Raw genomic sequence first — 57,671 nt, 5'->3', positions numbered from 1 at the left:
GTTATATAAGAAGATGCTTTATTATTATAATTGAGTTAACTTTAATAACTAAAAGGAATAACGAATAACAAAGTATCACTGTTAAAGCCCCCTAAACCGATTATCATTAGACAATGCCAACATAGGAGCAAACCATGAGCAACATTTACGAAGACAATTCATATACGCTAGGTAATACCCCACTAGTGCGCCTTAATCGAGTAAGCAATGGTAAAGTGTTAGCCAAAGTTGAAGCACGTAACCCAAGTTTTAGTGTTAAGTGTCGTATTGGCGCAAACATGATTTGGGATGCTGAAAAGAAAGGCACTCTAACTAAAGAAGTAGAGCTTGTAGAGCCGACTTCAGGTAACACAGGTATTGCACTTGCATATGTTGCAGCTGCTCGCGGTTACAAATTAACCCTAACCATGCCAAATACTATGAGCCTTGAACGCCGTAAATTGCTTAAAGCTTTAGGTGCTAACCTAGTGCTAACCGAAGGCGCTAAAGGTATGAAAGGCGCGATTGATAAAGCTGAAGAAATTCGCCAATCAGATCCTGCTAAATACCTTGTACTAGGTCAATTCAGCAACCCTGCAAACCCTGAAATCCATGAAAAGACCACAGGTCCAGAAATCTGGAATGATACTGATGGTGAAGTGGCAGCATTTGTCGCTGGTGTTGGTACTGGTGGTACTATTACCGGTGTTAGCCGTTACTTAAAAAGCAAAAACAAAGACCTTGTGTCTGTTGCAGTAGAGCCAGTTGACTCACCTGTTATCGCGCAAGCAAAAGCAGGTCAAGACTTAACTCCTGGACCACATAAAATCCAAGGTATTGGTGCTGGTTTCATCCCAGGTAACCTAGACCTAGATATGGTTGACCTTGTTGAAGCAGTAAGTAATGACGATGCTATCGCTATGGCACGCCGTTTAATGGAAGAAGAAGGTATCTTAGTCGGTATTTCTTCAGGTGCAGCTGTTGTTGCAGCAAACCGCATTGCTGAAAAGCCAGAATTTGCAGGGAAGAATATTGTTGTTATTCTTCCTTCTGCCGCTGAGCGCTATTTATCATCAGCGTTATTCGCTGGTGCATTTGGCGACAGCGAAAACGTTCAATAATCATTTATTGAAATAGTTAGCAAAAATCGAAAGCCCAGCAAATGCTGGGCTTTTTAATGTCTCAAAGATGGGAATTCGTGAATTTATACATGGGTTTGATTCATCGAGCCTGTGTCGTGTCAGTGTCAGTGTCAGTGTCAGTAGGAATAGCACTGATTTCTTCAGCACTAATCTCTTCAGTGCTTAACAGTAAAATTACCTCCTGCTCTTCTCCCCATAAAATCCGTCGCAGATGCTCTAAACCGAGTTTATTAAGTAAACTAATTGAAGCAGTATTTTCCATACTGGTAATACCTAGTATCGGTGATAAATCTAAGATACTACTCGCAAAATCCATCACAGCTTTAGCTGACTCATAGGCGTAACCTTTACCCATATATTGGGGTAAAAAGCCAAAGCCAATATCGGTATGGGGCAGCCCTTCACGATTCACTAAACCACTCATGCCAATTACGCATTCATCTTGATTTCGAATCACGGCAAATAGCCCATAACCATTAATCTCATAACTTGGAATTAGATTGCTTAATAAAAATGTCTGTGCATCTTCTAACGTCTTAATCCCTCTGTCGCCAATAAACTCGATATATAAAGGTGAGTTCATTAGTTGAAAAATGAATTCACCGTCGTCCAAGGTAAATTCTCTAAGAGTTAAACGCTCTGTATAAATCATTTTATATCCATTCAAAATAACTATGGCTTCCATAGATACATCGCTACGTAATTTATTTCAATCAGGAATAGAGCTAGATCAACTTCTTGTTTCATCTCGTTTGTTAACATCCGCATACTTTTAACTCCACTCCAAGAAATTGACTCACTTTATGTCTTTTTACCAATCCCCTAAAAAAATATCCGCTTTCGACGCAAAATTTGAAGCGCAAAAAATTGCCTTTGCACCTGTCAGTTTCCAAGTCGCTCGCTGTCTTAGCCAATTTGACATACTCAAACAAGTTGATGATACCGGTGAAAATGGCATTACATTGGTACAGCTCATCGAAAAAAATGACTTGTCAGAATATGCGATTCACGTATTACTGGATATGGGCCTGAGTATGGGATTATTTTGGTGTAAAGATGATCATTATCGTTTAGATAAAACAGGTCACTTTCTACTGCATGATGATATGGCATCTAAAAACTTAAACTTCATCCATGATGTTTGTTATCAAGGCTTATTTGAGCTTGAAGCATCACTTAAGCAAGGCAATGCAGCAGGTCTGAAACACTTAGGTGACTGGGAGACTATTTACCCAGGATTAAGTCAGTTACCAGAGCAAATTAAACGGAGTTGGTTTGAGTTTGACCATTATTATTCCGATCATGCTTTTGACAGCCTCTTGCCAATGATTTTTAAATCTAAACCACTGCATATCGTGGATGTTGGCGGTAATACAGGTAAATGGGCTTTTGCTTGTACCAGCTATGACCCTAACGTCAAAATCACCATCATGGACTTACCAGGGCAACTAGCGGTTGCGATGGAAAATGCGCGCATTAATAATGTTGCAGAACGAGTATTCCCTTTCGAAACCGACTTGCTAGATGAAAATAAACCATTTTGCCAAGGCGCTGATTTATATTGGATGAGCCAATTTCTGGATTGTTTCTCCAAACAACAAATCGTCACCATTTTAAAGCGTACCGTCGCAGCAATGAAACCCAATAGTGAACTATGTATCTTAGAAACCTATTGGGACAGGCAGCCCTATGAAGCTGGAGCGTACTGCGTGAATGCCACATCGCTTTACTTTACAGCCATCGCTAATGGCTATAGCAGAATGTATCACAGTAAAGATATGTTAAAGATGATCAATGAAGCTGGGCTATATGTAGATGAAGACATCGATAATATTGGTTTAGGGCATACATTATTGCGTTGCAAGGTAAAACCCATCTAAACAATCTTTAAAGTGTTAATAAATAAAAGGCCCGCTACCGCGGGCTTTTTAACATTTAACGACTCAATTTTTGCTCGGCAAAAGTGACCAAAGCCTAGAATATAAGGGGTTCAAGCAAATGTTAAATAGTGATTAACGTCACAAATTCAATTGCGCAACATAAAATCCTCAAAATAAAAATGATGCAGTTTGTAACAATTACCTTTCATCTAAACAAGCAAGCCAACTGTTGCAATACATCTTACTTAACAATTGTTAAACATATAAACCACAACCCCCCTTTCAATTGCACCTGAATCAGCTGAAATATTTGATCAAGATCTCGAACAAGAAAATCCCAAATAACAACCCAAACAGCAATGTTAAATCTTGACACAAGTTTCGCTACAAAAATAATACAAACTTAACAAAATCAAGATGTAAACAGCACGTTGTTTATGTTGAATAAGTATGGTTTTATCCATCATCCGCAAACTCCTGTTAACTCAATTCACACGTTAGCAATGAGAATTACTAATTAAAAACGCGGTTATTAATGATAGATGATAAGGAAGAGATGAGATGCAGCTTAATTCAAGATTGGCCAACGCAATACGCGTTGCATTGGTCGGTGGTGCTTTCACCGCAGCCCTAAGTTCGCCAGTAGTTCTTGCAGCTGATGAAGGTGCTGATGTAGAACGTATTCAAATTACCGGTTCGCGTATTAAGCGTACTGATCTAGAAACCGCTACCCCTGTTACTGTGCTTAGCGCTGACGACATGGCTAAACAAGGTTTCACTACTATTCAAGATGCGCTGCAAAACCTCACATCAACTACTGGTGCGATGACGACGCAAGAAGTCCATGGTTTTACCCCTGCAGCATCTTCAATCAGCTTACGTAACGCTGGAGCAAGCCGCACACTGACCCTGATTGATGGTAAGCGCTTAAATCAGTACCCAAAACCAGCTGGCGGTACTGATAATTTTGTTGATACAGCCAACCTTCCAATGGAAGCGGTTGAGCGTATTGAAGTTCTGCAATCAGGTGGATCAGCTATTTACGGTGCTGATGCAGTTGGTGGTGTTATCAACATTATCTTGAAAAAAGATTTTGACGGCGCAGCCCTTAAATATCGTCATGGTGACACCATGGAAGGCGGCGGAATGAATGACCGTATCGCGCTTTCATTAGGTTCTTCAAACGAAAAAGGCAATGTTTCAACCTTTATTGAATTCAGTAGCAATGAAGCACTTAAAGCCACTGATCGCGAAAACTTTGGTTTACACACCGATAAAGTCCCTCACAGTGATTACTCACAATACAGTTCATACGGCGCACGTATTGCGGGTACCGGTACTGGTGCTAACTCTTTATCACCACAAGAATGTACTGATGGCGGCTTCTTCTGGAATGATGCCCGCAGTATTTGTGGTTTTGACCGCTCAGAATGGCGCGATCTTGAACCAGAAAGCTACCGCTTTATCAGTACCACCAACTTCAATTACGAACTATCTGACGATATTACCTTCCTAGGTCGCCTTGATTTCGCTAATGCCAAATCAACCACAAACTTTGAACCAATGGCTATTGATGACTACGACATCAATGTTTCTGGTGATGATTTAACCGTGAGCTACGGCGATTTGATGAGCAAGACGTTCAACAAATCTACCGGACTGGGTGGTGACTTTGCTAACGCAACTGATGGCGACTACTACTATGTTCGTCGCTTACACGAATTTGATAACCGTAGCGGTGAAACCAATACCAATAACTACTTTTTCTCAGCGGGTCTACAAGGCGTACTAGCTGATGAATACGATTGGGATATGTCAGTAAACTACGGCCGTACAAACGTCGACGTATACCGCAGTGGTTTTGCAACAGTTAGTGGTATGTTTGACTACATTACCGCTGGCGAAAATGGTAACTCACTACTTGAAAACATGTCTGATGAAGATGTAGAAGCGGCATCTTACTCACCATTTGAACGTGCTCAATCTACTCAAAAGAACATTCAAGCCAACATCACAGGTCTTGCATTTGAAATGCCTGAAGGCGATGCCATGTTTGCATTTGGTGCTGAGTACACTGAACAAGATTACGAAACAGAATCTGATTCTGAAACCCAAAATGGTTCGGTATTAACCACAGGTGGTTCATCTGGTGCTGGCGAACGTGACTTCTGGGCAACATATGCAGAAATTAGCGTGCCTGTTCTTGAAGATCTAACCGTTGCCGCAGCGCTTCGTTACGATCACTACAGTGATTTTGGTGGCAATTTATCACCACAAGTGACTGTAGAATACCGTCCTGTAGATGAGTTATTAGTCCGTGGTTCTTGGAGCAGTGTATTCCGTGCTCCAGATATGCACCGTGTATACGGTGATGCAACCAACGGATTTACTACCGTAATCGATTTTAAACAGTGTCAAGCAATGGGCGGACAACCCGGTGTCACTAACCCAGATCCAACCATCAATGAAATCTGTAATGAATTGCACATTGATACGACCACTGGTGCAAACAAAGAGCTTGAAGCTGAAACAGGCTATACAGCCAACATCGGTGCCGTATGGGGTGGCGACAGTTTAGAAGCATCTATTGATTTATGGGAATGGAAACTTGACGACATGGTAAGCGATATCAGCGCTTCAACTGCCGCACAAGAATACGACACCTATGAAGATATGATCACCCGTGATGATAGTGGCACCATTACCCACATCAACACAGTGGCGCAAAATTTAGCATACCAAAAAGTACGTGGTATTGATTTAACAGCTGGTTATAGCTGGGACTTCAATGACATGGGTGAGCTAAGAGTTAACTTTAATGGTACCTACATCTTATTATCTGAAGGTCAGTTAAACCCGACTTCAGATGTAGATGACGACATTGAAGATGGCGGCTTACCTCAGTATCGTGCCAACATGATCTTTAGCTACTTCATTAATGACTTTGAAACTACGCTAGGTGCTTATCATACTGCTCGTATGCATGGAGTTTCTTACAGTTCATTCATTGATGATGACGAGTTTACCGAAGATGACTTAGAAGTTGCTTCACAAACTAAGTGGAACCTTACATCAGCGTATAACTTCACTGATAACATGAAGTTAACTGCAGGTATCGTAAACCTATTTGACGTTGGCCCTAACTTTGACCCAACCAACACGTCATGGCCTCACTACCCTCGTAGCGTATACAACGCCCGTGGACGTGAGTGGTTTGTAGAAGGCGAAATCAAGTTCTAATCAAAGCTATCAATTGATAACACGATTAGACTGTTTACCTTTAGTTTTTTCAATTAAAAACGGCATCATTTGATGCCGTTTTCATTTATTCCTATTTAAGTAAAATTAACTAAAGCCTAAATAATGCGCTGTCACCACAATGATGCTCGATAGCACAAATAAGCCAAGTAAAAAGCGCCAAATAAACGCAAACCAATTGCCCCAATCAACCCGGCAAACACCTAGTGTCGCCATTAATGAAGCTGACGTTGGCACCAAAACATTGGTAAATCCATCACCTAACTGAAAAGCCAAAACCGCCACTTGTCGCGTCACTCCAACAATATCAGCCAATGGTGCCATTAACGGCATGGTTAGCGCCGCTTGGCCTGAACCTGAAGTCACAAAGAAATTAAACACTGACTGAAACAGCAACATAAACCATGCCGATAACGCCGTTGGTAATTGGCCAATTACATTGCCGGCACTGTGTAATATCGTATTGAGTACACTAGGCTCTGTAGCTCCAGCACCACCTAATAAAAGTAAAATACCTGAAGCACAGCCCACCAATACAGCAGGCTCCAACATGGTGCCTGCACCTTGTTTAAAGCTCACCGCGACTTTATTCATATCAATATCATTAAGCTTAAATACCACCCCAATGATCCCAACAATAATCCCCATGGTAAAAAACTGACTGGCGATTTCTGGGATAAACCAAGCATGTGCGACCACGCCCCATATCACCCAAGCAATAGTGCCAATAATCGTCAGTAGCACTAAAATATCACCAAGGTTAAAACGGCTATCTTTCACATCTCCTTGCTGATTTTCGCGAAAGAACTGATCGGTTTTATAACTAAATGATTCAGTGGGATTACGCTTAATTTTATTGGCATAACGCATAGTAAAACCTATGCCTATTAAGGTGAACCCAAGCCACATAACTGAGCGAACGCCAGCACCAGACAGCACTGGCACCCCCGCTATGCCTTGGGCAATGGCCACGCTAAACGGATTCATCCACGAACTAGCAAAACCAATTTGAGTCGCCACGTACGTCACCATCACAGTACAGATGGAGTCATAACCTAAGCGGATCATTAATGGGCAAATAATAATGGCAAAAGCAATCGCCTCTTCGCCCATTCCAAACACTGCGCCACCCAATGAGAACAAACTGAATATCACAGGAATGAATAGTTTTTCATTGCCTTGGGTTTTGTCTATTAAGCGTAATATTCCGTTATCAATTGTCCCTGTTGCCATGACCACCCCAAATGAGCCACCAATGACCAACATAAACATAATTACGCCAATGGCACTGCCCCACTTAGAACCTGACACCATGCCTTCAAAAGCAAAGTTAAAAAAACCTATTTCACCATTACCTTTAAATAATGAAATAGGATCAAGTTTAGGCTCGCCAGCTTCATTCAAGGCATATTGAAATGATGTTGGGTCGATAACGCTGCGAGTTTTCTCGACTCCATCAATCACGTAATGCGCGTCTTGAGATGAAAAAGAGCCAATTGGAACCACATAAGTTAATAACGCAGCCGCTAGTGCGACAAAGAATATAATCACCAGAGTATCTGGCATTTGTCGTGTGCTATTGCTGACTGCTGGAATATTGGTATTAGGAGACGTTGGAGTTTGATCTGGGGGATTCATTTACAGTCCATTTATAAGTTATTGTTTTATGGAATGATGCCGGACACAGTTTACGTATCGGCAGCCATTGGCATACTACAATAGCTAATAGAAAATTCCCATCACCTGAGCCTTATCTATAGACGTGAAATCATTATTGGTTAGCAGTGAACATGGTTTTGACACCTACAAATTGCTCAAATAACTTCTCATGGGCAAGCTTCGAAAAGGTATCGCTGCGAACATCATACTGAGCAATCCAATCAATCAGCATGGCCAAATTGGCATCTTGAGCTTGTTTGTTAGAATACTTATGAGGTTCCCAAGGGCGGTTTTTAGCGTTACTAATACAATCATTGACGGGAAGATTTAGAAAAATCACCTCATCAGCAAAAGGCGTGGCTAGTTCAAGTAAGTCGGTATAGCAGCCTTCAATAACCCACGAGTCATGCCGGCTAATAAACTGCTGGATTGAACGATTAGATTCAGATAACGAGGTTCTTTGCGGTGGATTAACAGCTTGCCAAGCAATGGTATCTAAATCCAAATGCGATAAATGACTTTGCTCAGCGAGCTGTTTAGCAAGAGTTGACTTACCCGAACCTGAGTTTCCAAAGATAATGACTTTACTCAAAATAATGCCTCACTATTGGCTTAAATTATTACAGCACTGCTATCTTCTATAAAAAACGGCTATCTTCTATAAAAACGACTATTAAAGTATTTACCTGAATTATGGTTATTTAGTTTAACTCAAAACCCTGAGCTTAGATCAAGACTACGTTAATACTTGAAGATTGAAATGCTTGAAGATTAAAATGCTCAATCATTAAAACGCTTCATTGACGTTAAAGTAAAAGCCTGTATCACCATCGCCAAAGGCTAAATCTAACCTAAGGTTCACTCTTGGCTTCACTTCAAAGCGATAGCCTATACCGGTATTGGGTAACACGCTTGATGATGCTAACTCACTGAATTTGTCTGCAATCACCCCTGCACCAACCCAATAAACCATACCATGACGGCCAGATAAGTTTTGACGATATTCAACTTGTGCTAACAACATTTGCTTGTCTCGGTAACGACCGGAGGTGTAACCCCGAAGTAAGTATCCACCGCCCGCTTTTGATAACTGATCCCAGGGCACATCACCATGAGTAAATCGGCCACGAATTTGCCATGCTAAAACATCCGACTCTGCCACTTGATAATAAGTACTATAAAGAGCATTAACGATTTCAAAATCAGTTTTGCTGCCTAATTCTTTACGATAAATACCAGTATCAATTTGGGCAATTTTACCTTGCTCAGGGTTTAACACATTGTCTCGGCTATCGTAGCTAACTAGCAGGTTAACCCCGACACTACGAGAGGTTTCCAACAATGGACTGACATCGACATCAGAATCGAGCATATCAATGCTACTCGCTTTAGCATAATTAAAGTCAAAGCCTGCCCCAACAAACACATTTGATGATAATCGATGTAAAAACATTGGGTTAATACGAACTAAACGGCCGTTAAAATCAACACGGTTATCATCTTGATGGTTTTCATCATAACCAACACCATAAAACACATCAGGAATATCAAACATCTCAGCGGTCAAGTAAAAACGCTGCTGGTCTTCGTTTAAAAAGGTTTTATTTTCAAGTGAAACACCCAAAGCACCATTAATTGAAGCTAAGCCGTTAATCACTAAAGAAGATAATTGACTCACTTCATCATTAGGGTCTACTTGATATAAACCTACAGCTGAAATACCAACACCTAAATCCATTTCAGGATTATAAAAAGGCCCAGGTAAAAAACTAAAATCGATCAGTTTATCAGCATCAAACTCACCATCTGCGCCTAAGGTTTGTAAAAACTCTTCAACCCAACCGAGTTGCTGCTCATCAGTTGATGTCGTTGAATCCGCCTGAATTGCTTCATTGTCATTTATCTCGCTGATTTCAATTGGCTCATTTAACTCAGTTGCAAATGCTTGAAATACAGTTAATAAACAACCCGATAAAAGCGCGACTAACCAGTAATGGCGAAATGTCATTACAAAGATCCTTTTGATGTTTGCTCAATGGCTAATGGTAATTGCGGGCGCTGAGATAAATGCTCTTGCAGCATTTGCTTATCTAATATTTGGTTATATTGGCTCAATTCAAAAAAGGCTTGTTGGGTAAAACCATCACGCCACAATGATTCAGGAACATGCTGAAAATTTTGTTCGAATTTTTTGTCGACATGAAGCCATTGCTTGGCGACATCATCAAGTACGACACCATGAACATTATTGGTTAAACGTAAGTTATAAGCCTCTTTCGGTGAGTCATATACGCTTTCGGTATCAGGCCAAACTTCACTATTTTTTGCCATATCTTGCGGGACAAGATACGGCACTTGCATATCACCTAAATCATAATGGCGTTTAAGTAGCATAAATTTATTAGGCATAGGTTCACTGGAATCCCACCAATAACCGTCGATAACATCGAAAAGCGCGTTAGTTTCTGCGGCTGAAACTGGCTCTAACCAAGCAAGAGTGGCAGAAATCCATGATGTCATATGATAGTTATATTGCTGACGAGTCATTGCGAGGTTATTCATTAGCACTGCATAAGCGACTTTCGAGCCAAGCATGTTTGAATATAGATCTTCTGGCGAATAAGCCGATACGTCTTCGGTCCACGGCGCAAAACTGCGATAACCATGATACTGGGCTATCTCATGGGCTTCTGCCATAGAATAAGCAAGACGAACAGCCATAGCCGCTGCTAGCTCCCAACGCTGACTCGCTGTTAAATGGTCAACTTCAAAGGCATCAACTTCAATAGTTCTTGGACCAATTTCAAACGGCAGTGCAATCGACTGCTTTGCACCAAGATTCGGATGAATTTGATAAAACAATGCGACCGCATTATCAGCAGTATCTCTTACATGGGCTAAATCAATAAAGCCGCCTTTACGGGTATAAAGTATGCCATTATTCTCACCACTTCGGCCTTCATCTGGCGCTGATTTTTGGTGACTAAAACTACCTGCTTCATAAGCATGAGCACCTAAGTCTTCAAGAGATATAGTATTAGCATGACGATAAAATGGAATCGTCATAGCGCCTAACTTTACCTTTTGGCCATTACCAAACGCGCAGCAAGGTCGCACACTGGTTGGCAGAGTGATTGGTGCATTCTGCGGCAAGCTAATATCACGCATTAATGCAGGATCCGGTTGGCTATCTAACGCCGCAACTACTGCTGATTCATTAGGCGTTGCACTTACCTGCCATTCACTGCTTGAACAGCCAGCAAGTAAAGTTGTGAGCAAAGCAGCGCCCAACAAAGCAGATTGTTGATAATTAAACATCATTGAATAAAGTCTCTGATCATTTGGCTAATTTCCTCGGGGAAATCATTACTTAAGCCATGGGATGCGTCTGGAATAATAATGATTGGTGCGTTTAAAAACTCTGAAAACTCCCTGCCTTTTTCCAGTGGAAACACTATGTCGTTTTCGCCCCATATTAATAAGGAGGGCGGTAAGTCATTTTTAAAACCAGCAGGGTTCAGTTGGTCGCGATAAGCAGGCAACGTTGTAATAAGGGATTGTTTTTCGGTTAAATAACTAGCGAAGTACTCTTGATAAATTTGCTCATCTATAAAGCCTGGATACCAAGGGTAGTGAACAAATGTCTGCTCTAATAGTTGCCTTACCCCTTCTTTATCGTGGGGCACAAAAACTGCTTCTGGCACTGTTTGACCAAAGCGCTGAGTCATAGCGTCCATATCAGCGTCACCAAATACAATACCTGGGCTTGCCAGCATAATCGCTTTACTAATTGACGGCTCATTGATCATTAAATCAAAAGTAATAAACCCGCCAAATGAAATTCCCACAAGATTCACTTGTTCAAGCTCAAGTGAATTAATAAGTTGCTGAATAGCCTGAGTTTCGCTGCTGATACTTGCAGGAGCGTTACTGAAAGATGCACCAAACCAAAGCAAATCGGGAACGATAACATGATAGTCAGTGGCGAGATCTTGCATCATTTCATACCAACTGGTCATCCCTGTTCCACCAAAACCATGGAGAAGGATAATGGCGGGTGCATTTTGATCCCCACCTTGCCAGTAATGCAACTCGCCTTGCTGTGAAAGTGATAATTGATGGCGCTCAAAACCCGTTTTGACTAACTGGTTTTGTTGATAATTATCCACCATTGAAACGACCGAGCAGCCGCTTATAAATAGTGATAAGAAACTAATAATCAATAGTCGCATATAATTTGAAGTCTATTAATGTAAGAGATACTTGTTTAACTAGATTGTCTTAAAATCAATTAGCTAAGACCAAGTCGTTTAAAAACGATAACCAATACCAGCCATAAAGCTTGTGCGAGTACCAAAACCGCCTTCTAACAGTAAATCAAATCCTTTACCTAAATTAATTTGTCCACCGATTAAGGTGTTCCATTTATCCTCAAGATGCTGGTTTACTTCAAACTTACCATCGCCCAATGGAATGCCAATATCCTTTAAGTAACCACTAAAGGTTTGTTCAACGTTTTGGTACATTGCACCGACCCAAAACTGACTTTCATGGCCAAAAACGCTGGTACGGTAACCGACACGAGGCGAGACAACAATCGAGCTGATTTCGCCATCAAGAATATCGAGATTAGTATTGGTGTAGTTAACATCTAATAAAGCGAACCAATTCCCTACTCCGCCAACGATTGTGCCACCAGCGCCATAGGTTGTGCCTTTAAAGTTAAGTTCAAAATCAAATGGATCCGTCGTTATTGGTGGTAAAGGCCACGGCATTTCCACTTCAATTTGAACGTTTGCCACACTACTGCCTTTTGTTTGACCGATCACACCATAAAAGTTTAGAAATGGCAGCACCCACATGTCAGCTCTAAAAGTGATAGTCTCTGAGTCTTGCATCGCCTCACTGCCATTAATACTCACACGGTCATCAATAATATCGCCAAGACCTGAAAAAGTGACTCCATCGACGACTAACGGTTGCTCCATTGACATGTAATTAACGGTAAAACCATAAGGCTTCGGCAATTCATGACCTAAATCAATCGCTTCTTGAGCCCAAATAGGAAAAGTTCGCTCATATTTTTGTGGTACTTCAATGGCGTCATCAGCGAAAACAAACTGACTAAAAATGGTGATAATTGATAGGAAAAAAACGATGAAAACTCTTAGCATTAGAACAAAACATCCTTACACAACTCAAAGGTAGTCTATGAGTTGAACTTAACTTTTAATGATTCCGCTTTAGATCAACTCCAACCTAATAGTTGTAGAGTTGTAGATAAAATAAACAGCGGAATTTGAAGAGCGAGGATGATAGGGAGGAAGTATTAATTGAAGCTTAAAAAGCTTTCGCATGAATTTTTTCTAATCAAGCAATCTTAATACCTGCCCAAAACTGTAACAGGAAAAGTGACAGGCTTAACCAGAAAGTTGACTGCAGAGCAAAAAAGCTACATATGTATCAAAGGTAACATTTGAGTGTAGAGCCGCAGATAACATCAACACAGATCAATATTTTAGAAAAATACTTTTGCTACAAGGCAAGATTTAAAAAGAAAACTATTCATATATTACTGAGCAAACTTACAGCATTAGTATAAAGGCATTATGACAAATGATTTTTTAGCTTAAGCCAAATCCTAAAACTCAAATTATTGATGTAAGTTTTAAAAATTACAGCTGATTTCGCCTATATCATTCAAAATCAATAGCGCACGCTTATTAATTTCAAAATTAGTCACGTAGCCGCACTTCCCTTCTAGTATGTCACCACTGTTCAGCGTTAATTGATACTCATACTGGCCATCAAGCTGAGCTAAATCATAATAGATTGTATTGTCTTTTTCTGTGCTAATTTCACCAAAGTCCAAGCGACTAAGGGGTAAATTTATCACCGCTGAATCAATGACAAAGTCAGAACGATTTTCTATTGTCACACTTGGGCTGACATAAAAATAGCTTAAGTACATTAATACGATGACAGTTGAAATACCGGCTGCGATCTTAAAGAATATGCTACCCCATCGGTTAGCAATATCCAGTTTATTTCCTGAGTCAAATAGCATTAACACTTAGTTCCTTTGATAGAAAAAACCAGCGGAATAGATTGACCTTTTACCATGGAGTGAAATTGGTTTGGCTGTTTCTCTACAAGGTTTTCGAAGCAATTATAAGGGCTAAACGGAAATTCATTCACGGCATCGATTCGAATACCTGCTTGAATGAGTGCATTAATCACTTCACTGAGTGAGTGCGCCCAAGTCACCATGGTCTGCTTTTCATGAACACTTGTTTCTGTAGCACTCTTCCCTTCAGAGTTTTCAGCTTGAGTATATGATCCCTCAACAACTACATCAGGCTCTGGATTATGAAAGTAAGGATAACCCTCTAATACATCTTGCACTGGGTGGAACTCAGCCATATAGAATGTGCCACCGCTTTTGAGGTTCTCACTAATAATCTGAGCCCATTGAGTTAAACATGGCAACCAACATATTGCTCCAAACGAGGTGAAAACAATATCAAAACTATGCTGACATTTAGCTGAATAACTATAGACATCAGAGCAAACAAACTCTGCATCAATGTTGCACTCAACCGCTAACGCTTTAGCTTTGTTAATCGCGGTCTCAGACAAGTCTACGCCAGTGACAACAGCGCCCTTTCTCGCCCAAGATAAGGAGTCTAGGCCAAAGTGACATTGCAGATGTAATAATGACTTATCAGCAACATCGGTAAGCTCTGCCGATTCAATTTCTGTCAACGATGACTTACCCGCGATAAAGCTTGGTACATCATAAAAAGAAGAGTCAAAATGTATTTTGGCTCGCTCATTCCATGCATGTTTATTGACGCTAAGGTAGTCCATGACTTATCCAACATATTAATTATTCATTGTTATTGGCTCATATTAGCAAAGTAAAATTAAGAATCACATTTTAGGACGAATATTTACTTTTAAATTGCCTATAAAAAAGCCGACGTAATGAACGTCGGCTTAAAATATTAACGCAAATAACTCAGAGAGTTATACTTACTTTTGCTTACTTAGCTTCCCTTGCTTAGGGTAAACTTTTGCACTTGCTCAGACATCGCTGCGGCATCCTCTAATAGGCTTTCATTTAGCTGACTTAGCGATATCGCAATTTGCTGGGTCTGACTGTAGATCTCACTGATTTTCATCGCGTTTTGATTCACTTCTTCCGCCACTGCGGCTTGTTCATGGGTTGCTGAAGCTATTTGCTGATTCATGCTTTCAATCACATCCACATCGGCCACAATTTGCTTAAGCTCCTGCCCTGCATGCTCAACCTCATTAACACTCTCCTCAGCACTCACCATGCCACGTTGCATTGTTTTAACCGCTAACTTAGCGCCCGACTTTAATCTGTCAGTCATACGCTTAATGTCATCGGTTGAAGATTGAGTCCGCTGAGCCAAGGTTCTCACTTCATCAGCGACAACCGCAAAACCACGCCCTTGCTCGCCAGCTCTTGCCGCTTCAATAGCAGCATTTAACGCAAGTAAGTTTGTTTGTTCAGAAATCGCACTGATCACATCCAAAATGGTCGCAATCGACTGCACATCTTGATCGAGTGTTTCTATGGCGATAGATGCTTCGTTGATTTCTTCGGCGAGTTGCTTAATAGATATCGTTGTCTTGTTAACGTCATTATTGCCAATTTGTGCTTCTTTATTAGCAGATGAAGACGCGTCAGAAGCCTGTACTGCATTGGCTGCAATTTGCGTAACTGTCGCACTCATTTCAGTCATAGCTGAAGCAACTTGTTCAGCTTCAAGATAACCCAACTCCACATCTTGTTTCATTGTATGGGCATAACCATTCACTTGTTCAACCACACTCACCACTTGGGTAGCACTTTGACGAACTTGTAAGATAATGGTTTCAAAGTCATTCATCATGGCATTGAATGCATTTGATAGCTGGCCAAACTCATCCGCTGACCGATGCTCAATACGGGTACTTAAATCAAAGTTATTCCCTGCATGAGTCACTTTTTCAAATAAATGGCTCAAGCTGCGGTTAAGATACTTTGATACTGACAGGCTCAACCACGCCAGCAATGTTAAGGAAACTGTAAGTGCTAATAATGATATCCACATCAACTTGCTCGCAGAATCTAAACGATGTTGAGTTAAGGTCATCAAATCATCTGCAAGAAAGTGTTCAAAATCTGTCAGTACATTAATTCTACCTGTCGATGTTTTAAACCAATCTTCTGGATTTTGCTCACTAATAACTGCAACACTTTGTGAGAACGCGATTTGACGAAGTTGTTCAACTTCACTCACTTCTCGCGAACGGCTAGCTTGATCAAACTTCGATATCCAATCTGATGTCGCTAACGCTTTAAAACGTTCAGCGTAAGTATTTTGTTCAGACACTAAGGTAACAAAGCGGGCGTAAACATCGTCTTTAAATCCTTGCTGGCCAAAGGTGGTACTTAATACGGCCCGCTCGATGCCTGCACGCTCTTTAAGCTGTAAAAAAGCCCCGAATGATGCGAGTTTTAATGACAACTCACTGTCAGTGCTTTGCATCGCAGTTTCATCGACCACTGACAATAAAGCCGTGTTTAGCCCAGTGTAATACTTCACTTCATCAGCGACTGAAATCGTTAAGCTATCCACAGCGCGTCTGATAGTTTGTAATTGCTGTAGTTCATTTTTAATTTGACGAAGAGTTGAACTAATTTGAACAGGAAAGTCGTCAATATCAGCAATATTATTAAAGGTACTAATTTGCCTATCAGACATTGCTCTTTGCTTTGGTAAACCATTGGCAAAAGATTTCCCTTGAGAGCCAATAAAGCCAGCACTCATACCACGCTCTTTTTGTAACTCATGTACTAGTGCGCTATTAATAACAGCGAGCTCACTTAAGGAAAGCACTGTGGTTAATTCTGACTTGGTTTCATATTTATTATGCACAAACATGCCGCCATAAATGAGGCAAATAACCAAGGGTGGAATAATCAGTAAAAGAAGTTTGTGTAGCGTTTTAAGATCGGTAATCCATTTCATTGTATCTTTACCCTTAGAGTAAGTGCTCCATGCAATTTCGCGATTAATTACATGCTGTGATGTAATTAAGGCGACTTAATTCTAGATCAAAATAGTTGCTGGTTGTTGTTCGCGCAAAAAAAACCTGTAACAGCTAATTAATTAGCCTTACAGGTTTTTTATCGACATCTAAAGTAAAAACTTTAACTTATCCTTCAACGCCTTTGCTGGCCAAGAACTCATCATAAGTTCCTTTGAAGTCGTTAATGCCGTTTGGCGTCACTTCTAAAATACGTGTCGCAAGCGATGATACAAATGCGCGGTCATGAGAAACGAATAACAAAGTACCTTCATACATTTCTAAGGCGTTATTCAATGACTCAATTGATTCCATATCCATGTGGTTAGTTGGTTCATCAAGCAACAAGATATTTGGTTTTTGCATAATCAACTTACCAAAGTACATGCGACCTTTTTCACCACCAGAAAGTACTTTAACTGACTTTTTAATATCGTCAGAACCGAATAACATACGGCCTAAGATGCCACGAACAGATTGATCGTCATCTTCAGGTTTACGCCATTGGCTCATCCAGTCAAATAAAGTCATGTCGTTAGCAAAATCGGCTTCGTGATCCTGTGCGTAGTAACCAATATTTGAGTTTTCAGACCATTGGATAGTACCAGCATCTTGCGGTAAGTCGTGTACTAAGGTACGTAACAAGGTGGTTTTACCCACACCGTTTTCACCCAAAATAGCAATACGCTCACCGACTTCAGCCATCATATCAAAGCCTGAGAATAACGGTTTTTCGTCAAAACCTTTCGCTAGTTGCTCAACCACTAGTGCATTACGGAACAATTTCTTTTCTTGTTCGAAACGAATGAATGGATTAACACGGCTAGATGCTTTGATTTCTTCAATCTTAATCTTATCAATTTGCTTAGCACGTGACGTTGCTTGCTTCGCTTTAGATGCGTTAGCAGAGAAACGGGCAACGAAACCTTGAAGCTCAGCAATTTGTGCTTTCTTCTTCGCATTGTCTGACTGTAGACGCTCACGGGCTTGCTGCGCAGCCATCATATATTCATCGTAGTTACCTGGATAAACACGTAACTCAGCGTAATCGATATCAGCCATATGAGTACAAACAGAGTTTAGGAAATATCTATCATGCGAGATAATAACCATGGTGCTGTTACGTTGGTTAAGCATTTCTTGTAACCAACGAATGGTGTCGATGTCCAAGTTGTTTGTTGGTTCATCAAGTAACAATACGTCTGGATCTGAAAACAGTGCTTGAGCAAGTAGTACACGTAACTTGAAACCTGGTGCGATTTCACTCATCAGGCCAAAGTGTTGGTCAACACCAATACCTACGCCCATCAGCAAGTCACCAGCACGAGATTCGGCGGTGTAACCGTCCATCTCAGCAAATTCCATTTCAAGCTCAGCAACCTTAATGCCGTCTTCTTCACTCATTTCTGGTAAAGAATAAATGCGGTCACGTTCTTGTTTAACTTCCCACAACTCTTTATGACCCATGATCACAGTGTCAACCACTGAGAAAGCTTCATAAGCAAACTGATCCTGATTCAACTTACCCATGCGCTCGCCTGGATCAATCGACACGTTACCGCTTGTAGGTTCAAGATCACCGGTCAGGATTTTCATGAAGGTGGATTTACCACAGCCATTGGCTCCGATAAGACCGTAGCGGTTTCCGCCACCGAATTTAACTGAGATATTTTCAAACAGTGGCTTTGAACCAAACTGCATGGTGATGTTAGCTGTAGTAATCAAAATGAGATTCCAAAATTCAAGTTATGACAAAAACAAAAAACCAGTGCCGACTTTATTAGCCACTGCGTTTAACAAAATGAGTATTGCTTAACGAGTATAGCGGCTGTATGTAAATAGCACTGGTTTTAAACCACCCTTAAAACAATAAGCATGGTCACAATAATTAGGCGGCGTACTATAGCATTTCAGCTTATTTTTTCAACTTAACTTAGTGCTTTTAGGAGGATAATTCGATGGGAAATTGATGAATTTAATGTGTCTGCAAACTTACATATAAAAATAGCCAACAAGGTCGGCCATTATTGCAGCAAATGCTTTGCTATATCTTAGTTACTTTATCCTAGTTACTTTATCTTAGTTACTTTTTAAAGCTAAACTTTTTAGTGAGCCAAGCAATAGTATCGATTTGCTGTTGTTGCTTTAAACCAAAATAGACACAAATCCATGGCGAAAGTAAAAAGTACCAAGGCATAGTCACACCTAGCTGGTCGTTGAATTGTAAGTAGAAAAAACCAAAATAGATCACCGCTAGTCCTGTAATACCCACAGTTAGCATAGTCATCCGCATTGCTTTCTCTAGCCTTTCCATTTCTTATCCCTATTTTTACTTTTGGTATTAATTTTATGTATTTGCTAGCGTTAAACGCTGCCAAGATGGTAGCAATAATTTAATCAATAAAAAAGCCAACCATTAACAGGCTGGCTTTAATTCAATTACAGTCTTATTTGAAGTGAACTTAAAACCAACATGAAGCAAGTTAAAAGTTGCTAAAAGCAGATGCTATACAGCGTCACTTCAAAAGCATTACATGCTTAAGCCACCATCAATTTCAAATACACGGCCATTAACATAGTCGTTTTCGACAATGAACTTAACTGTAGCAGCCACTTCTTGCGCTTCACCTAAACGGCCAACCGGCACCATTTTCTCTAAACGTTCTAAAGCTTCAGGCTTCATCCCTGCTGTCATTTCAGTCGCAATAACACCAGGAGCAACGGCAGCACTACGGATATTGTAACGGGCCAACTCTTTAGCCCAACCGACGCTCATTGCTGCTACACCGGCTTTAGAGGCTGAATAGTTAGACTGGCCCATATTACCCGCTTTAGCGATACTGGAGATATTAATAATCACTCCAGCTTGCTGTGAGTGGATCATTGCAGCCGCCGCTTCACGACCACATAAGAAGGTGCCCGTTAAGTTTACATTGATAACTGACTGAAATTGCTCGTATGACATACGGTCAGTCACTTTGCCTTCTTTGGCTTTCACCATTAGGCCATCGCGTAAAATACCCGCATTGTTAATTAACACGTTTACTTGACCGAAATCCTCTAGGATGTAATTAAAACCAGCAACGACATCTTCTTCGTCAGTAATGTCCAGTGCGTAACCTTGAACTTCGGTAGAAGCGCCTAAATCAGCACAAGCACGTTCTAATTTTTCTTGGTCTACATCGATAAGCGCCAAACGAGCGCCTTGTGCAGCAAAGTCTTGCGCCATGGCTAAACCTAAACCACCAGCACCGCCAGTAATGACCACAACCTTATCTTTAATTTCCATTAACTGGATCCTTTCTACTCTTTATTAAACCGAGATTATTACTTTGCGAGTCTATTTAAATAAACCCATTATTTTTTATCTGCTGGGGCAAATTGTTCAAATATACTAGAGAAATCACGGCGACCATTGCCCTGACGAGCATGGTTAACGTACATACTGCGCGCTAACGATCCCATAGGTGTACTTGAATTTGATGCTACTGATGCTTGCTGAGATAAACCTAAGTCTTTCACCATCAAGTCGACCATAAAGCCGCCCTGATAATCATTAGATGAAGGCACATTTTCCATCACATCTGGACAAGGGTTATATTTCTCTAAGGTCCAATTGCCACCACTGCTGACTTTCATGATATCAGATAACACTTTAGGGTCTAAGCCATTATCGATACCTAATTGTAATGACTCACTGGTGCCAACCATTAATACTGATAACAGCATATTATTACAAATTTTCGCGATTTGCCCTGCACCAGCAGCTCCTGCATGGAAAATATTAGCGCCCATAACCGTTAATACGGTTTGCGCTTTTTGGTATGCGTTATCACTGCCACCACAAATAAAGGTTAAGGTCCCCGCAGCAGCGCCTGCTGTACCACCCGATACCGGTGCATCCATAAACTCGATACCTTTTTCAGCAGCGTGAGCACCGACAACTTGCGCCGTACCTGCATCAATGGTCGAGCAATCAATCAAAACGGTATCTTTAGCAACCACATCAAGTAGGCCCTTATTCTCGCCGTCACCGATATAAAGATTATGCACATGCTTGCCCGCAGGCAGCATGGTAATGACATAATCTGCTGCTGCAGCTGCGCCACAGGCCGTTTTTGCACTGAGAGCACCTTGCGCCGTTAACGCTTCAACCGCGGCGGGGACTAAGTCAAAAACGGTCACTGTCATTCCCGCTTTAATTAAATTAGCCGCCATTGGGCCGCCCATATTACCTAAACCAATAAATGCTACAGTTGCCATAATAAATTCCTTTTACATATCTTTTAACTAAATGTTTTTTAACGGGTGCTTATCAGCATCCCATGGTGATGTCAGTAGCTGGGTTACTGCTTCTGCGGTGACATCACTTGCATGATTGAAACGCCATTGTGGCTGACGATCTTTATCAATCAACAGCGCACGAACGCCTTCACAAAAGTCACCATGTGAGCAACAATTTACACTCACGCCTAGTTCCCATTTAAACGATTCAGCTAAGGTTTTTGTGGTACCTAAGTTAGCTTGAGCAAAAATTAAAAACCAACTTAACGGGCTACCAGCTAATGCCGTTTTTTGGGCACGCTTTAACCAGTCTAATTCTGTATCTAATGTGGTGATTTGATGATGCACTTCTTCAATTTCACCAGACATCAATTGCTCAATCTGAGGTTGGTAGTCTTTAAGTGGGCTATCGCCCAGCTGTGCAGTTGAACTGGCTTGCATTTTATTCAGTAGCAAAGTGAGTTGCTGATGATTTAAGCTTTCATCATCACTCCAGCTCACTTCAGCGATGGCATCAAATAATGGCTCTTTTTCGTCACTTGCCATGAAATGGTTACCCACATTCACATGATAAGCATCAGCCGCATTCATGTTATAAGCCGTTAAGCCTAAGAATAGCCCTAATTTACCAGGCATTCTGTTTAGAAAATAACTGCCACCCACATCGGGATATAAACCAATGGTCACTTCAGGCATTGCAATGCGGCTGCGCTCAGTTAACACACGGTGGCTACCGCCTGCCATGAGACCTAATCCACCACCCATCACAATTCCATCCCCCCAGACAAGTACAGGTTTGCCGAATTGGTGTAGCAAGTAGTCAAGTTGGTATTCTTGAGTAAAAAAATTACAAGCTTGCGATGTCATTTCGCCAGGATTAGCCACTGAAGCATGATAAATTGCGCGCACATCACCGCCAGCACAAAACGCTTTATCACCTGCACCATCTAGCACAACAAAGGCGATATCATTGTCGTCTTTCCAAGCCAGTAATTGGCTTGTCATGGCCTTTACCATATCAAGGTTTAATGCATTCAATGCTTTCTCAATATTGAGTGTGATCACCCCAATGGATTTACCTGATAAGGTGCCTAATGTTTGAAATATTACATCTTGAGTCATTAGCAGTTCTTCCAATTTGCCGCACGTTTATCCAAAAAGGCATTTACGCCTTCAGCCTGATCTTCTGTATCAAATAAGCCAACAAAAAGCTCACGCTCCAATGGCAAAGCTTGTGTGCGTGGCATAGTACGTCCAGCTTGAATTAGCTTTTTACACACTGTCACACTACTTGGTGATTGACGTGCGACTTTTGCAGCTAATGCTATCGCTGCGTCTAATGATTGACCCTTTTCTACTACTTCTTCTACCAAACCAATTTGCTCAGCTTTCGCAGCATCAATACGTTCACCACAAAGGATCATTCTCTTAGCCCAGCCCTCACCAACCAAAGCGGTTAAGTTTTGGGTGCCACCAGCACACGGTAAAAGACCAACTGTAGCCTCTGGTAATGCCATTTGTGCTTGAGACTCTGCAATACGCAAATCACAGGCTAATGCCACTTCTAAGCCTCCGCCCATGGCATAGCCATTAATCGCTGCAATAGACACACCGCGAAATTCGCTTAAGGTTTCAAAAGCATCACCAAAGCATTTGGCCATTGTCGCAGCATTACCTTTGTCACCATCGGCAAATAATTTAAGATCAGCGCCCGCTGAAAAGAACTTCTCGCCTTGACCTGTAATCACCAAAGCATAAATATTCTTGTCTTCATTTAAGCGCTGCACAATATTTTTCAACAGCACTAAACTGTCTGCTGTCCAGGTATTAGCAGGTGGATTATTTAAGGTTAATACTGCCGTATGTCCATTAATGGTTTCTATAATTGCTTGTGCTGCATCATTGGTTTGAGTTGAGTTTGAGCCTGTCATTGTTCGTTCCTTAAATGGTGACAATTATAAAATTGCGTGGGCGTTTTCATCTAACAAACGACGAGCAATAATCAGACGCATAATCTCGTTTGTACCTTCTAAAATTTGATGCACGCGCACGTCTCTAAAGTGACGTTCAAGCGGGTATTCACGAATATAACCGTAACCGCCATGGATTTGTAATGCGCTATCACACACCTGAAAACCAATATCAGTCGCAAAACGTTTTGCCATTGCGCAATATGCTGTGGCTTCAGGATCATTTTGATCGAGTTTAAACGCAGCTAAACGCACCATTTGACGCGCTGCAACGAGCTCAGTTGCCATATCAGCTAATTTAAACTGTAACCCTTGAAAGGCTGCAATAGGTTTACCAAATTGTTTGCGCTCATTCATGTATTCTGTGGCACGCTCTAATGCTGCTTGCGCTGTGCCAACAGAACAAGTGGCAATATTAATGCGTCCGCCATCTAAGCCCTTCATGGCAAAAGTGAAGCCTTGGCCTTCTTCGCCTAGTAAGTTTGCTTGAGGAACACGTACATTTTCAAAACTAATTAAACGCGTTGGCTGAGCATTCCAGCCCATTTTATCTTCCGCTTTGCCGTAAGTAACACCTTGGGCATCAGCTGGAATAGCAATAGCTGAAATACCTTTTGCGCCCGCTTCACCGGTTCGGCACATCACCACTAATAACTCGGTTTCACCTGCGCCGGAGATAAACATTTTTGAGCCGTTGATAATATAGTCATCACCGTCTTTTACCGCTTTAGTTTGCAATGAAGCTGCGTCACTTCCTGCACCGGGCTCTGTTAAACAATATGAGGCTAATAGCTGACCAGTAGTCAAACCTTCTGACCATTGCTGACGAAGTGACTCAGAGCCCCAAGTCGTTACCATCCAAGTTGCCATATTATGAATGGTTAACATGGCAGTTGTTGCGGTACAACCGTGAGATAACTCTTCGAAAATGATTGATGCATCTAGACGAGATAACCCCATGCCACCTTCAGACTCAGGCGAGTAAAGTGAGCAGAACCCAAGCTCACCAGCTTTTTTCATTACGTCTTTTGGAAAATGATGTTCTTCATCCCATTGGGCTGCAAATGGTGCGAGTTCTTCAGCAGCGAATTGGCGGGCTAGATCGGCGAATTGGCGTTGGTCTTCGTTGAAATTAAAATCCATGGTCTGAATCCTTTTTTACTATGACTCTGTGGTCACTTAAGCTTCAATCATCGCAACTTTATTGTGTGAGCTATTTTGCTCGATAGTGCGAATGTTCTCAGCGGAGTTATTGTTGTTTGTAGCAGTTATTCAGCGTCCTGCTGAATGGCATGTCTCGGCAAATACCAACGGTTAGATTGCTTACTAATGTTTAGTTAATTTTTTAGTGATAGCCGTTGGCATTATTTAAGGCCTTCTCCCAAAAGAAGGCCTTAATGGTTCACTCTAGGTAATTATTTAAGGTCGATACTCATGTTAGGGCCACTGACCACTTCGTCAGCAAACCAACGTGACGTAATGGTTTTAGTTTCGGTATAAAAGCGTACAGCTTGCTTACCATAAGCGTGTTGATCACCATAGAAGCTGCCTTTCCAACCAGTGAAAGAGAAAAATGGTAATGGCACAGGAATAGGAACGTTAATCCCTACTTGCCCTACTTCGATATGGTGTTGGTATTTACGTGCAGCGCCGCCAGATGCAGTGAAGATTGACGTGCCATTGCCATAAGGGCTGTTATTAACCAGTTCAATGGCTTGATCTAAATCTTCAGCTTCCATACAACATAAAACAGGGCCAAAGATTTCTTCTTTGTAAATTGCCATGTCGGTAGTGACGTTGCTGAACATGGTTGGGCCAATCCAGTTACCTGACTCATAACCTTCAACAGTACAATCGCTGCCATCAAGCAAACACTCTGCGCCTTCTTCTTTACCTTGGGCAATCAGCTTAAGCACGCGCTCTTTTGCTGCAGGACTAATAACTGGGCCATAAGCGGCGTTTTCATCATTCCATAAACCTGGACGTACTTTTGCTAATGCTTCTTTAAGCTCTGGGATCCACTCTTTAGCAGCACCTACAAATACCGCGACAGAAATCGCCATGCAACGCTGACCAGCAGCGCCTACAGAAGCACCAACCATGTTATTAATCACTTGCTGCTTATTGGCATCAGGCATGATAACGCAGTGGTTTTTGGCGCCAGCAAAAGCTTGAACACGTTTTAAATTATCTGTGCCAGTTTTATAGATGTATTGACCTACGCCCACTGAACCCACAAACGAAATCGCTTTAATCGCAGGATCATTTAATAAAATATCAACCGCGGTTTTATCGCCATGAACCAGTTGCAGTACGCCTTTTGGCGCGCCAGCTTCAACGAAAAGCTCAACCAGACGTTGTGGCGTCATTGGATCTTGCTCTGACGGTTTAAGGATAAAGGTGTTACCGCAAGCAATCGCTAATGGGAACATCCACAATGGAATCATTGCAGGGAAGTTAAACGGCGTAATACCCGCACACACACCTAAAGGTTGGGTATAACTGTAGGTATCGATATTACGAGCCACGTTTTCAACGGTTTCACCCATTAACATTGACGCGATATTACAAGCATGTTCAGCAACTTCAATCCCACGCCACACATCACCTTTGGCATCTTCAAAAGTTTTACCGGTTTCTTGAGCAAGAATGGTTGCTAGCTCGTCATGATGTTCTTTTAGTAAATGCTGGTAACGCAGCATCACGCGGGCACGTTCAGAAACTGGGACTTCTTTCCATGTTTTGAATGCTTCCTTGGCACTATGAATGGCTTGATTGACTTCATCAGACGTTGCCGCATTGATGTTGGCAATGACATGATTATCAGCTGGGTTAGTGACTGAAATAACCTGAGAGCCTACCCCTTCGGTAAATTCGCCATTAATATAATGTTTAACTTGAACTGTCATGATGCTTCCTAAATCCCTGTGAGCCCCAAAGCTCTGTATAAGTTGAATATTGACGGCTTTTTTATTGTGGCTAATTATTGGTGCTAATTTTTATTGCTAAAAGCTGTTGCTAAAAACTGTCGCTAAAAACTATTGCCAATAACTGCCGAGCTCTTTCAATACTTGAGTCTTGTTGAATAATAATTCGTGCTGTTTTTATACTTCGATAGCCATCGCAGTCGCTTCACCGCCACCAATACAAAGTGACGCAACCCCTTTAGATAAGCCTTTAGCTTTAAGGGCATGAATTAGCGTCACCAGTACGCGCGCGCCAGAACATCCAATTGGGTGACCCAATGCACACGCGCCGCCATTAATGTTCACTTTGGTTTCATCGAGCTGTAATTCACTAATCGCCAACATCGTTACCATGGCAAATGCTTCGTTGATTTCAAATAAATCAACATCGCTTTTAGACCAATTCACTTTGTCGAAGAGTTTGTTCATCGCGCCAACTGGCGCCGTGGTAAACATTGATGGTTCTTGCGAATGAGTGGTATGGCCTTTAATCGTTGCCATCACCTCTAGCCCTAAAGACTCGGCTTTTTCGCGGCTCATTAGCATTAACGCAGCTGCGCCATCTGAAATTGAACTTGAGTTTGCGGCCGTAATCGTGCCGTCTTTAGCAAATGCTGGTCGTAATGTAGGAATTTTTTCTGGTCGAGCGTTACCAGGCTGCTCATCAGTGTCGATGGTGACGTCGCCGCGACGGCTAGAAATAGTAACTGGCACAACTTCTTGTTTAAACGCGCCTGAATTAATCGCTGCATTGGCTTTTTCGAGCGAATTAAGTGCAAATTGATCCATACCTTCACGGGTTAAACCAAAGTCGTCTGCTGTTTTTTGCGCGAATGTGCCCATTGCGCCGCCAGTGTAAGCATCTTCAAGGCCATCTAGGAACATGTGGTCAAGCACTTTGCCGTGGCCCATACGCATGCCACCACGAGCTTTATCTAGTAAGTAAGGCGCTTGAGTCATGCTTTCCATGCCACCAGCAATAACCACTTCACTTGAGCCCGCTTTAATCAGATCGTGCGCTAACATTACTGTTTTCATGCCTGAACCACAGACTTTATTGACTGTCGTTGCGCCAACACTCAGCGGCAATTCAGCACCTAGGCTCGCTTGACGCGCTGGAGCTTGTCCTAAACCTGCTGGTAATACACAGCCCATTAGCACTTCATCTATTTGCTGAGTATCGATATTCGTTTGCGCAACTAAACCTTTAATTGCAGTGGCAGCTAATGTTGGTGATGTAACGGCTGATAAAGCGCCTTGAAATCCGCCCATTGGGGTGCGCTTTGCTGCAACGATAACGATATCTTGTGGTGATGTAGTGCTCATAACTTCTCCGCTGTAAACCGGCTATCAAGATGGCCGAGATTAATACACAGTAAAATGTGATCTAGTTCAATATTCACACTGTGACGTTTACGCTAACGTAAAGCAAGAAAAATCAGTTAAATTAACATTAAGTATTTTAAATCGCTGTCATTGAAAATTTACAATCAAAGTAAAAGATTGAATATTAATAACAAAAGTGAAGTTGAAGTCGAATCAGTGTTGAGTTCAAGCGAGGTTATTAGCTTAATTAAAGCCATTCAACATTTGCTGAAAACAACTCAATAGCGGGAAGAATAAGGATTGTGCTGAGGTGTAAGATGTTGAAGTGAGGTGCAGGGAGATGAGAAGTGAGGTGCTGGGTATGAGAAATATAGTTTCTAGCTATGACTAGGTATTGAGGTTGATTGCTGCCAATATCGAAAGGCTAAACGCTAGGTAGTCAATCATAAACCCATAGCCCCATTAACAAACAGTCGACTTAAACAAACAGTCAACTTAAACAAATAGCCAAGCCTGAACCATCTGCACTTGGTCTTATTTTCAGTCGCAATAAATTTAAGTCACAATAAATTTAAGTCACAATAAACACGCTTGCGGATTTAGGTTTATATGGCCAGCTTACCTAGGTAAATGAGTCTAAGCTGAAAACACCTGATTACGTCCGTTATTTTTCGCTTTATATAAAGCTGTATCTGCGCATTTGATTAATTGAGCCAGGCTTTCAGTGTCATCCAGCTTTACGCTAACCCCTAAGCTGACGGTAAACTGGAGTTTTATATCGTTAAATTGAAATTGGTGCTGCTCGATACTTAAACGCAAACGCTCAGCAATATCCACAGCTTGGTCTAAATTTGTATTTGGAAGAATCAATAAGAACTCTTCGCCACCAATTCTGCCTAAAATATCGCGTTTTTTAAACCAGTTGCGAGCTTTACTGGCTGTGGCTTTAATGGCCAAGTCACCAATACCATGACCGTACGTATCATTAATGGTTTTAAATTTATCAATATCAAAAATAATGACCGCTAAAGGTTCATTATGCTTTTGTGCAGCTATAAATAGTTTGTTGCCCTGCTCCATGGTGTATCGACGATTAGCAATCCCCGTCATATAGTCTGTCTGCGAGCGACGTTTAAAGAAACGACGCGACTGTACTAAGAATGCCATTATCACCAAAAGTACCGCAATAATCAGCGCTGTGACTAATAAGCTCAGTTTTGAAATCTGTTGCTTATCTGTTTCGGATTTAAGCTTGAGTAAGTTTATCGATAACTGGTTCTCAAGGATTTGCACTTCATATTCAGAGACTTTTGCGCTGTGCTCTAATGAAGAGTAAATAACATCTTTATCCATCATTGAAGCGTAGGTTTTTCGCTCATTTCCGAGGCTATTGAGTAATAAATTAAAGCTTTGCTGATAATCTTGTACTGCAAACTTTTCTAACGCTAATACTGAAGTTTGTAAAAATGCAGGGCTCGACTGATAACTATTAGAGTTAATAAATAAAGATGCCATTTCAAAAGCTTTATCAGCATGATTTTGTTGCATATAACTTAGGGATAAATAGCCATATATCAAATCGATGAAATATGTTTCTTTAGTTGTGCCTTTTATCTGCAACGCTGCCTCTAAATGTTCGATAGCTTGAACAAAGTTTTGTTGAAAGAACTGAGTTCTACCTGCATTACTATAAGCAAAAAACAAAAAGTCATTAAACTCTGGGTGTTGCTCGGCTAACTCAAATAAAGCAGCAACATTAATTTCGGCGGTTTCCCAATCAGACACTTTTATCGATTCACCCACCATATTATGAAGCATGTTAAACATATCTTGATAATCGTTAACTGAACGCCATAAGTTATAAGCTTCACGGAAATACTCAAAAGCATATTTATGTAGACCATTAGAGCGATAAATAGCCCCAGTTGAGTTATAAATCATAGCTTGCCTATTGGCCGTAAACTGATGTTTTCTTGCTAATATCAAGGCTTCATCTAATCGGCTCAATCCTTCTTCGAATCGGTCCACATCGGCATAGCAAAACGCACTTTGAGTCAGAGCTTTAACGAGTATATCTGGAGAGTTTAATTGCCTAGCAAGGGTTAATGCATGTTCTCTGTCAGGACAATAAGTGACTTGTGAGTTAGTTTGTAAATAAATGATATAGGATCGCTCAATGTAACTTGTCACCAGCATGTCAGACACAGGCTCTGTTTCAAGTATCAAAATGGCATCATTGTAGCTGGCATAAGCATTATCCAATTGCTCGTTTGCCTCCTGTTCTATCGCCAATAAATGATAAAACTTCGCTTGTTCTTGAATGCTCCAATCAGCAATTTTCACTTTTTGATCTAATAAAAAAGTTAAACGGGCATCAGTCGTTTCAATCCTAGATAACTTAAGTTTTAGTTGCTCAATATCCTTTTCGAGATTTTCTTCAATCCTAGCTTCATTACTTCCTTCAACTACAGCTTCAGTAGATAGAGAATTACCTGCAAGTACTGGACTGCTCAACGTCATTACACTCAATAGTGAAATGACAGAAACATAACGATAAAGTCCGATATGTATTTGATGCATGAAGGAGTTAAAAATCACTGAAAGTCCCTATTAAGTTACGTCAACTTTAACATTATAACAACAATAGTAACTTTGTCTGAAAAGCATCGAAAAATCAAAAGCTAAGTTATAGGTCTTTAAGCGATTAAAAGTCAATTCTTAGTCAAAAACTCTAAGGTTTAAGTTTTTATCATTCAACTTAGCTATAGAAACAATAATTGCAATAGATTACTCGGTAATTAGTCTTAAAAAATAAAATAAAAAAGCGCTGATATCAGCGCTTTTTATAAGGTTTAATCCGCTTTCGATTAAAACACTTTATTTGGTAATCATCACAGCGCCTACACTTCTGTCTTCACTTTGATTGATTAACCGAATCGTTAAACCGTATTCTGGAATATTTCGTCCAGCGTCAAGTAAATCACCACCAGTGTAATCACGCGAATCTCTAAATGTACGTTGAGCCCGAGTGCGGTTGTCATACATAGTGATGCCATATTGCTCTGACAAATCGATAAACATTTTTTCAGGTCTATCTATTCTGAACGTTGCATCGTGAATCTGATAACGAGTCGTTGCAACATTGCCATTACTCCAAGACAAGGTATTTTGATCTGCATCGACCACACCTAAGAAACCATCGCCAGGATGCACCCCAACCCAGTTGTCAGAGTATTGATTATCGACATACCAAATCAACATGCCTTTCTCATAGGTCATTGGTTGGCCAGCTACATTAATATGCTCTAAGCCGCTATCAACACCATGATGAGTCCGCCACTCAACTAAATAGTAATGCTCTGTTTCAGACGAGCCAGTTGACACCTTAAAGCCATTTAACATCATCATCTCAGGAGACGTATCTGCATTAGCAGTAAAGGTTTCAACGTCATCAACAACAACATTAATATCATCAACGTACATACCAGGATTTGAAACTGCTCCATCGGTTTGATACATGAAATATAAATTAAACGCATTACCAGCAAGAGACGTTAAATCAAATTCTGCGCTCGTCCAACCTGAAGATGTTCCGGTGATCCCGTTACCTAGGTTAGTATCGTTTGGGTTAGTTGTAGAGGTAATATTACCCTCAAGCATCACTTGGCCGAAATCACCGATCGCCATGACGTAAGCGTAATCCCAGTCAGTTTCAATGTCATACCATGTTTGGAACTGCAGTGAGGCTGTTTCTGCTTCAGTTAAATCGACAGCCATTCCCATCAAGTTTTCCAAATTATCACCAGAACCACTGAAGTACGCATACTCACCGCTTGTCGGCTCTGTTATCACTTGTACCTTATTAGGAAGGGTAATTTTAATCACATCATGGTTCGTTCCTTTACTGGATGCTTGGTCAAGTAAACCCACAACTCCACGACGAGGTATGTCTTCAAAGTTAACAATAGCACCGTGCTGCCAGTTACCACCTAGGGTGGCTTGAAGATGCTCTTTTGCAAACGGACTAAAGCCAACAGGTTCTGTGCCGCCTAATTCACCAGCCCAACTACCAGAAGACATAACAGACCACATAGATACTGGCTCACCTTCACCTGTGTATTGCGTATCATATTCATCGGGTAATCCTAAATCATGGCCATACTCATGGCTTATAACACCTACAGCACTATCAATAGGAGCAATCGTATAATCAAAAGCACCCATCACTCCGCCCCAATAAGGGACATCAGTTGCCGAACCAGGAATGCCATATACGCCACCGAGGTTCCAGCGATGTGACCAAATGGCATCTTCACCGACTTGCCCGCCCCCAGCCTCTTCACCCACGGCAGAATGAAACACCATAACGTGATCCACTAATCCATCTGGCTCCCAATAGTTACCATCGCCATCAAGATCATAGCGATCTTCAATATCAAATTGACTTAAATCCAAGCTTGGATCTAATGACGCTGCGGTAAGTGCTTCACGAATTAAACTACGGGCGTCACCATCAACATTATTACCATAAAATGCTGCTGGCATCGTCGCCATATACCAACCTGCTACATCACCGGTTACTGTGTAGCTGTCACCAGATTGTTTTTCATAAAATTGTCTAAATGAATTGGCATGATGACCATTGGGGGCTACCCAACCATCATCGCCAAAGAGGATTTGACGATAATGATCTTGATTGTAATCTTCATAATACATACCTGACTCTTCAGGCAAAATTGAGTTATGAACAAAGTCTGGAAATTCCATTAAAATAGCCAAAACTCGTGCTTCACGAGTTGGGCCATCATATAACTCTTCCTGTACATTATCTGGGCTATTACGAATAGAGCGCCCTGTTAAACTGCCTTTTGACGCTTCGTGACGGCGTTCCATCTTAGTTTTACTTTTAATTTCCTGAGTCATTGAATATTGGCTGATAATTTCTGCATCTTGAGCTGCTGCATTCACAATCGCTTCAGCTTGACGCTTTTTCAAATACACTTTAAGCGCCGACTCAGCTTCTTTTAAAGAGGCTGATTGTGATATTTTTCCAGAATTTTTAAGCATTTGAATCAGTTTTTGCTCATCAGCAATCACCATATCAAAAGCACCTGTTTGTGGTATTGGAGCATGCTCTGCAGCCTGCAAGCTTCCTGAGAGCCCAGCAATAGCGAACGCTAGTGGGATTAATTTGTTGTTATTCAATTGAATACCCTCGTATAAAAATCAGTTCCGTTTGAAATTTCTACTCAGAAAGACTCGGCTACGTTAACTAAGTATTCAAAAATCCTAACTGAAGAAACTCTATGACGACATAGCAATTGTCACATTTCATCCCCAAGTATGAATCCGTTTTAAATCTCTAATTCTTATGGGTACTTTGCAAAAAGTCACTCATACAAAAAGAGCCATTTAGTAAGACTAAATGACTCTAAAACAGGTGTTTTAACTGAATTTATTCAGAAAGGATAATTGAATTAACTTTCTGATTCCCACGGCGTTATCCCGCTCATATCAGAAAGATCATAAGGCGTAAGCTGATAAACGTAATAATTTAACCAGTTACTGACAAGTAAGCTGCCATGGCTGTGCCATCTTGCTATCGCCTCTTGGCTAGGGTCATCATTTCGAAAGTAATGACTCGGTACTGATGGGTTGAGCCCTTGGGCAAGATCTCGCTCGTATTCATCTTGTAGAGTCGACTTTTGATACTCAGGGTGCCCCATCACAAACAAGTTACGGCTATTGCGGCTCAGCACAATATAGGCGCCAGCTTGTTCTGACTCTGCCAAGACTTCAAGATCTGGGTGTTGTTTAATGTCTTCCACATTCATTTCAGCAAAACGGGAATGCGGTGCAAAAAACTCATCATCAAACCCGCGTAACAAAGGGTGTGGTTTCGTTGAGCGGCGGTGACAAAATACTCCTGAGCGTTTCTCATCTAATAATTTTCGATGCAAATCATATAAATGAAACAGACCAGCATGAGCGGCCCAGCACAAAAATAATACCGAAGTGACATGCTGTTGTGACCAATCAATAATCTCTTTTATGTGCTCCCAATACACCACATCTTCAAAGTCTAATTGGCCAAGAGGCGCGCCAGTGATGATTAAGCCATCGTAGTTTTTACTTTTTACCGCCTCAAAATCACGATAAAAGGTGTTCATATGGTCAATAGAAGTATGCTTTGATTCTTTGTCGTGAATACGTAATAAATCCACGTCCACTTGCAGTGGCGTGTTACCTAATAAACGTAAGAGTTGAGTTTCAGTTTCAATCTTATTTGGCATAAGATTTAGGATAAGTACCCGCATTGGTCGAATATCTTGGTTTGCAGCCCGAGTTTCGGACATCACGAAGATATTTTCTGATTCTAAAATTTCTGCAGCAGGTAAATTGTCTGGAATTCTAACCGGCATTAAAGGCACCTTTTAATACAAAAACATTCGGTGCAATAAACCATTATTGCATTGAGTTAATTAACAAGGTAACTAACTCAATGCCATGTAATGATTACCCACCGACTTTATTCACGAGTACATTAACGGGTTCAGTTCCATTAATGTCTACAACATAAGACTGAGTATTGATAAACCATAATTTGCCATCAACTTCGATGCGTGCACCGATTGCGTATGTATGACCCTGTTGAAACTGATCTCTGGCAAGTTGAAACTCAAACTCGTGCGGTGTTGTCACGTTATCAGTGATCATTTCCGCCATCACAATCGCTTTGGTATCTTGCAATGAAACGTCATTTAACTGCACTTTAATGACTGCATCTGCTGGTAAAGCAATGCGTTCTCGATACATCACATCGCCTGAAATCGTCACCAGATCATTATGTGAAGCACAACCGCTAAGTTCCACAATTATTGCAATAGGTAACGCAACAGACATTAATAATTTAGCGAGTGTGTGTTTCATCGTTTTACCCATAACCAATCTCCTTATCATACATTAAGACTTCTAGAAGTCTATACGTCTCATCTTGAATAATATTCTTACTTGTTATCGAAAGCAGTTGTTTTTATGATAGGCCATCATTTCGAAGCCATAAAGCGTATGACACAAGCAAACGCAATAATAGTGGGCGCTAGCTCACACCTTAGTAAAGAAATCGCAAGCCAATTAGCGCAGCAAAATGTTTCATTAGTGCTATTTGTTCAAAATCCCGATGACATGAAGGAGTTTGCCGAGCAACTTCCTACTAAAGTTGACGTTTTACCATTAGATATTGAAAATCCTGCTGCAACTATTAGCCAATTAGAGAAAGTCTGGTTGAGCATGGATGGTGCGCATCTGGTATTGGTCAATACTGGATTAAATGGATATCACGAATCACTGCCTTGGCAATTAGAGCAAGATATTATTGATGTGAATGTCAGTGGCTTTACCGCCATTTGTAATACGACATTCCGCTTGATGCGTGAACAAGGCTACGGCCAAATTGCTGCGATAAACTCAATTGCAGGTTTACGTGGCGGACCAAGTGTGGCTTATCATGCTTCAAAGGCTTATGCACAAAACTATCTTGAAGGTTTAAGTATGCACGCACAGCGCTTGAAGTTACCCATTACCATCACAGATATTCAATTAGGCTTATTAGATAAAGCGGCAATGCAGCAGAGTAAGTTGTGGCTGCCACCCCTACCTAAAGTCGCGACACAAATTATCAAAGCGATGCAAAAAGGCAAGCGGAAAGTTTATGTGACTAAACGCTGGCGTTTGGTGGCTTGGCTAACGATGGGCTTACCAGAGTTCATTTATAATACTCGTCACTGGAAAGCGAAAAAGAAGAAATAATTTCGAAGTGGATTAAAATAAAAACAGGAGCCAATCAGCTCCTGTTTTTTTATTTACCGCAGTCTGTACTAAATCAGCTTAAAATTTATAGCCAACACTCACCATATAAACCCAAGGGTTAATATCGACAGTCGTTTCAGGGTAAGCGGTCTCACCTGCATTAAAGTTAACGTCAGTAGAAATATCTGCATACCAAACTGAAGCATTAACTAACCAATTATTGCTCACTTGATAATCAATACCCACTTGAGCAGCTAAACCCCATGAATTACTAAGACTTAGGCTATTTAGCTCTAGTGCTGTTTCATTGGTAATTTCATTATCGTAAAAGTTAGTAAAATTGACACCCACACCAATATAAGGGCGTAGCTTAGAATTTCCATTACCAAAATAATATTGTGCCACTAAGGTCGGTGGTAGATGTTTTGTTTCAGCAATTTTACCTACGCCTTCGAGAGAAATGTCATGGCTAAAAGGAGTCGCAGCTAATAGTTCAACAGCCCAGTTGTCCGTAAGCATATAAGTAAAGTTCAAACCCACTTGAGTATTATCATCAACACTAAATTCTGAAATACCAGCGATCACTGGGCTAGATTCATTAGGTACCACTGCAGCGGCACCAACTCGAACAATAAAATCACCTGCTTGGTGAGCGAATGCAGAGGTAGAAACTCCAGCAGATAAAAGGCTGGCAGCAACAAGGCTAAGGGCTAGTTTTTTATTCATTATGACGACTCCATGTATGCAACATAATTAGTGCTTTTACGTAAACACATTTAACAATTGGCGCTACACTGCCAGAGTTTAACCGTTACAATATTGACGCAGATCAATAAAACATCTTACACCTAAATAGGTACCCCTTTGGCTTGATCTGGATCACAAAAGCAGTTCAAATTATGATAAAGATGCTTATTTAATATATGTTTTAACAACTAAAATGCTGATTTAGTGAGCACCTTGTATCCATTACCCTACTTTCAAGTAATCAAATGAATATGCAGCTTATTTACATAACCACAACAATCAATACTGTGATTGAGATGAATAAATGCACCTATGAAAATCTTTACAGACCGAAAAATGTTACGATTGAGATACAAGTGTTTTATGGTTTTAAGGTAGTGATCTTTTCAAATGACGTGTAAATGGAAAACCATGTTATGGCTAACAATCAATTCAATTATTATTAGCACCAGTTCGGCAAACGCTGCTCATGTTTCTAATAACAAAAGCAGTATCAATGACACTAACATTGAGGCTAGTATTGAAAGTCAAAATAGTGTTAAGAGTGAGATTGAAAGCGGTACGGAAACTAAAGCCGACGCTCAAGAAACCACAAAGTCGAATGAGTCAGATCTGCAATCAGTTGATAAAGACGTCGATGACACTACCTCTGACGGCATAACTGATGACATATCAGATGAAATAGAAAACTCACCTTGTTACAGCCGCTCGCAAACCGACATGCCATTAGATAAAACTTTTGCTTATTTAAATACCAAGTTTTGCCAGCCTGCGATTTGGTTCGATAGCTTTTTTGTTGATGAGCGAATTACTGACGATGCAAGAGCGGGAACCATTATTCGCTGGTATAACGACTTTTCATATTTTGAAAAAGAAGGCTTTAAATATCGCTCGAATGTCAAAGCTCACTTGAATTTGCCTGGTATGGGTAAAAAACTAAAGCTGATATTCGATTCAACTGGCGAAGATGACCCCTTTGCGTTTATCAAAAGTCCAGATGATGACAATGAACGTGACATCAGCTTACGCTATGACTGGTACGCAAAAGATAGAACCAGCTTTAATATAAAAGCCAGCTTTAAGCCTAAAATTGAGGCGCGCTATCGCTACACTTACCCAATATCTCAAAATACCCTGTGGCGATTTACACAGACGCTATATCAAGAGAAAAAAGTCACCGGTGAAACCTCAGAGTTTGATTTCGAACACGCCTTTAATGACGAGTTTTTACTGCGCTGGAATAGCGCAATTCAATATGAGAATAGGAATAATGGCTGGGATTTAGGAACAGGGTTGCAACTCTACCAATATATTAGTGATAGTCAGGCAATCAGTTATCAGGCAAGAATTAATGGTGTAACTGAGCCTTACCATTTCATAGAAACTGCAAGTGTTGGGCTTACATATCGTCAGAACTATTTAAGAGAGTGGCTATTTTTCGCACTAACGCCTGAATACACTTGGACTAAAGAAGAGGATGCAGAAAGAATCAATCAAGTGGTGTTTACATTCACTTTAGAGTTCTTGTTTCAGAATATCTAGTTAGACTTTATTTGAATTTAGGTTTACAGCTCTAATGACAATCTTGGATAGTTATTAAACCAAGGTTTACTTGATACCCGCTTCATAAAAACTGACTCATCCGCTTTAGGATTATAATTAACTGTTAAGTTGAATACCGTCTCTAAACCAAACACTGAATCAATAACAAGTTGATCATTTTCATCTAACTTTACTGCAACCGCTGTTTGTTTTTCGGGCCAATATGACATTGCATTTAAGCAAGAGCTGTAAGCTGGATGGTTGTTTTTCTTATGCATTCTCGCCTGATTTTTAACAGACCAAGGTAAATTAACTCGCTCCGTTAATGCCAGCTCAATGAGCTTATCTCGATAAATACTGGTTTCTTCATGGCACCAATAAATAACGTCAATATCTTTTAATTCGGACGCCGGAGCATCATGTAACTTGTCCCACACTAGATTACGCACAAACCCTGCAGCTATGTACCAGTCTTGAACTTCATTTTCAGCAAAAAAATCCGCCACTAACTTAAGTGCAGACATTCGTATTGGTTCACTTAATAACCAATCTTTTAGCTGAGTTTCATAATTCATAGGAAATACCAGTGATAATTAATAGCCAACAAAATCAGAAGTTAATACATAAAAATTGCAAATTAATTTACAAAAGGTGCAATCAATAACGTACTTTTATCAGCTAAAACTATCACAATCTTTTTCGGGCTTCACTCAATAAAATGTAAACTTTACGAATTACTATATCGAAATAGAATCCTAACTGGCATCATCCTGTGCTTCTGGTGCGGCATTGGCAAATGCTGGTAATTGATTACATTGCTGCCAAATCCTGACGATGTTCGGATATTGTGTCATATCGACATTAAATCGGTATGCATTATAAACCTGAGGGATCAGACAAATATCCGCCATTGTTGGCGTATCACCGAAGCAAAACTGTCCGGCAGTGCCTGCCAATTGAATTTCAAGCGCTTTAAAGCCAAGGTGGATCCAATGGTGATACCACTTCATTTTAGCTTCTTCATCCACGCCCATTTCTTTGACTAAAAACTGCAATACACGCAGGTTATCTAACGGATGAATTTCACAAGCAATAGACTGCGACATTGCGCGAACAATAGCGCGTTCTTTCAGGTTTGTTGGTAATAACGCGTGCTGAGGATATTGCTCTTCAAGGTACTCTACAATGGCCATTGACTGAGTCAGTGTAAACTCCCCTTGCTCATCTTCATCGATAAAAGCTGGCACTAAGTGTTGTGAATTTAACTGAGTAAACATCTCACTATGCTGCTCTCCTCCATTTTTCACTAAATGAATTGAGACTTGTTCAGCATTAAGTTGCTTCAAATTAAGTGCAATACGCACTCTATAGGCCGCACTAGAGCGCCAGTAGCCGTATAGTTTCATTGTATATCCTTATTCATCAATCTTGAGTAAAACTTATCAGGGTTAAGCTAAGCGTTTAATAGGTATAAAAAAAGCAATAACGCACAGCGCTATTGCTTTTAATTGATTAAATGCTTCATGAATATGAAGGATTAACCTTTGTATTCGACAACTTTTTGATCGATAGAACCAAAAATACTGCTGTCGTTTTCATCAAACATTTCGATGCGAACTGTATCGCCAAAACGCATAAATGGCGTAACCGGCTTGCCGTCAGCAATGATTTCTAACATACGTTTTTCAGCTAAACAGCTAGAACCAGCACTGCGGTCATAGTTTGAAATAGTGCCAGAACCAATAACAGCGCCAGCACATAATGGACGAGTTTTTGCCACATGTGCCACTAACTGACTAAAATCAAATGTCATGTCTACGCCCGCATTTGGACGGCCAAATAATTCACCATTTAGATGAGTCACTAATGGTAAATGCACTTTAGAATCTTGCCACTTATCCCCTAACTCATCAGGAGTAATCGCCACTGGCGAAAATGCACTTGATGGCTTTGATTGGAAAAAGCCAAAACCTTTAGCTAGTTCACCAGGAATAAGGTTACGCAGTGACACGTCATTCACTAACATTAATAGTTTAATGTGTTTGGCTGCATTTTCAGTATCAACGCCCATAGCAACGTCATCGGTTACCACTGCGATTTCAGACTCAAAGTCGATACCGTACTCTTCACTGGCCATTTCAATATCAGCTTTAGGTGCGATAAAACAATCTGACCCACCTTGATAAACCAAAGGATCTGTCCAGAAGCTTTCAGGCATTTCAGCGCCACGGGCTTTACGTACTAATTCAACATGGTTCACATAAGCACTACCGTCAGCCCACTGGTAAGCGCGAGGAAGCGGAGATAAACAACGTGCTTCGTCAAAATCCACTGCATTATCCATTTGACCTGCGTTTAACGCTTCATACAACTCTTGTAACTGAGGATTCAATAAATCCCAAGCATCAAGTAATTGCTGCATTGTTTTAGCAATAGCAGGTACTGCAACGGTTTTAGTTAAATCTTTGCTAACCAACATCAGTTGGCCATCGCGGCGACCGTTGTTATAACTTGCAAGTTTCATTTTGACTCCTAAATAGGTACAAATAAGGTCGATATTAAATTTATAAAATTATCATTGCTGCTGAGTATATTGAATTAATCAATTTGGTTAACTGATGATTCAATCATAACTTTCGCAGGTTAATATCAACAAAAATAGCCTTCTTAAGGCTAGAAATACCTTAAGCTTAGCCAAATTAATATAGCGTGAGGCAAATCACATTTTTGCAAGGTATCAGCAGTTTTGTAAACCTTTTGATACGTTGCTCAAGTTATTGCCGATTAAGCCAATATACGTCTTAAAAACACGACAATGCCAGCGTATGGCTGGCATTAAATCGTTACACATGCTTTTGTCTATACCATCACGTTGCTGATAACAATCGCGACTCCAATACTCACTAACGCTTTTTGGTAATTTTGTAATCTCTGAGTTTGTTGGCAATCGCCGTGTGGGAAACCCCGAGCTTTTTCGCTAATTGGCGAGTACTTGGATAAGCTGGATATAAGCGTCTTAATAAGCTTGCTTCATATTCTTTCATGGCTTGATCTAAACTGCCTTCGAACTCTTCATCAAAGTAGCCAAAACCTTCAGCGTAAGATGGAAGCTTTAATTGCTCCACGGTTAACTCAGCTGAGCCATCCCACATCGATACAGCTCTAAAAATGGCATTCTTTAACTGTCGCACGTTACCAGGCCATGCATAGGTAAATAGGTAATCTCGGCAAGTGGCTGAAATCCGGCGTAGCGGACTAGAAAGCTGCTGACTGTAATGCTCTAAGAACATTTCCGTTAGCGGTATGACATCGACTTTACGCTCTCGCAGTGACGGCATGTGATAGCTCAGCACATGAATGCGGTAATATAAGTCTTCTCGGAACTCGCCAGATTGGCATAACTCAGCCAGATTTTTCTGGGTAGAACAAATGATACGCACATCGGCGCGCACTTCTTCATCGCCACCGATACGTCTAAAGGTGCCATCTTGCAGTAAGCGAAGCAGTTTCACTTGTGCAGCTTTCGACATTTCAGCTATTTCATCTAAAAAGACCGTGCCGCCCTTAGCTTCTTCAAATAAACCACGTTTTACCACTTGGCCGTCATTAGAAACGAATCCAAATAATTCTTCTTCAGCAACGCTGTCAGGCAGTGCGGCACAGTTAATCGGAATAAAGGGATGTTCGCGGCGCATGCTGGCATCATGGCTCGCTTTAGCCATTAACTCTTTACCTGTACCAGTTTCACCTGTGATAAGTAACGGTGCATCCAATTGTGCCATGCGCTTAGCTTGCTTAAGCACATCTTTCATCTTATCGCTCACCGCTAATACATTATCAAAGCCAGTGGTTTGGTTTTGCAGCGCATTAAATTGCTTACCCACACGTGCAGGAGATTTAAGTGACACAACAGCGCCAGCGAGAATACTGGCATTGTTTTCATCGGGCAGATAAATCGGCAGCATTTCGGCTAAGTATTCGTTACTACCAATTTGCACTCGGGTTGCTTGTGCAAGCACTGGTGCTTCCGTTAACCAACGTGAAAAGTTAAACCCTTGCACCCAATGATTTAATGACTCATCAATCACCTCATGCTCATGCATGTTTAAGGTCAACAAAGCTGATTCATTCACAATGCGAATACGGCCTTTTGAGTTAATGGAAAATACCGAGTCTGGCAGGGTTTGCAACAAAGTTTTTAACGCATAATGTTCTTGTTCTGACGGCATAAATGACACAGTACGAACATCATGAACACTTTCTACTTTTCGAATAAGGGGCATTAATTCGCTTAAGGTTTCAAAACCAATTTCAGCAAATTGTAAGTACAAGAAACCTTTATTACTGGCGTCAATGGCGATCAAATTAATGCCATAGTTTTCTAATACTTCGAGAATATCTTTCGCAAGGCCGATGCGATCTAAACAGCTCACTTCCAAACGCATATACAACTATTCCCTATCAGTCATTTTCTGGAATATACGAGGATTAAAGAAAAACTCATTAAAAAATAATGAGAAATACCATCCTTCTTTATTTGTGAGCGATACGTTAAAAGGTTATGAGGCGTGTGGCAAGTGTTGTTTACAGTGGAATTGTAACAGAGGAAGTATAAATGCAGGTTACGTTAACGTAACCTGCTGAAATTAATACTTAAGATGATTAACCGATTAACTGGTCTGTTTTCGCAGCCATAATAAAATCATTCTTATGCAGGCCTTTAATTGAATGTGACCACCAAGTTACGGTGACTTTACCCCATTCAGTTAAGATTCCAGGATGGTGAAATTCAGCTTCAGCAAGTTCAGCTAATTGATTAGTAAACACCATCGCAAGTTTAAAGTTTTTGAACTTATAAACACGCTCTAATTGGTTAATCCCGTCACGATTTTCAACACGCCACTCTGGGATCATTTTACCAAATTCAACCATTTCTTGGTCTGTGACTTTTGGGGCATCGATTTGGCACGCTTCACACTTCAATTCTGATAAATCAGACATAACAACTCCTGAGTAAAGTAATTTATTCTTATTAATATTTAAAACTTGTCATTAATTAATCATCGCTAACGAACAGTCGCTAGCTAGCAATGGTTTTCGGTGCAAACTTAGGTTCAAGTAAGCCTAATTTACGTGCTTCTGTCACTGCGGCCATGATATCCATCTTGGCAATCTCATCGAGATAATCAACACTTTCAATAACATAATATACTGGCTGCATGATATCGATACGATAAGGCGTTCTAAGCACCTCAATTAAATCAAAAGGTTTACGTTCAGGTTCATCACTCAACGCATACAGGGTTTCCCCTGGAGAACTTAAGATACCGCCACCATATATATTTAATTCGCCATCACTGCCTTTAACTAAACCGAACTCGACGGTAAACCAATAAAGGCGAGCTAAATACACTCTTTCTTCTTTGCTTGCTGCAAGTCCTAATTGACCGTAAATATGTGAAAAACGGGCAAATGACGGATTCGTTAATAATGGGCAGTGACCGAATATTTCATGAAAAATATCAGGTTCTTGTAAGTAATCAAATTCTTCTTTAGTGCGAATAAACGTCGCAACCGGAAACTGTTTATTGGCTAGCAGTTCAAAGAACTTACCAAATGAAATAAGCGCAGGCACACCTGCAGTTTTCCAGCCTGTTGCCTCAAGTAGCACTTTATCAATTTCTTTTAATTGTGGTACTCGATTACTTGGCATCGCCAACGCGTCTAATCCTTGCATATACGCATCGCACGCTCGGCCAGGCATGTTGATGGCTTGACGCTGATACAGCTCATGCCAAACATCATGTTCTTCATCTGTGTATTGAATATAACCCTGACTATCAGGGATCTTAGCTTGGTAATTTGTTGCTTTGCTCATAAGTGTCACTTTACGTAAACTTCTCTCCCTTCATAGTGTGCTAAGGTTTCATATTTGTTAACAACCTCAGGGTTTATTCTTGGTTGATGTGGTAGTGATAAACGTAAACAATTCACTACAATCAGCGTCTTAAAGACATTTAGTCATTAAAAATCAATAGACTAAAATGTAGTTAATGTTTGACGAGTAAACCATACAAGTCAAAATATCATTGGCAAATTACTCTTTAATTATTTCGTTTTCATTTATGCAAAAGATAAAATACAACAAATGTTATATTCGGCCCGTTAAGTTCAGTACAATACACTCAGTACTGTAGGTACTTAGATTAACCATTGTTAAATGAGCTTTAGCATCATTTGCTAGTAAAGGTTATTAGTACCGTCTCCACAGAGTTAAGGAAAGACTATGGCAATTTTAGTAACAGGCGGTGCAGGTTATATTGGAAGCCACACTGTTGTTGAACTTTTGAATACTGGGCAGCAAGTTATCATCTTAGATAACCTGTCTAATGCCAACGTCAACGCTCTAGATCGTATCGAAAAGATAACGGGTAAAGCGTGTATGTTTTACCAAGGTAGTGTGCTCAATAAAGCCCTATTACATAAAATTTTTACCGACCACCAAATAGACGCCGTGATTCATTTTGCAGGGTTAAAAGCCGTAGGCGAGTCAGTCAATAAACCACTGCAATACTATGAAACCAATGTCACTGGCACCATTATTTTATGTCAGGTGATGGCAGAGCATAACGTTAAACAGTTGGTGTTTAGTTCATCGGCCACGGTTTATGGACTTCCAGAAAGTTTACCCATTCGTGAAGACTTCACCACAGGTGCAACTAACCCTTATGGTCAGTCAAAACTGATGGTTGAGCAGCTATTAACAGATTTACACATTGCCGATAAGCAGTGGAATATTGCTGTATTGAGGTACTTTAATCCTGTCGGCGCTCATCAAAGTGGTTTAATTGGTGAAGATCCTACTGATACCCCAAATAATTTAATGCCGTTCATTTGCCAAGTCGCAGTAGGAAAACAGCCCGAACTGCAAATATTTGGTAATGACTACCTCACTCCTGATGGCACAGGCGTCAGAGATTATATTCATGTGGTAGATCTTGCCCAAGGCCACTTAAAAGCGCTGCAAAAACTAGCTAAACACCCCGGAATCGTTACCTATAACTTAGGTACAGGCCGCGGCTACAGTGTTATAGAAATTATTAAGGCTTTCGAAAAAGTCAGCGGTAAGGAAATTCCTTATCGGTTTAGTGCTCGTCGTGATGGCGATCTTGCGGCATACTTTGCCGACGCCAGTCTTGCTTATGAAGAATTAGGCTGGCAACCAGAGCACACACTTGAATCTATGGTTGAAAGCAGCTGGTTGTGGCAATCAACTAACCCTAATGGTTATAACGATTAAAAAGTACAATCGATAGCTCTAAAGTTAAATCAAGAGTTCGTTAACGTAATAGTCAAACTACAACATCAGTGTCAGCGGAATAAATATGAGTCAATCAATTAATCACAGTCGCAGAAATTTGTTTCGCCGAAAAAAGTTTGATGCACAAAGGCCACCATGGGTTAAATCAGAAATCGAGTTTACCGACGAGTGTACTCGCTGCAATGCTTGTATTGATGCATGCGAAACCAAAGTATTAGTCAAAGGAGATGGCGGATTTCCTGAAATTAAATTTACCGAAGACGAGTGCACTTTTTGTCAGCAATGCGCTCTTGTGTGTAAAGAACCTATTTTCAATCTTGCTCAAGCTACCCCTTGGACGATAAAAGCCAGCATTAACGACTCATGCCTTACTTATAAAGGCGTTTGGTGCCAAAGCTGCAAAGATGCCTGCGATCCTCGCGCTATCAGCTTTAAAATGGCTGTTGGCCAAGTGCCCAAGCCCATTATAGATATCGATGCATGTACTGGTTGCGGCGCTTGTGTATCTCCTTGTCCTGCGGCGTCAATTAGTATCAATGAGTCAAAAAACGGTGAGCAGTAGTGATTTGTTCTGCATTGCGCCAGAAAAAGACATGGTAGTCAAAATTTAATGGTTTTTTTTGATTTTATTTGCCGTTATATTAATTGTTAAATTTTATAATAAAGCCATTTCGGTCGCTTATTTATAGTGAACTAATTTGCGAAAAAAGAGAGCCTACATGTTTAGTAAAAAAAGCCCTACCAGTAACTTAAGTTTCATCGCTAATGATTGTGAATTAACGGGTAATATAAAAGTCGCTGGAGATGTGCTCATCGCTGGTAAAATCAATGGTGAAATTCGCGCATCTGGTAATGTAACAGTAGAACCTTCTGGCGTGGTAACGGGCGGCGTAGTCTGCATTGAAGCTACAGTATCTGGCTTAATGAGTGGCAATATCACCTGTGAAAAACTGTCCATCACTAACACAGGTACTTTCGATGGCGAAGTATACAGTAAACGTATGGAAATCTTAGATAATGGCCAGTTTATTGGTTACCGCAAAGCCTATGACGAAAGCTTAGAGCACAACAGCCTGCTGAATGAAAAAGTAGTCAGCTCTTCTGCTGATGAACCCGCTGAGAGCCCACAGCTCTCTGCTGTTAATGTGTAAGCTATCTGCCAACTGCTAGATAGGTCAATGAGCTTGGTTCTGATTCTATTGAACTAAGCCTTTTTGAAGTAAATCTTATTGAACAAAGTCTTTTTTGAAATAAGCCCTATTGAAGTAAATGCTCTTGTTGCCACTCGCGTAATAGCTCAACAAATTCTGCGGGTGGTCTATCAAGGCTATCAATCGAAATATACAAATGAAACCCTAAGTGACTCTCTAATGTTTGGCAGCGATGTCCAAACATCGCTAACACTCCACGATATCTATCCCCATTGACCACAAGTGGCGTAAACTCGGCGCCCAAATAGGTTTCTAAGCTTTGTAAATCTTCATCTTGCGTTGCTGCAGTCATAAGTAATGGGCGCTGCTCTGTTAATAACCCCGTTGCTAAGCGCGGTGAAATACAATCAAGAATAGGGTTTATTTGCTTTAATTTAAACCCGATGTAGGGTAGTTCAATTAACTCAAGATTTTGAGTGACCCGTGACACATCCACCCTTTGAATATTATCCCAACCAATATGAACAGTGCCCCGTTGGTGAAAATAATCTAAGCCTGTCTCAGTCAGTTTAAAACTGGCTTTAGGTTGGTTAATTTTGGCGATGCCTAAAATTAAGCTCACGCTACCGAAACCAAATAGCACAATGCCAATACCAAACAAACTTTTAGCATTAATAAATAAAATAAGGCTGATAAACAGCGCTATCGCACCAAACACACTGAGAGTTATGCCGTTACGTTTGCCATAAGGACTAATCAGCAGTGTTTTTGTACTATGATGGCTTGGATCTTTGTTTTTATCGGCCTGATTATCAGTTTCAGGTGTTTCAGAAGACATTGGTAATGAGCCCTTTAACTTTTATCCAAAGCATACCGACATATTCGTGAATCGCGCGCTGAGAGATAAATAAATTTTCTGCACTAAATCGCCACCAGTATCCAGGCGAACTTAAGAAGTTTGTGGGTGCTGCAACGGGATAAAGCTTATTCGTGGTAAAAATCATCATCGCGCGCGGCATATGAGTTGCTGAAGTCACTAAAATAAATGGTGTATTACCCACAAGGCTTTTCATCGATTGAGCCTCTTCAATGGTATCTAACGCATTAGGAAAAATAACAATATTGTCAGCAGCAACGCCAAGCTCAATGGCGGCTTGACTCATTATCTCAGCGTGAGGGGTTGGGGTTAGCCCACCGTTCCAACCACTGACAACTAAAGTACAGTGACTCCCTGCCAACTTAAGCTGTCTAATCCCTTCAGAAAGTCTTGCTAATGCCGTAGCTGATAATTGCTGCACCGCGCTGATGTTTTGGTTTTCACGATGACCTGAACCTAGCACCATCACATAACATGCGTCTTGATTTATTCTTGTTAGAGGGAGTTCATTTACTGGGTATTGAGACTCTAAGCTATCTGCGAGGTCGGCAGAGATATAAGAGTTACTCAATAGCATTAAAGCCGATAAACCCATTGCTAAACAAAACTGACCAAATGATTTGAGTTTTTTAGCTTTAAAACGCCATATAAAAAGCGCAATAAATAAGCATATCAATATAAATGGTACTGGCATGACAAATTGCGACAGGACTTTTTTAAACCAAAACATCAATTTCATCTGCTGTTAATCTGCTCAATTAGAGTTAGCTAAAGTGGAATATCTCTATTGTATCGACTGTTGAAGTAGAATGCGAAAATAAGCTGATATCAATCACTTTAATCGTCATTTTCACAATAAAAACGGCGCTATAAAAGCGCCGTTACTCATGATTCAAAACAGCAATCTAATGTTCGTTTTTGCCCCAAAGCCATGCAGCTCCGCGAACACCTGAAGAAGCACCAAACTGGTTTTTAACTACAATGGTGTCGCACTCACGCCCGACAACATATTTAGGCAATACTTTTGGCAGTTCTTTATAAATGGCATCAATGTTTGATACTCCGCCACCTAAAACAATCACATCAGGGTCAATCATATTAATCAAATGTGCTAGTGAACGCGCTAAACGATCGATATAGCGTACAAATGCTTGTGTGGCTAACGGGTGCCCTTCTGACATCATTTGAGAGATTTGAATACCACTATCCGCTTCACCGCCGGCACGGCGAAAATCTCGAACCCAGCCAGTGCCCGAAATAAAGGTTTCAATACAATCTTTATTGCCACAAAAACATGACGTCGAATTAAATTCATCAGATGTCATCCAAGGCAATGGATTATGTCCCCATTCACCTGCGATACCATTGCCGCCACCATGAACTCGACCATTTATCGATAGTCCGCCGCCACAGCCAGTGCCAATAATCACCCCAAAGACCACGCCTTTGCCTGCAGCTGCGCCATCAACAGCCTCAGAAACCGCAAAACAGTTAGCATCATTTGCCACGCGAACTTCTCTATCAAGTCGAGCGCTTAAATCTTTATCTAATGGATGACCATTAATCCAAGTCGAGTTAGAGTTTTTAACTAAGCCAGTAAAAGGAGAAACCACACCAGGGATCCCAACACCAACAGAACCTTTTTGATTAGTTTCAGTTTCGGCTTCATCCACTAAACCAATAATGGCATCTAGAGTGCCTGGATAATTTTTAGGAGTTGGAACACGTTTACGAAACAGCTCACTGCCATCTTCTGCTAACGCCACTAACTCAATTTTGGTCCCGCCAAGGTCAACACCCATGCGCATCATAACTTCTCTCTCCATTTAATTATAATTTGTAGCTAAATACGCATTTGGTGCTGCAATCTTGATTGTGTAGAGCCTGTACCCTTGATGAAATAACTGTGTGCTACAACTTAAATACACTCAGATTTTCAATCAAACCTTGATACAAAAACTATTTACGCTCAAACCATTTAGGTGATGCGGCAATAAAATACGGATTTAAAATATCTTCTTTTTGGTTGTACTCAAGTGGAGTTAATTCAGGGAATTTAAGTACCTGACCACCTGCACTTTCTAATACGGCTTGCGCAGCTCCTGTGTCCCACTCGCTTGTTAATCCTAAACGCGGATAAACATCGGCATTGCCTTCGGCAACTAAACAAAACTTAAGTGAACTACCCACACTTTGCATTTGATGCTCACCAATATTGGCAACGTACTCAGCAAGACCCGGGCTAATATGCGAGCGGCTACCTACAACAATAGGTTTAGCATTAATAGGTTGCTCACTGATATCCAGTACTTGTTGCTTATTAGCACTTTCAAGCCAAGCACCTTGACCTACAATTCCTGAATAACACTTATCTAAAACGGGGGCGTAAACAACACCTGCAACCGCTTTGCCTTGATGAATTAGCGCAATGTTGACGGTAAATTCACCATTACGTTTTATAAATTCTTTAGTGCCATCTAATGGATCTATTAACCAGTAAGTGGCCCATGTTTTACGTACGTCCCAGTCAATATCTGCAGCTTCTTCGCTCATCACTGGAATATCAGCAAAGTATTTTTCAAGCTCGGCCACAATCACATTGTGGCTGGCTATATCTGCCGCTGTTACTGGACTATCATCTTGTTTTTGCTCAACGTGCAAGTCAGGTGTCGAATACACTTGCATAATGGCATCGCCTGCTTGTCTAGCAATGGCAATCACGATATCTAGTTGTGCTTTAGTTAGACTAACTTGTTGTTCTAATGCTTTAATTGTCAAAGGTCATTCCTTAGAAAATACTGACTTTTAAGCCAGAAAATAATCAATTCATATTATGCCATTGACTGTATTAAAGATTTATAACTATTTAGTTTGTCTTAGACATTAAAAACTGCCTATTAACATTACTTATATGAATGCACTTATATAAATCCGTTTGTATAAATCCGTTTGTATAAATCCACTTATATAAATAATTTGCCACTCACAGCTTCACAGGTATTCATTTCTAAATAACAAACATGCATTGTTACTTATTTGTAACGACAGTTTGATAGTAAGCCAAGAACGATGAGCATAAAACCCTCAGCGCCTTGACTGCATTCGTATTCAGACTTTTAAACCTGAACTCGGATTAATAAATATGCCTTAAACCAAGCTCAAGTTATTTAGTCAGCATGACGTTATCAACTTGCATCACCACACCATTTTGATTTCCCCATGCAGGGAAAACGACTAACGGCGTATCAACTTTGGCTAAATCTAAGCTTGAACCAGTATTGGCCACAACATCTGCTAAGGCTATTTTATAGTGAGTCCATACCCCAACTTCAGGCGCATTGATAGCAAAATCTCCAGAACTACAAGGGTGTCCGCAATCAATTTTGATATTAAAATCTCGCACTTCTCTAGGATCTGTAGTGACATTTAAGTCAAATTCAACAAAATTAAAGCTACTCACATCTTGCTGAAAATTAGGGCTTTGAAAATAAACCACTGCTTCGTTTGTATTGAAGCTAAATTGGCTCACTAATCCGTTATCAGCGCCCACATCGACTTGCTCGATTCCGACACTCCCTGTTGCTGCATAATGACCAATTTCGAAAGGCGCTTTGACAGCATCATCATATACAATCAGTTCATCAGCTTGTGCCACATCATATTCATAACGTACATTATCAATTTGCAAACTCATATTGCCCAACGGCTCGATAACAAATGGATTTGAAACAGATGCTAAATCAGCAAAACTACCCGGTGAAAATCGATTACCACTTGCTACAAGTTCGGCAATGGGTAGACGGACTTCAGTCCACGTATTTAACGCAGGTAATTCAACACTGATATCACTGACATTAGGCCAACCACTGTCAATTTTGACCAACAAATCGACATCGTTGTCCGTGCTCATCAGGTTTAAGTCGAATACCAATACACCGTTAGTAGACCAATGGGATAAGTCTGCTGTCGGCGGGTAAGCAAAATAGGCATTACCCGTTGCGCCCACTTTATCAAATTGAAGTACTTCGCCACGACCTTCAACCTGAACTGCGGTTAACGTCACTGAATTATCTGGATTATAGCTGTCTAAACTCAGCCCTTCAGCGAGGGCGTCGTCGTACATGATGAACTCAGGGCCTGCACCAATATCAGTTGACGGTGTGCTAATTTCTGGCGCAGCATGCCCTTCAACCACTTGTGCAGCTTCATCTATTGACGCGCAACCTTGTCCAGTTTCAGGCGAAACACTGCACTCATACACACGAACGTAATCAACTTCTAATGTTTGTGGGAATACACTTTCATCAACCCCAGTATTATTAACATTTGCCGCCCAAGTGCCACCCACTGCCAAGTTCAAAATCATATGAAATGACTGATTGTAAGGGCCATCTTCCAAGGCACTTTGTAAATTGCCATCGCTGTCGGTGTATTGGCTATACCAACCTGTTGAGCGCTGGGTAGCAAAATGAACGTCATCAACGTACCAGCGAATTTCATCTTTTTCCCATTCAAGAGCATAGACATGAAAATCATCAGCAGGGTTAGCGCCTTCTGGCAAGGCATACTCAGCGCCTGAGTAAACATTACCTGGCCACGCTTTACCGTAATGCAAAGTGCCATGTACTTTAGCTTCAGGTTCAGAGCCTTCGGTGACCACTTTAAGGTTTACCGCCTCCATAATATCGATTTCACCGGAACCTGCCCAAGGACCATAAACCCAGTCTGTTGGTAACATCCAGATTGCAGGCCAAGTGCCTTGACCCTGTGGCATTTTGGCGCGAATTTCAAAACGGCCGTATTTCCAGTCCCCTTTGTTGGTCGAATCTAGTCGTGCCGAAGTATATGGCTGCTGTTTAGAAGTGTCTGCAGCATCATAATTAGGATCCCCCAAGGCTACAGCTGGACCACTGAAATCTTCACGCTCTGCAGTGATAACCAACAAACCGTCAGCGACCTTACTGTTTTCATCCCGTTGGGTATAACACTGGTGCTCTTCATTACCGCCACCATAACAATTGTGGGCGAGATTCCATTTATCTAAGTCTATCGCTGTTCCATCAAACTCATCGCTCCAAACAAGCGTCCAAGGACTTTCTTGTGGCTGTTCAACACTGTTATCAGCGGGTGCGGTATCATTTACGACCTCTTCTGATGCATTGTCTGAACCGCAACCGATTAACAATGCTGCTAAAGCGCTAACACTAGTGAGAGTTAAAGCTGGTGTAAATTTTTTCATTTTCCCCCAAGGAAATAGCAAAAAATCTTGAAAAAAATCCAACAAAATCCCTTACAAAGTTAATTGCAAGTTCACAGCAGTGCAGGAGTAAAGAACCACTTGGCTAGTGAATCCCTAAGGAGAGACTAGCCAAGTAGCAAGGTTAGTTAAGAAGCTGGGCAGGTAATCGTGGCGTCATCTGCCGCATTTGGAACGATTAATAAATCACTGAAGTTAATTTCAGCTTTGCCGTCGGTCGCTAAGTAAAAAGGCGTATTAATGTTACCGAAATCGACTTGTTGATTAGCAAAGCACTTCAAATCAACACTAATGGTTTGCCATTCACCGATAGATTTATTTAAAGCATCTGCAATATCAACATCTGCACGGCAATCTCTATCACATGCCACACCTAGCATGACTGGTTTTTCAAGCTTATTGGTGGTTTTGATTAATACAGATAAAGCTGCATTACTGTTTGAATAGGCACGTAAGTCACGAGGAAAGTTACTGATTAAGCCAACAAAACCAAGACCTGTACCGTTAAAATTAACCAGTCGAGCATCTTCTTGAACTGCTTTATCGAAGGTTCTAAGGGTCAAAGAATCATTTTGTTGAATACTGCTACTCACAGTGTCCATTGTGGTTTCAGTGCCAATAATCAATTTCCATGGCGCCTTCACTGCACGTTCAAACAAAGCTAATGGCTCAAGTTTGGCTTCAGATGCAAAGTTATCTTCTGAAAGCGTATCGGATACTTGGCTTTTTTCACCGTATTTAAGACCATATCCATAGGCAAATAATGGCTGGTAATCTTCATCATTCACATTGACCGTGGTTTGCTGCGGCGTGATTGGCCATGAGAATGAAAGCTTACCGATAAAGTCAGCATTCACTTTGCCATCAGCATTTGAAAATAATACTTGAGCAACACCATCACCTTCAGTGCCAGGTAACCATGCAGCAACAAAGGCATCTGAAGCATTTAATTCGGGGTTAACCCACATAGGGCGGCCACTGATAAAGACTGAAACAACTGGAATACCCTGTGACTTAAATGAGTTTAGCAAGGCTAAATCACGTTTATCACCACGCTGATATTCAAGGTTATCAATATCGCCGTTACCTTCAGCGTAAGGCTCTTCACCAAATACTACAATCGCAACATCGGGTTTATTCGCCGCTTCAAATTGGCCATCAACACTTAACCAAGCTTGTCCGCCAGCAGCTTTAACTGTTTGTTCAATACCAGCGAAAATAGATGTAGCACCTGGGAAGTCTTCGTTTAAGTTATCCGTTCCCTGCCAAGTAATACTCCAGCCACCAGACTGCTTACCAATGTTGTCAGCAGCATCACCAGCAACAAGCACTTTCGCATTAGGTGCCAGCGGTAAAATGTTAGCGTTATTTTTCAGTAGCACTAATGATTCGCGCACCGCTTGTCTTGCGACATCACGATGGGCTTTAGCGCCAATTAACTCAGTCTTACCTGAAATAGCACGGTTAGATGGGCTTGGTTTTTCAAATAAACCAGCGCGGAACTTAACTCTTAAAATACGGCGAACCGCATCATCAACTCGAGCTTGAGTAATTTCACCGCTTTTTACTTGCGCAATCGTGTTTTCATATAGTGGCTTCCAAGCACTTGTTGGCACCATAAATACATCTAACCCCGCATTGGCAGCTTGAGCGCAAGATTCATTAGTACAACCTTCAACTTGACCATGACCATTCCAGTCACCAACAACAAAACCATCAAAACCCATTTTGTCTTTTAGCACGTCATTAAGTAGATACTTTTCGCCGTGGATTTTTTTGCCTTGCCAGCTGTTAAATGATGCCATGACAGTTTGTGCACCGGCTGTTAAACCACCAACATAACCTTGAGCATGGATATCAAATAAATCTTGCTCAGAGTCCATGTTCTGACCTTGATCTATGCCATTTTCGGTACCGCCATCACCTAAAAAGTGCTTAACGGTAGAAATAACATGTTGATCAGATAAAAAGTCATCACCAACTTTGCCTTGTAAGCCTTCAACAATTGAGTGCGAATAGGCTTTAACAATACGTGGGTCTTCAGAGTAACCTTCATACGTTCGTCCCCAGCGATCATCACGAACCACTGCAACCGTTGGCGCAAACACCCAATCAATACCAGTAACCATCACTTCTTTAGCGGTAATCGCGGCAATATCTCGAATAAGATCAGGATTGTTGGCTGCACCTAAACCAATATTATGTGGGAATAAAGTCGCGCCAATCACGTTGTTGTGACCATGTACCGCATCCGTTCCCCACATTGTTGGAATCGCTATACCATCAGCGCTGTCATCCATTGACGCTTGATACATATCTTCAGCTAATTTAATCCAGTCAGCGGGGGTCGCGTGCTTATCATCATTGGGATACGCACCACCACCATTCAAGTAGGAACCAAAACCATATTTGCGCATATCTTCAACGGTGATATCACGAATTTCAGGTTGGATCATTTGGGCAATTTTTTGCTCTAAGGTCATCTTTTCCATTAGCTTAGAAATACGCGCCTCTAATTCAGCGTCTTTCGCTAACGGAATATCTAAAGTAGGCCAAATATCAATGTTATTTTCCATTGTGATAGCATCTTCATTTGCTTGTGCAACTTCCATTACCGCTTGCTTTTCTGACTCAGCTTCAACTGGGATAGCCTTTTTATCATCATCCGAGCAAGCAGATAGTCCAACCAATACGGCGATTATTTGCAATGGCAACGTTAATTGCTTTCTTGCGATAACCCTATTTGCCTTTTCCATAAAATTTGCCTTATCTATTCTTGTAATAATTTATAAATTTGATGCCTGAATGCACGATTCACTACTCAATGACAATCACAATGACATGCACTCAGGTAAATATTTGATTAAACCGCTTGTTGCGGACGCTTGGCTTTACTGCCCACTAAGCCGTAATAAGCGATAAACGCATAACAAACTAGTGGTAAAATGAATGCCAATTGAATACCGAATGAGTCAGCTAGCATGCCTTGCAATAACGGCACGATTGCTCCACCCACAATAGCTAAGCACAACACCCCTGACCCCTGACTGGTATGTTGTTTTAAATCTGCCAGCGCTAAACTGAAAATCGTTGGGAACATGATTGAGTTACATAATCCAACTAATAATAATGCCCACATTGCCGTGGTGCCTTCAGCAAGCATTGCAACAGCAACCAATAACACAGCACATGTCGCGTTAAATGCCAGTACTTTACCTGCAGCAATTTTCTGCATCACTAATGCACCGATAAAACGGCCAACCATCGCACCGCCAAAGTAGTATGCGATGTATTTAGCAGCTTGCGCTTCAGTAAAACCACCAATATCAGGTTGAGTTAAAAAGTTAATTAAAAAGCTACCAATCCCCACTTCTGCGCCGACATAAACAAAAATACCCACTGCGCCTAATACAAGGTGAGGATATTTCCACGCGCTGCCTGTTGCTGACGCGTCTTTTTCAGATTTTTGCTCATTAATACCAAGAGTGGGTAACTTGAGAATGAAGAAAATAATTGCCAATACACATAATGCCCCAGCTAACATTAAGTAAGGTACTTGCACTGTACTGGCTTGATGAACGGCTTCTACAGTTGATGTTGACACTACCGATTCAACTGCAGAATCAGCAACACCAGACTCAGAACTGTGACTCATGTTGCTTAAAATAAGGTAACTACCAAAAAATGGCGCAACCGTTGTACCTAAAGCGTTAAACGCTTGGGTCATGGTCAGCCTTGAAGAAGCTGTTTCAGCAGGCCCGAGTGCACTAACATATGGGTTTGCTGCAACTTGTAAAATAGTAATCCCTGAAGCAAGCACAAAAAAGGCACTCAGAAACATCCAATACGAAGCGTAACTTGCTGATGGATAAAACATCAAACAACCAACACACGCAATGGCAAGGCCAGTCACAATACCCTTTTGGTAGCCAATCTTTCCGACAAGATGCCCTGCTGGGATTGATACAATAAAATAAGCACCAAAGAAGCAAAATTGCACCAACATGGCTTGGGTATAGCTTAATTCGAACATGTTTTTTAAATAAGGAATTAAGATGTCATTTAAGCAGGTTAGAAAACCCCACATAAAAAATAGTGACGTTAATGCCATCAGGGCAAATTTGAAATTCCCCGTTTGATGAACACTTCCCATTTCAGCAGCATCTGCATTTACCGGTGCGCTAGCCATGACATTTCCCCTTTAATTATTATGTATTTATGGTCTAAGTCTATCTAAGCAAGCTTGCTCTACACCTTTTGTAGTAGACAGCTAGACTGTTTCGAGAATTATCTAAATCAATTATTGACCTTTTGTTAATTAATCACTAGTCTCGATGTAAGCGCTTTCATTTTTAACATACCGATAACGAAAGTCAACGATTTTTGTTAGTAAAAATTGTAACAGCACTTCAATAACAGCTTGAGTTACGGCTATTGGAGTTGAGTTGACAGAAATACGTCAGAAACATATTAAGTGAATAATAAATATGAAAATATCTTTACCATCAGATTCTAAAATGCACTCAAAGGATTTTACTTTTGGGGTTGCTACCGCCTCTTTTCAAATTGAAGGAGCTGCTGATTCTCGCTTACCTTGTATCTGGGATACCTTCTGTGCGACGCCACAAAAAATTCGTGATGGTTCTGACGGCAAGCAAGCTTGCGAACATGTAGCATTATGGAAAAATGATGTTGAGCTTATTCAGTCATTGGGGGTTGATGCTTATCGTTTATCAATCTCTTGGGGACGGGTGATTAATCAAGATGGCAGTCTGAATCAAGAAGGTGTGAGCTTTTATACCAAGCTAATGGACGAACTCATCAGCCGTGGTATTAAAGTATACGCGACCCTCTACCATTGGGATTTACCACAACACATTGAAGATCAAGGTGGCTGGCTTAACCGCAACACCGCTTACCTTTTTCAAGACTACGCCGACAAAATAACGCAAGCTCTAGGTAATCGTGTTCATTCCTACGCCACATTGAATGAGCCTTTTTGCAGCTCTTACTTAGGCTATGAAATCGGTATTCATGCTCCAGGACTTGCAACTAAAGCATTTGGGCGTAAATCAGCTCACCATTTATTATTAGCACACGGTCTTGCGATGGAGGTTATTCAAAAAAATAGCCCTGACTCTTTAAATGGCATTGTACTTAACTTCACCCCTTGTTATGCCTATTCAGATAGCCCAGCAGATAAAAAGGCTGCTCAAATCGCTGATGACTACTTTAACCAGTGGTACATGAAACCCATTATGGATGGTGAATACCCTGAAATAATCAATGACTTTGATGATGCTGACAAACCTGATATCCAATCTGGTGATATGGATATTATTAGCCAGCCAATAGACTTCTTGGGAATTAACTTTTATACCCGCGCCGTATATCAAGC

Annotated in this window: 46 protein-coding genes (1 of these 46 cut by a window edge); 9 read left to right on the top strand and 37 right to left on the bottom strand. The window is 40.9% G+C overall.

Annotation, left to right across the window (positions count from 1 at the left end):
- Positions 1-134: 134 nt before the first annotated feature.
- Positions 135-1,100 (top strand): cysteine synthase A, encoded by a 966-nt coding sequence (gene cysK, locus AC0L4E_RS06230; RefSeq protein ID WP_473678468.1) that lies wholly within the window; start codon positions 135-137, stop codon positions 1,098-1,100.
- Between the two features lie 100 nt (positions 1,101-1,200).
- Here cysK and AC0L4E_RS06225 read toward each other — a convergent pair whose 3' ends face one another.
- Positions 1,201-1,773 (bottom strand): GNAT family N-acetyltransferase, encoded by a 573-nt coding sequence (locus AC0L4E_RS06225; protein ID WP_473678467.1) that lies wholly within the window; start codon positions 1,771-1,773, stop codon positions 1,201-1,203.
- A gap of 151 nt (positions 1,774-1,924) precedes the next feature.
- Here AC0L4E_RS06225 and AC0L4E_RS06220 point away from each other — a divergent pair, with 151 nt between their 5' ends.
- Together AC0L4E_RS06220 and AC0L4E_RS06215 are read left to right on the top strand one after the other, a co-directional pair.
- Positions 1,925-3,001 (top strand): methyltransferase, encoded by a 1,077-nt coding sequence (locus AC0L4E_RS06220; RefSeq protein ID WP_473678466.1) that lies wholly within the window; start codon positions 1,925-1,927, stop codon positions 2,999-3,001.
- Positions 3,002-3,562: 561 nt separating this feature from the next.
- Positions 3,563-6,241 carry a TonB-dependent receptor gene (locus AC0L4E_RS06215; RefSeq protein WP_473678465.1) on the top strand — a complete coding sequence of 893 codons (2,679 nt, stop codon included), beginning with the start codon at positions 3,563-3,565 and terminating at the stop codon, positions 6,239-6,241.
- A 105-nt stretch (positions 6,242-6,346) separates the two neighbouring features.
- Here AC0L4E_RS06215 and yfcC read toward each other — a convergent pair whose 3' ends face one another.
- The 22 genes from yfcC to AC0L4E_RS06105 all read right to left on the bottom strand — a co-directional run bounded on the left by yfcC (position 6,347) and on the right by AC0L4E_RS06105 (position 34,511).
- Complete coding sequence (gene yfcC / locus AC0L4E_RS06210) at positions 6,347-7,825, bottom strand: putative basic amino acid antiporter YfcC (protein ID WP_473681542.1); 1,479 nt, start codon at positions 7,823-7,825, stop codon at positions 6,347-6,349.
- A 205-nt stretch (positions 7,826-8,030) separates the two neighbouring features.
- On the bottom strand, positions 8,031-8,510 hold the full coding sequence (locus AC0L4E_RS06205) for an AAA family ATPase (protein WP_473678464.1): 480 nt from the start codon (positions 8,508-8,510) through the stop codon (positions 8,031-8,033).
- A 195-nt stretch (positions 8,511-8,705) separates the two neighbouring features.
- Positions 8,706-9,926, bottom strand: a complete 1,221-nt coding sequence (locus AC0L4E_RS06200) for a BamA/TamA family outer membrane protein (RefSeq protein ID WP_473678463.1) — start codon at positions 9,924-9,926, stop codon at positions 8,706-8,708.
- The gene (locus tag AC0L4E_RS06195; RefSeq protein WP_473678462.1) at positions 9,926-11,239 is read right to left on the bottom strand and encodes a DUF4056 domain-containing protein; all 1,314 of its coding nucleotides are present in this window, start codon (positions 11,237-11,239) and stop codon (positions 9,926-9,928) included. Before AC0L4E_RS06195 ends, AC0L4E_RS06200 begins: the two co-directional genes overlap by 1 nt.
- Complete coding sequence (locus AC0L4E_RS06190; RefSeq protein ID WP_473678461.1) at positions 11,236-12,090, bottom strand: alpha/beta fold hydrolase; 855 nt, start codon at positions 12,088-12,090, stop codon at positions 11,236-11,238. The genes AC0L4E_RS06195 and AC0L4E_RS06190 overlap by 4 nt, the downstream gene beginning before the upstream one ends.
- A 138-nt stretch (positions 12,091-12,228) precedes the next feature.
- The gene (locus AC0L4E_RS06185; protein WP_473678460.1) at positions 12,229-13,092 is read right to left on the bottom strand and encodes a virulence protein; all 864 of its coding nucleotides are present in this window, start codon (positions 13,090-13,092) and stop codon (positions 12,229-12,231) included.
- A 494-nt stretch (positions 13,093-13,586) separates the two neighbouring features.
- Entirely contained in the window at positions 13,587-13,991 is a 405-nt protein-coding gene (locus tag AC0L4E_RS06180) for a hypothetical protein (RefSeq protein ID WP_473678459.1), read from the bottom strand.
- On the bottom strand, positions 13,985-14,788 hold the full coding sequence (locus AC0L4E_RS06175) for a class I SAM-dependent methyltransferase (protein ID WP_473678458.1): 804 nt from the start codon (positions 14,786-14,788) through the stop codon (positions 13,985-13,987). Before AC0L4E_RS06175 ends, AC0L4E_RS06180 begins: the two co-directional genes overlap by 7 nt.
- A 179-nt stretch (positions 14,789-14,967) precedes the next feature.
- The gene (locus AC0L4E_RS06170) at positions 14,968-16,965 is read right to left on the bottom strand and encodes a methyl-accepting chemotaxis protein (protein WP_473678457.1); all 1,998 of its coding nucleotides are present in this window, start codon (positions 16,963-16,965) and stop codon (positions 14,968-14,970) included.
- Between the two features lie 187 nt (positions 16,966-17,152).
- On the bottom strand, positions 17,153-18,748 hold the full coding sequence (locus tag AC0L4E_RS06165; RefSeq protein ID WP_220753387.1) for an ABC-F family ATPase: 1,596 nt from the start codon (positions 18,746-18,748) through the stop codon (positions 17,153-17,155).
- A 358-nt stretch (positions 18,749-19,106) separates the two neighbouring features.
- A complete protein-coding gene (locus AC0L4E_RS06160; protein ID WP_473678456.1) occupies positions 19,107-19,337 on the bottom strand; it encodes a hypothetical protein in 231 nt (76 codons plus the stop codon).
- Positions 19,338-19,553: 216 nt separating this feature from the next.
- Positions 19,554-20,312, bottom strand: coding sequence for an SDR family oxidoreductase (locus AC0L4E_RS06155; RefSeq protein WP_153916073.1), 759 nt, complete (start codon positions 20,310-20,312; stop codon positions 19,554-19,556).
- Between the two features lie 68 nt (positions 20,313-20,380).
- On the bottom strand, positions 20,381-21,286 hold the full coding sequence (mmsB, locus tag AC0L4E_RS06150) for a 3-hydroxyisobutyrate dehydrogenase (RefSeq protein WP_473678455.1): 906 nt from the start codon (positions 21,284-21,286) through the stop codon (positions 20,381-20,383).
- Between the two features lie 27 nt (positions 21,287-21,313).
- Positions 21,314-22,429, bottom strand: coding sequence for an enoyl-CoA hydratase/isomerase family protein (locus AC0L4E_RS06145; protein ID WP_473678454.1), 1,116 nt, complete (start codon positions 22,427-22,429; stop codon positions 21,314-21,316).
- Positions 22,429-23,238 carry an enoyl-CoA hydratase gene (locus tag AC0L4E_RS06140; protein WP_473678453.1) on the bottom strand — a complete coding sequence of 270 codons (810 nt, stop codon included), beginning with the start codon at positions 23,236-23,238 and terminating at the stop codon, positions 22,429-22,431. The genes AC0L4E_RS06145 and AC0L4E_RS06140 overlap by 1 nt, the downstream gene beginning before the upstream one ends.
- A 24-nt stretch (positions 23,239-23,262) precedes the next feature.
- On the bottom strand, positions 23,263-24,420 hold the full coding sequence (locus AC0L4E_RS06135; RefSeq protein WP_473678452.1) for an acyl-CoA dehydrogenase family protein: 1,158 nt from the start codon (positions 24,418-24,420) through the stop codon (positions 23,263-23,265).
- Positions 24,421-24,692: 272 nt separating this feature from the next.
- Positions 24,693-26,186, bottom strand: coding sequence for a CoA-acylating methylmalonate-semialdehyde dehydrogenase (locus tag AC0L4E_RS06130; protein WP_473678451.1), 1,494 nt, complete (start codon positions 26,184-26,186; stop codon positions 24,693-24,695).
- Between the two features lie 195 nt (positions 26,187-26,381).
- Positions 26,382-27,569, bottom strand: a complete 1,188-nt coding sequence (locus tag AC0L4E_RS06125) for a thiolase family protein (RefSeq protein WP_473678450.1) — start codon at positions 27,567-27,569, stop codon at positions 26,382-26,384.
- Between the two features lie 636 nt (positions 27,570-28,205).
- A complete protein-coding gene (locus AC0L4E_RS06120; RefSeq protein ID WP_473678449.1) occupies positions 28,206-30,167 on the bottom strand; it encodes a GGDEF domain-containing protein in 1,962 nt (653 codons plus the stop codon).
- Positions 30,168-30,446: 279 nt separating this feature from the next.
- Entirely contained in the window at positions 30,447-32,774 is a 2,328-nt protein-coding gene (locus tag AC0L4E_RS06115) for an immune inhibitor A domain-containing protein (RefSeq protein WP_473678448.1), read from the bottom strand.
- A 272-nt stretch (positions 32,775-33,046) separates the two neighbouring features.
- A complete protein-coding gene (metA, locus tag AC0L4E_RS06110) occupies positions 33,047-33,991 on the bottom strand; it encodes a homoserine O-succinyltransferase MetA (RefSeq protein ID WP_473678447.1) in 945 nt (314 codons plus the stop codon).
- A gap of 94 nt (positions 33,992-34,085) precedes the next feature.
- Positions 34,086-34,511 (bottom strand): YbaY family lipoprotein, encoded by a 426-nt coding sequence (locus tag AC0L4E_RS06105; protein ID WP_473678446.1) that lies wholly within the window; start codon positions 34,509-34,511, stop codon positions 34,086-34,088.
- Positions 34,512-34,637: 126 nt separating this feature from the next.
- On the opposite strand from AC0L4E_RS06105, the gene AC0L4E_RS06100 reads away from it, so the two are divergent.
- Positions 34,638-35,378 carry an SDR family NAD(P)-dependent oxidoreductase gene (locus AC0L4E_RS06100; RefSeq protein WP_473681540.1) on the top strand — a complete coding sequence of 247 codons (741 nt, stop codon included), beginning with the start codon at positions 34,638-34,640 and terminating at the stop codon, positions 35,376-35,378.
- Between the two features lie 78 nt (positions 35,379-35,456).
- Here AC0L4E_RS06100 and ompW read toward each other — a convergent pair whose 3' ends face one another.
- Complete coding sequence (gene ompW / locus AC0L4E_RS06095; RefSeq protein ID WP_473678445.1) at positions 35,457-36,104, bottom strand: outer membrane protein OmpW; 648 nt, start codon at positions 36,102-36,104, stop codon at positions 35,457-35,459.
- 411 nt (positions 36,105-36,515) lie between these two features.
- Here ompW and AC0L4E_RS06090 point away from each other — a divergent pair, with 411 nt between their 5' ends.
- Positions 36,516-37,667 (top strand): hypothetical protein, encoded by a 1,152-nt coding sequence (locus AC0L4E_RS06090; RefSeq protein ID WP_473678444.1) that lies wholly within the window; start codon positions 36,516-36,518, stop codon positions 37,665-37,667.
- 23 nt (positions 37,668-37,690) lie between these two features.
- Here AC0L4E_RS06090 and AC0L4E_RS06085 read toward each other — a convergent pair whose 3' ends face one another.
- The 6 genes from AC0L4E_RS06085 to phhA form a co-directional block, all read right to left on the bottom strand.
- Entirely contained in the window at positions 37,691-38,242 is a 552-nt protein-coding gene (locus tag AC0L4E_RS06085; protein ID WP_473678443.1) for a nucleotidyltransferase family protein, read from the bottom strand.
- A 180-nt stretch (positions 38,243-38,422) separates the two neighbouring features.
- Positions 38,423-39,073 carry a maleylacetoacetate isomerase gene (gene maiA, locus AC0L4E_RS06080; protein WP_473678442.1) on the bottom strand — a complete coding sequence of 217 codons (651 nt, stop codon included), beginning with the start codon at positions 39,071-39,073 and terminating at the stop codon, positions 38,423-38,425.
- Between the two features lie 131 nt (positions 39,074-39,204).
- Positions 39,205-40,191 (bottom strand): fumarylacetoacetate hydrolase family protein, encoded by a 987-nt coding sequence (locus AC0L4E_RS06075; protein WP_473678441.1) that lies wholly within the window; start codon positions 40,189-40,191, stop codon positions 39,205-39,207.
- A 379-nt stretch (positions 40,192-40,570) separates the two neighbouring features.
- A complete protein-coding gene (tyrR, locus tag AC0L4E_RS06070; protein WP_220753372.1) occupies positions 40,571-42,112 on the bottom strand; it encodes a transcriptional regulator TyrR in 1,542 nt (513 codons plus the stop codon).
- A 217-nt stretch (positions 42,113-42,329) separates the two neighbouring features.
- Positions 42,330-42,668: a 4a-hydroxytetrahydrobiopterin dehydratase gene (locus tag AC0L4E_RS06065; RefSeq protein WP_473678440.1), complete on the bottom strand. Its 339-nt coding sequence runs from the start codon at positions 42,666-42,668 to the stop codon at positions 42,330-42,332.
- A gap of 79 nt (positions 42,669-42,747) precedes the next feature.
- Positions 42,748-43,554 (bottom strand): phenylalanine 4-monooxygenase, encoded by an 807-nt coding sequence (gene phhA / locus AC0L4E_RS06060; protein ID WP_473678439.1) that lies wholly within the window; start codon positions 43,552-43,554, stop codon positions 42,748-42,750.
- A 399-nt stretch (positions 43,555-43,953) separates the two neighbouring features.
- Between phhA and galE the strand changes: the two genes are divergently transcribed.
- From galE to AC0L4E_RS06045, 3 genes are all read left to right on the top strand, one after another.
- Complete coding sequence (gene galE, locus AC0L4E_RS06055) at positions 43,954-44,967, top strand: UDP-glucose 4-epimerase GalE (protein ID WP_473678438.1); 1,014 nt, start codon at positions 43,954-43,956, stop codon at positions 44,965-44,967.
- Between the two features lie 85 nt (positions 44,968-45,052).
- A complete protein-coding gene (napF, locus tag AC0L4E_RS06050; RefSeq protein ID WP_473678437.1) occupies positions 45,053-45,550 on the top strand; it encodes a ferredoxin-type protein NapF in 498 nt (165 codons plus the stop codon).
- 157 nt (positions 45,551-45,707) lie between these two features.
- Positions 45,708-46,139, top strand: coding sequence for a bactofilin family protein (locus AC0L4E_RS06045; protein WP_473678436.1), 432 nt, complete (start codon positions 45,708-45,710; stop codon positions 46,137-46,139).
- 106 nt (positions 46,140-46,245) lie between these two features.
- Here the strand turns inward: AC0L4E_RS06045 and AC0L4E_RS06040 are convergent, their stop codons facing one another.
- From AC0L4E_RS06040 to AC0L4E_RS06010, 7 genes are all read right to left on the bottom strand, one after another.
- Entirely contained in the window at positions 46,246-46,977 is a 732-nt protein-coding gene (locus AC0L4E_RS06040; protein ID WP_473678435.1) for a DUF2982 domain-containing protein, read from the bottom strand.
- Positions 46,967-47,746: an ElyC/SanA/YdcF family protein gene (locus AC0L4E_RS06035; protein WP_473678434.1), complete on the bottom strand. Its 780-nt coding sequence runs from the start codon at positions 47,744-47,746 to the stop codon at positions 46,967-46,969. Before AC0L4E_RS06035 ends, AC0L4E_RS06040 begins: the two co-directional genes overlap by 11 nt.
- A gap of 175 nt (positions 47,747-47,921) precedes the next feature.
- The gene (mak, locus tag AC0L4E_RS06030; protein ID WP_473678433.1) at positions 47,922-48,827 is read right to left on the bottom strand and encodes a fructokinase; all 906 of its coding nucleotides are present in this window, start codon (positions 48,825-48,827) and stop codon (positions 47,922-47,924) included.
- 148 nt (positions 48,828-48,975) lie between these two features.
- Positions 48,976-49,794 carry a 3'(2'),5'-bisphosphate nucleotidase CysQ gene (gene cysQ, locus AC0L4E_RS06025; RefSeq protein WP_473678432.1) on the bottom strand — a complete coding sequence of 273 codons (819 nt, stop codon included), beginning with the start codon at positions 49,792-49,794 and terminating at the stop codon, positions 48,976-48,978.
- Between the two features lie 385 nt (positions 49,795-50,179).
- Positions 50,180-52,255, bottom strand: a complete 2,076-nt coding sequence (locus AC0L4E_RS06020) for a family 16 glycosylhydrolase (RefSeq protein ID WP_473678431.1) — start codon at positions 52,253-52,255, stop codon at positions 50,180-50,182.
- 146 nt (positions 52,256-52,401) lie between these two features.
- Positions 52,402-55,029, bottom strand: a complete 2,628-nt coding sequence (locus AC0L4E_RS06015) for a glycoside hydrolase family 3 protein (RefSeq protein ID WP_473678430.1) — start codon at positions 55,027-55,029, stop codon at positions 52,402-52,404.
- A gap of 107 nt (positions 55,030-55,136) precedes the next feature.
- Entirely contained in the window at positions 55,137-56,462 is a 1,326-nt protein-coding gene (locus AC0L4E_RS06010) for a sugar MFS transporter (RefSeq protein ID WP_473678429.1), read from the bottom strand.
- Positions 56,463-56,760: 298 nt separating this feature from the next.
- On the opposite strand from AC0L4E_RS06010, the gene AC0L4E_RS06005 reads away from it, so the two are divergent.
- Positions 56,761-57,671 carry the 5' portion of a GH1 family beta-glucosidase gene (locus tag AC0L4E_RS06005; RefSeq protein ID WP_473678428.1) on the top strand. 424 nt of this gene lie beyond the right edge of the window, so only the first 911 of its 1,335 coding nucleotides appear in the window; its start codon is at positions 56,761-56,763; its stop codon lies off the right edge, out of view.

This window comes from Shewanella sp. GJ50-10 (assembly GCF_055808815.1).
Note: the sequence above shows the minus strand (reverse complement) of the source record. Positions and strands in the feature narration are given on the sequence as shown.

Excerpts from the sequence above, each read along its gene's own strand:
- AC0L4E_RS06090 (WP_473678444.1), top strand. The coding sequence starts at position 36,516 with ATGACGTGTAAATGGAAAACCATGTTATGGCTAACAATCAATTCAATT.
- AC0L4E_RS06215 (WP_473678465.1), top strand. The coding sequence starts at position 3,563 with ATGCAGCTTAATTCAAGATTGGCCAACGCAATACGCGTTGCATTGGTC.
- AC0L4E_RS06020 (WP_473678431.1), bottom strand. The coding sequence starts at position 52,255 with ATGAAAAAATTTACACCAGCTTTAACTCTCACTAGTGTTAGCGCTTTA.
- AC0L4E_RS06145 (WP_473678454.1), bottom strand. The coding sequence starts at position 22,429 with ATGACTCAAGATGTAATATTTCAAACATTAGGCACCTTATCAGGTAAA.
- metA (WP_473678447.1), bottom strand. The coding sequence starts at position 33,991 with ATGCCGGTTAGAATTCCAGACAATTTACCTGCTGCAGAAATTTTAGAA.
- AC0L4E_RS06035 (WP_473678434.1), bottom strand. The coding sequence starts at position 47,746 with ATGTTTTGGTTTAAAAAAGTCCTGTCGCAATTTGTCATGCCAGTACCA.
- AC0L4E_RS06010 (WP_473678429.1), bottom strand. The coding sequence starts at position 56,462 with ATGGCTAGCGCACCGGTAAATGCAGATGCTGCTGAAATGGGAAGTGTT.
- AC0L4E_RS06065 (WP_473678440.1), bottom strand. The coding sequence starts at position 42,668 with ATGTCTGATTTATCAGAATTGAAGTGTGAAGCGTGCCAAATCGATGCC.
- AC0L4E_RS06130 (WP_473678451.1), bottom strand. The coding sequence starts at position 26,186 with ATGACAGTTCAAGTTAAACATTATATTAATGGCGAATTTACCGAAGGG.
- mak (WP_473678433.1), bottom strand. The coding sequence starts at position 48,827 with ATGATGCGCATGGGTGTTGACCTTGGCGGGACCAAAATTGAGTTAGTG.
- AC0L4E_RS06135 (WP_473678452.1), bottom strand. The coding sequence starts at position 24,420 with ATGGATTTTAATTTCAACGAAGACCAACGCCAATTCGCCGATCTAGCC.
- AC0L4E_RS06160 (WP_473678456.1), bottom strand. The coding sequence starts at position 19,337 with ATGGAAAGGCTAGAGAAAGCAATGCGGATGACTATGCTAACTGTGGGT.
- cysK (WP_473678468.1), top strand. The coding sequence starts at position 135 with ATGAGCAACATTTACGAAGACAATTCATATACGCTAGGTAATACCCCA.
- AC0L4E_RS06175 (WP_473678458.1), bottom strand. The coding sequence starts at position 14,788 with ATGGACTACCTTAGCGTCAATAAACATGCATGGAATGAGCGAGCCAAA.
- AC0L4E_RS06045 (WP_473678436.1), top strand. The coding sequence starts at position 45,708 with ATGTTTAGTAAAAAAAGCCCTACCAGTAACTTAAGTTTCATCGCTAAT.
- AC0L4E_RS06220 (WP_473678466.1), top strand. The coding sequence starts at position 1,925 with ATGTCTTTTTACCAATCCCCTAAAAAAATATCCGCTTTCGACGCAAAA.
- AC0L4E_RS06085 (WP_473678443.1), bottom strand. The coding sequence starts at position 38,242 with ATGAATTATGAAACTCAGCTAAAAGATTGGTTATTAAGTGAACCAATA.
- AC0L4E_RS06075 (WP_473678441.1), bottom strand. The coding sequence starts at position 40,191 with ATGAAACTTGCAAGTTATAACAACGGTCGCCGCGATGGCCAACTGATG.
- yfcC (WP_473681542.1), bottom strand. The coding sequence starts at position 7,825 with ATGCCAGATACTCTGGTGATTATATTCTTTGTCGCACTAGCGGCTGCG.
- AC0L4E_RS06170 (WP_473678457.1), bottom strand. The coding sequence starts at position 16,965 with ATGAAATGGATTACCGATCTTAAAACGCTACACAAACTTCTTTTACTG.
- AC0L4E_RS06040 (WP_473678435.1), bottom strand. The coding sequence starts at position 46,977 with ATGTCTTCTGAAACACCTGAAACTGATAATCAGGCCGATAAAAACAAA.
- tyrR (WP_220753372.1), bottom strand. The coding sequence starts at position 42,112 with ATGCGTTTGGAAGTGAGCTGTTTAGATCGCATCGGCCTTGCGAAAGAT.
- mmsB (WP_473678455.1), bottom strand. The coding sequence starts at position 21,286 with ATGGCAACTGTAGCATTTATTGGTTTAGGTAATATGGGCGGCCCAATG.
- AC0L4E_RS06125 (WP_473678450.1), bottom strand. The coding sequence starts at position 27,569 with ATGAGCACTACATCACCACAAGATATCGTTATCGTTGCAGCAAAGCGC.
- AC0L4E_RS06190 (WP_473678461.1), bottom strand. The coding sequence starts at position 12,090 with ATGGTGGATAATTATCAACAAAACCAGTTAGTCAAAACGGGTTTTGAG.
- maiA (WP_473678442.1), bottom strand. The coding sequence starts at position 39,073 with ATGAAACTATACGGCTACTGGCGCTCTAGTGCGGCCTATAGAGTGCGT.
- galE (WP_473678438.1), top strand. The coding sequence starts at position 43,954 with ATGGCAATTTTAGTAACAGGCGGTGCAGGTTATATTGGAAGCCACACT.
- AC0L4E_RS06155 (WP_153916073.1), bottom strand. The coding sequence starts at position 20,312 with ATGGAAATTAAAGATAAGGTTGTGGTCATTACTGGCGGTGCTGGTGGT.
- AC0L4E_RS06195 (WP_473678462.1), bottom strand. The coding sequence starts at position 11,239 with ATGATGTTTAATTATCAACAATCTGCTTTGTTGGGCGCTGCTTTGCTC.
- ompW (WP_473678445.1), bottom strand. The coding sequence starts at position 36,104 with ATGAATAAAAAACTAGCCCTTAGCCTTGTTGCTGCCAGCCTTTTATCT.
- AC0L4E_RS06100 (WP_473681540.1), top strand. The coding sequence starts at position 34,638 with ATGACACAAGCAAACGCAATAATAGTGGGCGCTAGCTCACACCTTAGT.
- AC0L4E_RS06015 (WP_473678430.1), bottom strand. The coding sequence starts at position 55,029 with ATGGAAAAGGCAAATAGGGTTATCGCAAGAAAGCAATTAACGTTGCCA.
- AC0L4E_RS06200 (WP_473678463.1), bottom strand. The coding sequence starts at position 9,926 with ATGACATTTCGCCATTACTGGTTAGTCGCGCTTTTATCGGGTTGTTTA.
- AC0L4E_RS06105 (WP_473678446.1), bottom strand. The coding sequence starts at position 34,511 with ATGGGTAAAACGATGAAACACACACTCGCTAAATTATTAATGTCTGTT.
- AC0L4E_RS06225 (WP_473678467.1), bottom strand. The coding sequence starts at position 1,773 with ATGATTTATACAGAGCGTTTAACTCTTAGAGAATTTACCTTGGACGAC.
- AC0L4E_RS06140 (WP_473678453.1), bottom strand. The coding sequence starts at position 23,238 with ATGACAGGCTCAAACTCAACTCAAACCAATGATGCAGCACAAGCAATT.
- AC0L4E_RS06185 (WP_473678460.1), bottom strand. The coding sequence starts at position 13,092 with ATGCTAAGAGTTTTCATCGTTTTTTTCCTATCAATTATCACCATTTTT.
- napF (WP_473678437.1), top strand. The coding sequence starts at position 45,053 with ATGAGTCAATCAATTAATCACAGTCGCAGAAATTTGTTTCGCCGAAAA.